Source organism: Croceitalea marina (assembly GCF_042684265.1).
In the GTDB taxonomy this organism is placed as follows: Bacteria; Bacteroidota; Bacteroidia; order Flavobacteriales; family Flavobacteriaceae; genus Croceitalea; species Croceitalea marina.
On record NZ_JBHULB010000007.1, the window covers coordinates 461,374 to 517,688 of the forward strand.

At 37.0% G+C, this 56,315-nt stretch carries 61 protein-coding genes (1 of these 61 running past the window's edge); 29 read left to right on the top strand and 32 right to left on the bottom strand.

From position 1 onward, the window contains the following. On the bottom strand, nt 1-1,212 hold the 5' portion of the coding sequence (locus ACFSQJ_RS06080; protein ID WP_377766063.1) for a leucine--tRNA ligase. 1,869 nt of this gene lie to the left of the window's left edge; 1,212 of the gene's 3,081 nt are visible here — the first part of the coding sequence; the start codon lies at nt 1,210-1,212; its stop codon lies beyond the left edge, outside the window. Between the two features lie 88 nt (nt 1,213-1,300). Between ACFSQJ_RS06080 and ACFSQJ_RS06085 the strand changes: the two genes are divergently transcribed. From ACFSQJ_RS06085 to ACFSQJ_RS06105, 5 genes are all read left to right on the top strand, one after another. Then, on the top strand, nt 1,301-2,179 hold the full coding sequence (locus tag ACFSQJ_RS06085) for a cell division protein FtsX (RefSeq protein ID WP_377766064.1): 879 nt from the start codon (nt 1,301-1,303) through the stop codon (nt 2,177-2,179). A gap of 111 nt (nt 2,180-2,290) precedes the next feature. After that, a complete protein-coding gene (locus ACFSQJ_RS06090; protein ID WP_377766065.1) occupies nt 2,291-2,554 on the top strand; it encodes a DUF3098 domain-containing protein in 264 nt (87 codons plus the stop codon). A 1-nt stretch (nt 2,555) separates the two neighbouring features. Further along, a complete protein-coding gene (locus tag ACFSQJ_RS06095) occupies nt 2,556-3,356 on the top strand; it encodes an undecaprenyl-diphosphate phosphatase (RefSeq protein ID WP_377766066.1) in 801 nt (266 codons plus the stop codon). 33 nt (nt 3,357-3,389) lie between these two features. Continuing rightward, nucleotides 3,390-4,085 (top strand): tRNA pseudouridine(55) synthase TruB, encoded by a 696-nt coding sequence (gene truB / locus ACFSQJ_RS06100; RefSeq protein WP_377766067.1) that lies wholly within the window; start codon nt 3,390-3,392, stop codon nt 4,083-4,085. Between the two features lie 76 nt (nt 4,086-4,161). After that, nucleotides 4,162-4,884, top strand: coding sequence for a hypothetical protein (locus tag ACFSQJ_RS06105; protein ID WP_377766068.1), 723 nt, complete (start codon nt 4,162-4,164; stop codon nt 4,882-4,884). Here the strand turns inward: ACFSQJ_RS06105 and ACFSQJ_RS06110 are convergent. The 7 genes from ACFSQJ_RS06110 to ACFSQJ_RS06140 are packed head-to-tail and all read right to left on the bottom strand — an operon-like array spanning nt 4,867 to nt 12,716. Beyond that, nucleotides 4,867-5,490 (bottom strand): thioredoxin family protein, encoded by a 624-nt coding sequence (locus tag ACFSQJ_RS06110; RefSeq protein ID WP_377766069.1) that lies wholly within the window; start codon nt 5,488-5,490, stop codon nt 4,867-4,869. The genes ACFSQJ_RS06105 and ACFSQJ_RS06110 overlap by 18 nt on opposite strands. 57 nt (nt 5,491-5,547) lie before the next feature. Then, nucleotides 5,548-6,708, bottom strand: a complete 1,161-nt coding sequence (locus tag ACFSQJ_RS06115) for an esterase-like activity of phytase family protein (RefSeq protein WP_377766070.1) — start codon at nt 6,706-6,708, stop codon at nt 5,548-5,550. A gap of 14 nt (nt 6,709-6,722) precedes the next feature. Then, complete coding sequence (locus tag ACFSQJ_RS06120; RefSeq protein ID WP_377766071.1) at nt 6,723-7,592, bottom strand: YitT family protein; 870 nt, start codon at nt 7,590-7,592, stop codon at nt 6,723-6,725. A 23-nt stretch (nt 7,593-7,615) separates the two neighbouring features. Further along, nucleotides 7,616-9,013: a TolC family protein gene (locus ACFSQJ_RS06125; RefSeq protein ID WP_377766072.1), complete on the bottom strand. Its 1,398-nt coding sequence runs from the start codon at nt 9,011-9,013 to the stop codon at nt 7,616-7,618. Continuing rightward, nucleotides 9,010-10,362: an HlyD family secretion protein gene (locus tag ACFSQJ_RS06130; RefSeq protein ID WP_377766073.1), complete on the bottom strand. Its 1,353-nt coding sequence runs from the start codon at nt 10,360-10,362 to the stop codon at nt 9,010-9,012. The genes ACFSQJ_RS06125 and ACFSQJ_RS06130 overlap by 4 nt, the downstream gene beginning before the upstream one ends. Next, nucleotides 10,355-12,037 carry a peptidase domain-containing ABC transporter gene (locus ACFSQJ_RS06135; RefSeq protein WP_377766074.1) on the bottom strand — a complete coding sequence of 561 codons (1,683 nt, stop codon included), beginning with the start codon at nt 12,035-12,037 and terminating at the stop codon, nt 10,355-10,357. Before ACFSQJ_RS06135 ends, ACFSQJ_RS06130 begins: the two co-directional genes overlap by 8 nt. Then, entirely contained in the window at nt 12,030-12,716 is a 687-nt protein-coding gene (locus ACFSQJ_RS06140; protein WP_377766075.1) for a TetR/AcrR family transcriptional regulator, read from the bottom strand. Before ACFSQJ_RS06140 ends, ACFSQJ_RS06135 begins: the two co-directional genes overlap by 8 nt. A 133-nt stretch (nt 12,717-12,849) precedes the next feature. Between ACFSQJ_RS06140 and ACFSQJ_RS06145 the strand changes: the two genes are divergently transcribed. After that, nucleotides 12,850-13,209, top strand: a complete 360-nt coding sequence (locus ACFSQJ_RS06145; RefSeq protein WP_377766076.1) for a hypothetical protein — start codon at nt 12,850-12,852, stop codon at nt 13,207-13,209. Between the two features lie 408 nt (nt 13,210-13,617). On the opposite strand, the gene ACFSQJ_RS06150 is transcribed toward ACFSQJ_RS06145, so the two are convergent. Continuing rightward, complete coding sequence (locus ACFSQJ_RS06150; protein WP_377766077.1) at nt 13,618-14,556, bottom strand: LysR family transcriptional regulator; 939 nt, start codon at nt 14,554-14,556, stop codon at nt 13,618-13,620. An 82-nt stretch (nt 14,557-14,638) separates the two neighbouring features. Here ACFSQJ_RS06150 and ACFSQJ_RS06155 point away from each other — a divergent pair, with 82 nt between their 5' ends. The 6 genes from ACFSQJ_RS06155 to ACFSQJ_RS06180 are packed head-to-tail and all read left to right on the top strand — an operon-like array spanning nt 14,639 to nt 17,972. Further along, a complete protein-coding gene (locus ACFSQJ_RS06155; RefSeq protein WP_377766078.1) occupies nt 14,639-14,881 on the top strand; it encodes a hypothetical protein in 243 nt (80 codons plus the stop codon). Nucleotides 14,882-14,893: 12 nt separating this feature from the next. Next, nucleotides 14,894-15,187, top strand: coding sequence for a hypothetical protein (locus tag ACFSQJ_RS06160; RefSeq protein WP_377766079.1), 294 nt, complete (start codon nt 14,894-14,896; stop codon nt 15,185-15,187). Nucleotides 15,188-15,195: 8 nt separating this feature from the next. Beyond that, entirely contained in the window at nt 15,196-16,158 is a 963-nt protein-coding gene (locus tag ACFSQJ_RS06165; protein ID WP_377766080.1) for a sodium-dependent bicarbonate transport family permease, read from the top strand. A 6-nt stretch (nt 16,159-16,164) separates the two neighbouring features. Next, nucleotides 16,165-16,728 (top strand): DNA-3-methyladenine glycosylase I, encoded by a 564-nt coding sequence (locus tag ACFSQJ_RS06170; RefSeq protein WP_377766081.1) that lies wholly within the window; start codon nt 16,165-16,167, stop codon nt 16,726-16,728. Then, on the top strand, nt 16,718-17,299 hold the full coding sequence (locus ACFSQJ_RS06175; RefSeq protein ID WP_377766082.1) for a hypothetical protein: 582 nt from the start codon (nt 16,718-16,720) through the stop codon (nt 17,297-17,299). Before ACFSQJ_RS06170 ends, ACFSQJ_RS06175 begins: the two co-directional genes overlap by 11 nt. Continuing rightward, nucleotides 17,286-17,972, top strand: a complete 687-nt coding sequence (locus tag ACFSQJ_RS06180) for a DUF2490 domain-containing protein (protein ID WP_377766083.1) — start codon at nt 17,286-17,288, stop codon at nt 17,970-17,972. Before ACFSQJ_RS06175 ends, ACFSQJ_RS06180 begins: the two co-directional genes overlap by 14 nt. Here the strand turns inward: ACFSQJ_RS06180 and aat are convergent. The 3 genes from aat to ACFSQJ_RS06195 are packed head-to-tail and all read right to left on the bottom strand — an operon-like array spanning nt 17,955 to nt 20,416. Next, entirely contained in the window at nt 17,955-18,623 is a 669-nt protein-coding gene (gene aat / locus ACFSQJ_RS06185; protein ID WP_377766084.1) for a leucyl/phenylalanyl-tRNA--protein transferase, read from the bottom strand. The two genes, ACFSQJ_RS06180 and aat, sit on opposite strands and share 18 nt — an antisense overlap. A gap of 35 nt (nt 18,624-18,658) precedes the next feature. After that, nucleotides 18,659-20,035 (bottom strand): short-chain fatty acid transporter, encoded by a 1,377-nt coding sequence (locus ACFSQJ_RS06190; protein ID WP_377766085.1) that lies wholly within the window; start codon nt 20,033-20,035, stop codon nt 18,659-18,661. 3 nt (nt 20,036-20,038) lie between these two features. Next, nucleotides 20,039-20,416: a DUF3127 domain-containing protein gene (locus tag ACFSQJ_RS06195; RefSeq protein WP_377766086.1), complete on the bottom strand. Its 378-nt coding sequence runs from the start codon at nt 20,414-20,416 to the stop codon at nt 20,039-20,041. Nucleotides 20,417-20,542: 126 nt separating this feature from the next. On the opposite strand from ACFSQJ_RS06195, the gene ACFSQJ_RS06200 reads away from it, so the two are divergent. Both ACFSQJ_RS06200 and ACFSQJ_RS06205 read left to right on the top strand, forming a co-directional pair. Further along, nucleotides 20,543-21,691: a sensor histidine kinase gene (locus ACFSQJ_RS06200; protein WP_377766087.1), complete on the top strand. Its 1,149-nt coding sequence runs from the start codon at nt 20,543-20,545 to the stop codon at nt 21,689-21,691. Between the two features lie 2 nt (nt 21,692-21,693). Then, complete coding sequence (locus ACFSQJ_RS06205) at nt 21,694-22,044, top strand: hypothetical protein (RefSeq protein WP_377766088.1); 351 nt, start codon at nt 21,694-21,696, stop codon at nt 22,042-22,044. Here ACFSQJ_RS06205 and ACFSQJ_RS06210 read toward each other — a convergent pair. Next, nucleotides 22,037-22,429: an HIT family protein gene (locus tag ACFSQJ_RS06210; RefSeq protein ID WP_377766089.1), complete on the bottom strand. Its 393-nt coding sequence runs from the start codon at nt 22,427-22,429 to the stop codon at nt 22,037-22,039. The genes ACFSQJ_RS06205 and ACFSQJ_RS06210 overlap by 8 nt on opposite strands. 110 nt (nt 22,430-22,539) lie before the next feature. Further along, nucleotides 22,540-23,016 carry a transcription elongation factor GreA gene (greA, locus tag ACFSQJ_RS06215; RefSeq protein ID WP_377766090.1) on the bottom strand — a complete coding sequence of 159 codons (477 nt, stop codon included), beginning with the start codon at nt 23,014-23,016 and terminating at the stop codon, nt 22,540-22,542. A gap of 177 nt (nt 23,017-23,193) precedes the next feature. On the opposite strand from greA, the gene ACFSQJ_RS06220 reads away from it, so the two are divergent. Further along, nucleotides 23,194-23,631 (top strand): hypothetical protein, encoded by a 438-nt coding sequence (locus ACFSQJ_RS06220; protein WP_377766091.1) that lies wholly within the window; start codon nt 23,194-23,196, stop codon nt 23,629-23,631. Between the two features lie 10 nt (nt 23,632-23,641). Here the strand turns inward: ACFSQJ_RS06220 and ACFSQJ_RS06225 are convergent, their stop codons facing one another. From ACFSQJ_RS06225 to ACFSQJ_RS06240, 4 genes are all read right to left on the bottom strand, one after another. Further along, a complete protein-coding gene (locus ACFSQJ_RS06225) occupies nt 23,642-24,631 on the bottom strand; it encodes a Gfo/Idh/MocA family protein (protein ID WP_377766092.1) in 990 nt (329 codons plus the stop codon). Between the two features lie 40 nt (nt 24,632-24,671). Continuing rightward, a complete protein-coding gene (locus tag ACFSQJ_RS06230; protein ID WP_377766093.1) occupies nt 24,672-26,846 on the bottom strand; it encodes a TonB-dependent receptor in 2,175 nt (724 codons plus the stop codon). 360 nt (nt 26,847-27,206) lie between these two features. Continuing rightward, entirely contained in the window at nt 27,207-27,515 is a 309-nt protein-coding gene (locus ACFSQJ_RS06235; protein ID WP_377766094.1) for a hypothetical protein, read from the bottom strand. 273 nt (nt 27,516-27,788) lie between these two features. After that, nucleotides 27,789-27,992 carry a hypothetical protein gene (locus ACFSQJ_RS06240; protein WP_377766095.1) on the bottom strand — a complete coding sequence of 68 codons (204 nt, stop codon included), beginning with the start codon at nt 27,990-27,992 and terminating at the stop codon, nt 27,789-27,791. 168 nt (nt 27,993-28,160) lie between these two features. Between ACFSQJ_RS06240 and ACFSQJ_RS06245 the strand changes: the two genes are divergently transcribed. Then, complete coding sequence (locus tag ACFSQJ_RS06245; RefSeq protein ID WP_377766096.1) at nt 28,161-30,605, top strand: hybrid sensor histidine kinase/response regulator; 2,445 nt, start codon at nt 28,161-28,163, stop codon at nt 30,603-30,605. Here ACFSQJ_RS06245 and ACFSQJ_RS06250 read toward each other — a convergent pair. From ACFSQJ_RS06250 to ACFSQJ_RS06275, 6 genes are all read right to left on the bottom strand, one after another. Next, nucleotides 30,580-31,935 carry a sigma-54-dependent transcriptional regulator gene (locus tag ACFSQJ_RS06250; RefSeq protein WP_377766097.1) on the bottom strand — a complete coding sequence of 452 codons (1,356 nt, stop codon included), beginning with the start codon at nt 31,933-31,935 and terminating at the stop codon, nt 30,580-30,582. The two genes, ACFSQJ_RS06245 and ACFSQJ_RS06250, sit on opposite strands and share 26 nt — an antisense overlap. A 124-nt stretch (nt 31,936-32,059) precedes the next feature. Next, nucleotides 32,060-32,359, bottom strand: coding sequence for a hypothetical protein (locus ACFSQJ_RS06255; RefSeq protein ID WP_377766098.1), 300 nt, complete (start codon nt 32,357-32,359; stop codon nt 32,060-32,062). Nucleotides 32,360-32,562: 203 nt separating this feature from the next. Further along, nucleotides 32,563-34,662, bottom strand: coding sequence for a DUF4301 family protein (locus ACFSQJ_RS06260; protein WP_377766099.1), 2,100 nt, complete (start codon nt 34,660-34,662; stop codon nt 32,563-32,565). Next, a complete protein-coding gene (gene pnuC, locus ACFSQJ_RS06265; RefSeq protein ID WP_377766100.1) occupies nt 34,617-35,255 on the bottom strand; it encodes a nicotinamide riboside transporter PnuC in 639 nt (212 codons plus the stop codon). Before pnuC ends, ACFSQJ_RS06260 begins: the two co-directional genes overlap by 46 nt. Further along, a complete protein-coding gene (locus tag ACFSQJ_RS06270) occupies nt 35,239-35,499 on the bottom strand; it encodes a thiamine-binding protein (RefSeq protein ID WP_377766101.1) in 261 nt (86 codons plus the stop codon). The genes pnuC and ACFSQJ_RS06270 overlap by 17 nt, the downstream gene beginning before the upstream one ends. A 3-nt stretch (nt 35,500-35,502) precedes the next feature. Next, nucleotides 35,503-36,135 carry a 4'-phosphopantetheinyl transferase family protein gene (locus tag ACFSQJ_RS06275; RefSeq protein WP_377766102.1) on the bottom strand — a complete coding sequence of 211 codons (633 nt, stop codon included), beginning with the start codon at nt 36,133-36,135 and terminating at the stop codon, nt 35,503-35,505. 69 nt (nt 36,136-36,204) lie between these two features. On the opposite strand from ACFSQJ_RS06275, the gene ahcY reads away from it, so the two are divergent. After that, nucleotides 36,205-37,521, top strand: coding sequence for an adenosylhomocysteinase (ahcY, locus tag ACFSQJ_RS06280; protein ID WP_377766103.1), 1,317 nt, complete (start codon nt 36,205-36,207; stop codon nt 37,519-37,521). Nucleotides 37,522-37,601: 80 nt separating this feature from the next. Further along, nucleotides 37,602-38,705, top strand: coding sequence for an SDR family oxidoreductase (locus ACFSQJ_RS06285; RefSeq protein ID WP_377766104.1), 1,104 nt, complete (start codon nt 37,602-37,604; stop codon nt 38,703-38,705). A gap of 67 nt (nt 38,706-38,772) precedes the next feature. On the opposite strand, the gene rpmA is transcribed toward ACFSQJ_RS06285, so the two are convergent. The 3 genes from rpmA to ACFSQJ_RS06300 form a co-directional block, all read right to left on the bottom strand. Further along, entirely contained in the window at nt 38,773-39,033 is a 261-nt protein-coding gene (gene rpmA, locus ACFSQJ_RS06290; RefSeq protein ID WP_377766105.1) for a 50S ribosomal protein L27, read from the bottom strand. A gap of 43 nt (nt 39,034-39,076) precedes the next feature. Further along, a complete protein-coding gene (rplU, locus tag ACFSQJ_RS06295) occupies nt 39,077-39,751 on the bottom strand; it encodes a 50S ribosomal protein L21 (RefSeq protein WP_377766106.1) in 675 nt (224 codons plus the stop codon). 104 nt (nt 39,752-39,855) lie between these two features. Further along, nucleotides 39,856-40,302 (bottom strand): DUF4199 domain-containing protein, encoded by a 447-nt coding sequence (locus ACFSQJ_RS06300; RefSeq protein ID WP_377766107.1) that lies wholly within the window; start codon nt 40,300-40,302, stop codon nt 39,856-39,858. Between the two features lie 166 nt (nt 40,303-40,468). On the opposite strand from ACFSQJ_RS06300, the gene ACFSQJ_RS06305 reads away from it, so the two are divergent. Further along, a complete protein-coding gene (locus tag ACFSQJ_RS06305) occupies nt 40,469-41,791 on the top strand; it encodes a M16 family metallopeptidase (RefSeq protein ID WP_377766108.1) in 1,323 nt (440 codons plus the stop codon). 12 nt (nt 41,792-41,803) lie between these two features. Continuing rightward, nucleotides 41,804-43,876, top strand: a complete 2,073-nt coding sequence (locus tag ACFSQJ_RS06310; protein WP_377766109.1) for a M16 family metallopeptidase — start codon at nt 41,804-41,806, stop codon at nt 43,874-43,876. Nucleotides 43,877-43,901: 25 nt separating this feature from the next. On the opposite strand, the gene ACFSQJ_RS06315 is transcribed toward ACFSQJ_RS06310, so the two are convergent. After that, nucleotides 43,902-44,789, bottom strand: coding sequence for a DMT family transporter (locus ACFSQJ_RS06315; RefSeq protein ID WP_377766110.1), 888 nt, complete (start codon nt 44,787-44,789; stop codon nt 43,902-43,904). 95 nt (nt 44,790-44,884) lie between these two features. Here ACFSQJ_RS06315 and ACFSQJ_RS06320 point away from each other — a divergent pair, with 95 nt between their 5' ends. After that, nucleotides 44,885-45,304: a hypothetical protein gene (locus ACFSQJ_RS06320; protein ID WP_377766111.1), complete on the top strand. Its 420-nt coding sequence runs from the start codon at nt 44,885-44,887 to the stop codon at nt 45,302-45,304. A gap of 1 nt (nt 45,305) precedes the next feature. Here the strand turns inward: ACFSQJ_RS06320 and gldD are convergent, their stop codons facing one another. Genes gldD through ACFSQJ_RS06335 form a run of 3 tightly spaced genes read right to left on the bottom strand, consistent with a single transcriptional unit; the run spans nt 45,306 to nt 47,665 of the window. Next, complete coding sequence (gene gldD / locus ACFSQJ_RS06325; RefSeq protein WP_377766112.1) at nt 45,306-45,863, bottom strand: gliding motility lipoprotein GldD; 558 nt, start codon at nt 45,861-45,863, stop codon at nt 45,306-45,308. Next, nucleotides 45,853-47,181: a gliding motility-associated protein GldE gene (locus ACFSQJ_RS06330; protein WP_377766113.1), complete on the bottom strand. Its 1,329-nt coding sequence runs from the start codon at nt 47,179-47,181 to the stop codon at nt 45,853-45,855. Before ACFSQJ_RS06330 ends, gldD begins: the two co-directional genes overlap by 11 nt. Nucleotides 47,182-47,200: 19 nt before the next feature. Further along, nucleotides 47,201-47,665 (bottom strand): single-stranded DNA-binding protein, encoded by a 465-nt coding sequence (locus tag ACFSQJ_RS06335; RefSeq protein WP_377766114.1) that lies wholly within the window; start codon nt 47,663-47,665, stop codon nt 47,201-47,203. A gap of 225 nt (nt 47,666-47,890) precedes the next feature. On the opposite strand from ACFSQJ_RS06335, the gene ACFSQJ_RS06340 reads away from it, so the two are divergent. The 5 genes from ACFSQJ_RS06340 (at nt 47,891) to ACFSQJ_RS06360 (ending at nt 52,220) form a co-directional block, all read left to right on the top strand. After that, the gene (locus tag ACFSQJ_RS06340) at nt 47,891-49,456 is read left to right on the top strand and encodes a hypothetical protein (protein WP_377766115.1); all 1,566 of its coding nucleotides are present in this window, start codon (nt 47,891-47,893) and stop codon (nt 49,454-49,456) included. Between the two features lie 11 nt (nt 49,457-49,467). Further along, a complete protein-coding gene (locus ACFSQJ_RS06345; RefSeq protein ID WP_377766116.1) occupies nt 49,468-50,088 on the top strand; it encodes a DUF6705 family protein in 621 nt (206 codons plus the stop codon). A gap of 180 nt (nt 50,089-50,268) precedes the next feature. Then, nucleotides 50,269-50,892 carry a DUF6705 family protein gene (locus tag ACFSQJ_RS06350; RefSeq protein WP_377766117.1) on the top strand — a complete coding sequence of 208 codons (624 nt, stop codon included), beginning with the start codon at nt 50,269-50,271 and terminating at the stop codon, nt 50,890-50,892. 179 nt (nt 50,893-51,071) lie between these two features. Then, the gene (locus ACFSQJ_RS06355; protein ID WP_377766118.1) at nt 51,072-51,683 is read left to right on the top strand and encodes a DUF6705 family protein; all 612 of its coding nucleotides are present in this window, start codon (nt 51,072-51,074) and stop codon (nt 51,681-51,683) included. 153 nt (nt 51,684-51,836) lie between these two features. Further along, the gene (locus ACFSQJ_RS06360; RefSeq protein WP_377766119.1) at nt 51,837-52,220 is read left to right on the top strand and encodes a DUF6705 family protein; all 384 of its coding nucleotides are present in this window, start codon (nt 51,837-51,839) and stop codon (nt 52,218-52,220) included. A gap of 279 nt (nt 52,221-52,499) precedes the next feature. Here the strand turns inward: ACFSQJ_RS06360 and mutY are convergent, their stop codons facing one another. Beyond that, the gene (mutY, locus tag ACFSQJ_RS06365; RefSeq protein ID WP_377766120.1) at nt 52,500-53,540 is read right to left on the bottom strand and encodes an A/G-specific adenine glycosylase; all 1,041 of its coding nucleotides are present in this window, start codon (nt 53,538-53,540) and stop codon (nt 52,500-52,502) included. A gap of 111 nt (nt 53,541-53,651) precedes the next feature. On the opposite strand from mutY, the gene ACFSQJ_RS06370 reads away from it, so the two are divergent. The 3 genes from ACFSQJ_RS06370 to ACFSQJ_RS06380 all read left to right on the top strand — a co-directional run bounded on the left by ACFSQJ_RS06370 (nt 53,652) and on the right by ACFSQJ_RS06380 (nt 56,274). Next, entirely contained in the window at nt 53,652-53,942 is a 291-nt protein-coding gene (locus tag ACFSQJ_RS06370) for an HU family DNA-binding protein (protein WP_010516435.1), read from the top strand. A 251-nt stretch (nt 53,943-54,193) separates the two neighbouring features. Continuing rightward, a complete protein-coding gene (locus ACFSQJ_RS06375; RefSeq protein ID WP_377766121.1) occupies nt 54,194-55,741 on the top strand; it encodes an Rne/Rng family ribonuclease in 1,548 nt (515 codons plus the stop codon). A gap of 53 nt (nt 55,742-55,794) precedes the next feature. Further along, on the top strand, nt 55,795-56,274 hold the full coding sequence (locus ACFSQJ_RS06380; protein WP_377766122.1) for a regulatory protein RecX: 480 nt from the start codon (nt 55,795-55,797) through the stop codon (nt 56,272-56,274). Nucleotides 56,275-56,315 lie beyond the last annotated feature (41 nt).

Sequence of the window (56,315 nt, forward strand, 5' to 3'; positions counted from 1 at the left end):
GCCACAAGGCACGGACATCACCGCACCAGTTCCGTAGCCTGCCAATACATAATCACCGATCCAGATTTGTACAGGCTCTTTGGTAAACGGATGTTCTGCATAAGCACCAGTAAAAGCTCCGGAAATAGTTTTAACATCAGCCATGCGATCACGCTCAGAGCGTTTTGCCGTAGCTTCAATATAGGCATCCACCTCGGCCTTTTGTTCTGCCGTAGTGATTTTGGCAACCAATTCATGCTCCGGTGCCAAGGTCATAAAAGAAACACCAAAAATGGTATCGGGGCGTGTAGTAAAAACTTCAATTGGATACGACTTCTCGACTCCGCTCGAAGTGACCGTGTAAAAAGTAACCGAAGCACCTTGAGAACGACCGATCCAATTGGTTTGCGAATCCTTAAGTGGTTGCGGCCAATCAATCGTGTCCAGACCATCTAATAATCGCTGGGCATAGGCAGTGATGCGCATCATCCACTGTGTCATCTTTTTACGGATTACTGGGTGCCCCCCGCGTTCTGAAACACCGTTTACAATTTCGTCATTTGCCAAAACCGTACCCAATGCCGGACACCAGTTTACCTCGGCATCGGCCAAATATGTTAATCTATATTTAAGTAAAATCTCTTGCTTTTCTTTATTTGAAAAAGCATTCCAGTCTTTTGCAGAAAAATCTTCAATATCATCATCGCAAGCGGCATTTACTTTTGAGTTTCCTTCTTTTTCAAAAATTGAAATCAAAGAAGAAATATCCTCGGCTTTGTCCGCCTCCTTATTGTACCATGAATTGAATAATTGGATGAAAATCCACTGCGTCCATTTGTAGTATGATGGATTTGAAGTACGCACTTCACGACTCCAGTCAAAAGAAAAACCAAGCCTATCCAGCTGCTCGCGATACCTATTAATATTGGTTTCGGTAGTTACGGCAGGGTGCTGCCCCGTCTGTATCGCATACTGTTCTGCCGGTAGACCAAAAGAGTCGTAGCCCATTGGATGCAATACATTAAAGCCTTTGTGTTTTTTATATCTAGCATAAATGTCGCCAGCAATATAACCTAATGGATGCCCAACATGCAAGCCAGCCCCCGATGGGTAAGGAAACATAGAAAGCGTATAAAATTTAGGCTTATCAGAATTGTTCTTGGCCTTAAAAGTTTCGTTTTTAGCCCAATAGTCTTGCCATTTCTTCTCGATTTGCTGAAAATCGTAATCCATTTCTCTTCTTCTTTTGTAAAGCGCAAAAATAGGGGTAATCCCTTTAAAACCGATTTACTTTTCTATTTTTACACATCGATTTTCCAATATGGCACAATATATTGAACAGTATCAGAGACGACGATTGATTTCATCTTACTTCTCGGTGGTTTTGAGCATCGCGTTAGTACTTTTTCTTTTAGGTGTTTTAGGAATGTTGGTATTAAATACCAAGAAACTCGGTGACCACTTTAAAGAACAGATTACCATTTCGGTCTTTTTAAAAGATAATGCCAAACCCGTAGAGGTTGACCAGTTGCAGAAAAGTCTCGCCATGGCAGATTATACCAAGTCAGCAGTTTACGTATCAAAAGAAGATGCCGCAGAACAATACAGTGAAGATATTGGTGAAAACTTTCAAGAATTTTTGGGTTATAACCCTTTAAAAAATTCCGTTGATGTTAATCTAAAAGCCGACTTTGTCTCTCCTGAGCAGGTCACAGAAATCGCCGAAACGCTTTCAGCCAAAACTTATGTTGATGAAGTTAGTTATGACAAGCCCCTAATTTCATTGTTGAACGATAATGTTAAAAAAATTAGCCTTTGGATATTAATTGCCTGTGCTGTTTTTACCGTAATTGCCGTGCTTTTGATCAATAGTTCTATTCGTTTATCTATTTATTCAAAACGATTTATTATAAAGACCATGCAAATGGTCGGGGCTACCAAGAAATTTATTCGCAAACCCTTTATAGCTACCAACATCAAATTGGGCCTTTTTGGTGCGCTAATCGCTTTAATCGCTTTAGCGGTAGTTTTGTATTATGTAAACAATAACTTTCCAGAGCTAAATCTATTTCAAGACATCAAAGTTTTGTTGCTATTATTCTTAAGTATTTTAGGTTTGGGCATCTTAATATCTTACCTCAGCACCTATTTTGCTACCCAACGTTTTTTGAATTTGCGAACAGACGACCTGTACTATTAGTAATTAGAACACTTTGCTTTTAGATATGAGATTTTAGAAAATTGTTTGCTGAAATTTGATAAACTTATCAGAACTAAGTTTGAAATGGTCTAAACTTTTTAAATTTGCGGTATGAGTAAAAAGAACAAAGAAGTTCAAAAACCGAAATCAGAATTCATTTTTCAAAGAAAGAATTACATTTTTCTTTTTATTGGATTGGGGCTTATTGCCTTGGGTTTTATACTGATGGCTGGTGGTGGAAGTGACGACCCCAATGTATTTAATCCTGAAATCTACAATTTTAGAAGAATTCGTCTGGCACCAACCCTAATTCTTATCGGATTGGGCATACAGATATACGCTATCTTGTTGAACCCTCACAAAAAGAAAGAATAGTTTGGAAATTATTGATGCTATTATTCTCGGAATCATACAAGGTTTAACCGAGTTTTTACCCGTATCCTCAAGTGGACATTTAGAATTGGGAAAAGCCATTTTAGGGGATGATTCCATTCCTGAAGAAAGTCTATTATTTACCGTTGTACTTCACTTTGCCACAGCACTTAGTACTATTGTTGTGTTTCGAAAAGATGTTCTTGATATTTTTAAGGGCTTGTTTCAGTTTAAGTGGAACGAAGAGGCAAAATTTGCTTTGAAAATCATTATTTCAATGATACCTGCCGCAATAGTAGGCTTCTTTTTAGAAGATTTTATGGAGGTCTTTTTTGATGGGGCCATCATCATAGTTGGTATTATGCTAATCGTTACGGCGGTGTTATTATATCTGGCCGATATGGCAAAAACCACCGAAAAAGATGTTTCTTTTCGGAGTGCTTTTGTTATTGGTTTAGCCCAAGCGGTAGCTATGTTACCAGGCATTTCTAGAAGTGGTGCTACTATTTCGACTTCCGTTCTTCTCGGTATAGATAAAACCAAATCTGCACGGTTTTCTTTCTTGATGGTAGTTCCTTTGATTTTTGGAAAAGTTGCCAAGGATATTTTAGGTGGAGAGCTCAATTTTGAAAGTACGCAAATGGCTGCTATGGGAGCAGGTTTTGGAGCCGCATTTATTGCAGGACTTTTTGCCTGCACTTGGATGATTCAATTGGTGAAAAAAAGTAAGTTAAGCTACTTTGCCATTTATTGTTTAGTGGTAGGTCTAATCGCTATCGCTTGGAGTATTTGGGGAGCCCCCTAACCCCCAAAGGGGACTAAATTGTTCTTCAAAAAAATGGATAAAAAAACCAAAGAAGAATTTTTAACCGGTCAAATTCTACTAATTGACAAACCCTTGAACTGGACCTCTTTTCAAGCGGTAAATTCTTTAAAATGGGGGATTCGAAAAAAATTTGACCTTAAAAAAATCAAAATTGGCCATGCCGGAACACTTGATCCTTTAGCAACAGGACTGTTGATCATCTGTACCGGAAAATTTACCAAACGTATTCCTGAACTTCAGGGACAAACTAAAGAGTATACCGGCACTATAACTTTGGGCGCAACAACACCGTCATATGATTTGGAGACGGAAATAGATAAAACATATCCGACAGAGCACTTAACCAAAGAACTTATAAAAAATACCACATCTAAATTTTTAGGGAAAATAGAACAAATACCGCCTATTTTTTCTGCACTAAAAAAAGATGGTAAACGCTTGTATGAATTTGCAAGGGAAGGAAAAACCGTGGAAATAAAATCACGCCAGATCGAAATATTCGAATTCGAAATTACCAAAATTCAACTCCCAGATGTCCATTTTAGGGTAAGCTGCAGTAAGGGCACCTATATACGCTCACTAGCCCATGATTTTGGTAAAGCATTAAATTCTGGCGGGCATCTTTCTTCCCTTAGAAGAACCAAAATAGGCGATTATAACGTAGATAATGCTGTGAGTCCTGATGATTTTAAACAAACTATGCTTTAGAATAGTAGCATTACCACTAGTTTGCTTTAACCGTCAAGATGAAATATTTTTATAAAAAATCGGTTATAGTAAGACCATGAACCTGAATAGAAAGCAGTTATCGTTAATAATTACCATTTTTTCAATGGCTATTGTGCTATTGCTTTTGTATAGTATTCGTTTAGGCGCCAAACAAGAAGATGAATATGTAATCGAGATGGCCTTAGCTGACGAAGATCTTGAAGAATTATTGCAAGAAGAGGAAAAACGTTTGGAAGAAATGGCCTCAAATGCCGATCCTATAAAAAGCCATATGGCTTTTAATCAAACTGCAAAGCCAAGTGTTGGAAGTCCCGAGCCTTTGAAAACACTTCAAGAAATCATGGAAGAACGGGCCATGAATGAAGCTCCAAATGACTTATTGACTTCAGATGGCGGCTATGCAGCAAATCTGAAAGAACTCGCCAAACAGCGCGAAGAAAAAAAGAAACAGTTGGGGGAGAAAGAAGCCCAGAAAAAGGAGTTCACCAACAACCTTGCTGAAAAAAGAACTTCTATATCTTATTCTTTGGTAGATAGAAATGCTTATGACCTGCCACCACCAATCTATACTTGTATTGAAGCCGGCAAAGTAGTTATCAATATTCAAGTAGATTCTAACGGTTATGTAACCGAAACCAGTTTTAACGAAAAAAGCTCCACTACCACCAATGGTTGTTTGGTAGATAACGCCATGGGGTACGCCGAAAAAGCCTATTTCAATTCTTCTAATAAAGCATCACAAAAAGGAACTATCACCTATTTATTTCAGGGGAAGTAAACCAACAATATCGGATAAGGTATTCTGACCTTTATCTTTATTATACCAAACCTGTAAGTCTTGTTTAAATTCTGGAGTGAGCATACCATGCAAGGTCTTATAGTCTTCTACCAATTTAGTTGCCATACTTGGTCTTGGGCCCCAGTCTGCAATAACTTCTTCGGTATCATGGTCTACAATAATCAGTTTTGGAATAGACCTGGCGTTATTGGTTAGAAAACGATTCATTAAATCTAAATTCTCATCTCTAAGCACAATTCTTAACTCAATATTTGGGTTGAGCTGCGCTATTTTATTTATAACAGGCAAACTAGGGGAAGCATCTCCACACCAACTTTCCGTAATCACTAAAAAAAGAAGGTTTTTATTTAGCTGCCCAATACTTTCTTGAATAGCTGCGGGAATCTTTAAAGTTTTATCCCAACGGTTCATGCGCCTATCATTCAGCTGGGTATAATTTATTAAAGCTTCCGATTGAACCTCACCTGTTGTCTTACCGTTCATTGCGAGTTCATGAACCTTCTCTCTATAAATTTCGTAAGACCAAGACCTTGATAAGCTCTCGTTTATAATATCTATGGTATTTGTATCTTGTGTTGTTTGCATTTTTTTCCTTCTAACAGGGTATTTGTAGTAGTTCATTAGAAAAACTTACAACGAAGCTTAGTCTATCCACTCTAAAAGTATACATTGATTTAATTGGGGTACAATTGCATTAAAATTATTGTCCGCAATAATGAGCAATGATCTGTTTCCATTTTCAAAATTGGGGCCAAAAGTCATTCCTTCTAAATTATAGAGCAATCCATTGGTTAATTCAGGCCTTATATCCTCAAAATCAAAAAGCAGCGTTTTGGTAGCCGATATAAAATCCGCGCCATCTAAAGCTTCAATTGAACTTATATCCGTAGCATTGGATGTATCAACTTCATAAATTTTAATATTATACCCTCCATCGGCATAGCCTGTGGCAAAAGAACGTTCTAAAAAAAGAAACTTGGTACTACTTACAGCAAGTATTTCTACAACACCATTTAGCTCAAAAGAAGTCCCTAATGTTGCTGCTCTTGCGACTGGATCCAATTTATACGCAAATTCCTCTCCCATTACCCCTGTAGTTTTATCTATAAAGGCCACTCTAACATGTGAATTGGTGCTAGCAGGTGTAGGTGCTGGGCCATCTTGCTGTAGCGGCAATTCCATACTGACCCAATACCCTTGATTGTCTGCACTTAAAGAAAGTCCTTCAAAAGCCCCATTTTGCAGTGGCCCGTTATTTTCGGAAAAATCATTGTAACGCGATGCCAGTGTTGCAGTATTGATTAAATCGCCTTCGCCGTTAGAAAAATTAACCGATGGAGGCTGATTGTTATTAATATTGCCTTCTGAGGTCCAAACAATCGTTTCTCCATCTATTCTAATCGCTTCGGGATCATTAAAACCATCATTAAAAATCACCCCTGAAGTATCTTTAAAAATTACTACCGAACTGAATTGAAAATCAGTAAATCCCGAGCTATTGTAGACGATATCAGCGGTATAAAATCTAGACGTATTGGGGTCGTCACTTATGAGATACCATTGCCCATTTGCATAATCGATACCTGATAAACCGCCAACACGAGTCTCCTCGAAACTTAAATCGGCAGGAATACTATATTCATCCACAAAAACCAATCCTTTTGCTTCGTTTTCATTAGCATCATTTTCCTCTTGCTGAGTTTGTTCTTCGCTATTGGTATCTGTGATTTTCGAATCAGAATTACCACATGAAATCAGCTCAAAACATAAAAAAATGACTAATAAGAACTTACTTATTTTCATAGCTAAATTATTTATTATAGAGAGCGTTTCTTGATCATCCCCCCTCGAGTGTCGTTAATTCGGTGCATTACCACAAAAGCTTTGGGGTCTATTTTTGAGATTTCTATATTAAGTTTGCGTATCTCTAATCGCGTGATTACGGTAAAAATCACATCATGATCTTTTTGGGTACCATGGGTGCCATACCCGCCTTTGCCTTTGTAAATTGTTATTCCACGGCCCATTTTCTCGGTAATCATCTGGCGTATTTCTTCATTTGATTGTGAGATAATGGTAACGCCCGTATACTCTTCTATACCGTCTATGACAAAGTCTAAAGTCTTTGAAGCGGACAAATAGGTTAGCATAGAATACAACGCAGTCTCAATGGATAATAAGTAAGCGGCAGCCAGAAATACAAGAATATTAATAAGCACAATAATATCACCAATGGTGGTGCCCAACTTTCGGCTTAAATAAATTGCCAGTACCTCAGTACCATCCAAAACGCTACCTCCCCTTACTGAAAGTCCAATTCCGGCACCAAGAAAAAATCCCCCAAAAACTGCAACAAGCAATTTGTCTTCTGTTATTTCAGGGAAATGGACAAAGGCCAGTACCAAGGAAAGCCCTAAAATGGCAATGGTAGTTTTTATAGCGAACATTTTGCCGATCACTTTATAGGCAAGAACCATAAAAGGGATATTCACCAAAATAATCAGCACGTATAAGGGCAAAGAAGAAATTGTAGTAAGCAAAAGTGAAATACCGGTTGCCCCGCCATCTATAAAACTGTTGGGAAGCAAGAAGCTCTCTAACCCAAAAGCAGCGGTAATAATACCTAAGACAATAAAAAAAGTATCCTTTAAAAGGGTTTTGTTGGTAATACTTGCTGTAGTATTCAAATTAGTTGGTTTTAAACCTTAAGTTACAAATTCTGAGGGTTGACCGCTAAACTTTTAAAGAGATTGGCCTTCGTTTTAAAGAATTTGTTCTGAACCTCGTTTTGCTTTAATTCGGCGTCTATAAGTTTACTTTCTCGAGAATTGATGAGGAATAAAGAACTTTCTCCAAAGCTAAACTTTCTTTCTTCTGCTGCAAGTAAGGTATTGTAATCGGTTACAATATTATCAATTAATTCGTTTTGAACCACGTAAGAATCCAGTTCTTGATAAATGGCGAGTACTTTATTCTGAATTTGAACCTCGGCATTGTCTCGCTCAAACTGTGCATCTTGTAGCTTGAACTTAGCAAGTTTTAAATCACCGCGTTCCTTTCTCAAAAAAAGTGGGAACCTAAAACTGAGTCCGCCTTTATACTGCTGTGTTTCAAAAGACCTTATCTGATCTGGAGTTTCGGTTAGAAAATTATACTCTACATCGATTTTAGGAAGCAGTTTATTTGCTTTTAGCCTTTTATCCACAGTAAGACCGTCAATCTTAAAATTAAGAGATTTTAGTTTAGGATGATTTTCTAAAGTAAAACTATCCAAAGGTTTACCCATTATCTCCAAGGTGAGATCAATCTCATCTGCAACTTCGGTATCGGGAATAACGTTAGGTTGCAGCTCTACCGGCACATCATTGATCCAGAGAAAATTCGACAACTCCAATGACTTTTTCATGAGCTTAACCTTTGCCTGCTCTAAATTCAGCGCCCTGTTCTGCATTGCTATTTTAGCCTCAACAGTATCTATAGCAGCTACCTGCCCTGATAAGGCACTTGTTTTCACCCCTTGAAATCTTACTTTGGCGTTTTGTAGAAAATCTCTGAAGATTTCAGCATCGTTATAGGCCTGCAACCAATCGAAATATGCCAATGAGGCCTCATACAATACCTCGTTTACCAATAAATCTTGATCGGCCTTGGCCTGCTCTCTAAAAAACTTGGCCTTCCTTAAAGTCGCCATGCGCTCATTGATCCAAAAACCTTGGCCCAAAGACATGGATACCCCTGCACTATACAGCCCGTCTTCCGGTAAAAACTCAGCAGGATTAATAAATTGTCCTTCATTCTGCTCAAAATTTCCTTTCAACTCAATTCCGAAATAGGTCGGAATTTTAAAGGTCGCATTCAAGCGGTCCCAATATTCGGTCTCTTTAAACTCTTTTCTATCATAATCGACTTCAATTTTGGGGTCAAAACCACCTCTGGCCTTCATCAAATTGGCCTGGCCAATTGAAATTGTTAGCTGAGCTTGTTTGGCAATGGGGTGGTATTTTTTTACATAGCCCAAATACTCATTGAACTGCAGTCTTAGGGTATCTTGCTGGGCATCCATAGGTAGTGCTAAGCAAAAACATAATATGAAAAAGAGTATTCTCATTTTTTTGCTGCTTTTGCCATATCGTTTTCTGGCTGATAATAATTTGGTGGGAATCCGTTAAGTTGCCTCCATAATTCGAACCAGATAGGAACATCTTCTAAAAGTGCGATGGTATTTGCTCCAGAACCGACTCTTAAATCTTTGGGCCATGGATGGTCTTCTTTATCTGGTGCCAATAAAATACGGTATCTGCCATTATCACTAATAAATGTTTCAATGGCTATTACGGTTCCACCATAGGTACCGTATGATGCATTGGGCCAACCGCTAAATACGATTGCGGGCCAACCATCAAACTGAATTCGTACTTTTTCACCTAGATGTACCAAAGGCAAATCGATAGGTTCTACATAAGTTTCAACAGCCATATCATAATTAGCGGGCATAATACCAACGAGTTTGTCTCCCTCTTTAAAAGTTTCCCCTAATCCACCTTGTATGGCCCTGTTAATGTAGCCCGTTTGAGGTGCCTTTATATAATACATATCATTTCGCATGGAGTAGTTGGTAAATTCATTCTCCAACTTGGTGACCTGTGCTTCAGAATCAAATTGATTGGATTGGGCCGTATACATATCACTCTGGGCTTTAGAAATCTTATCCGTATAAGAGGCCTGTACCCTATTTATTTCGACCTCGGCATTAATAACTTCATTCTTGCTAGCCAAAAGCTTGTTTTGCTGAGAAATCAGTTTTGCTTGTGTTTCCTGTAGTTTTAGGCGTTTTTCTTCAACATCCGTTACCGCTTTTAAGCCTTCAGATTGTAGCTGTACGGTACGATCATATTGTCTCTCGGCAATAGCAATATTGGTCTTTGCAGCTTCTAAGTCTATACTATCGCTTTGAACCTTGTATTTAGACTGAAGTAACTTGTTCTTTGCCTGCTGTAACTTTAAAGAACGTTCATTTGCCAAAGCTCCAATCTGGTTGTTCAAAGCTTTTACCTTACCTTGATATGAGGTGACCGACATTTCTTTTGCTTTTATCTGCTGTCCTGTTCTTTCAACTAGGTTTGGATCAAAATACTCGTTCTTAATCTCTGAAAAGAATAAGATGGTATCCCCTTTTTGAACAAAGTCTCCCTCTCTTACATACCACTTTTCAATTCGCCCAGGAATGGGAGATTGTATGGTCTGCGGTCTTTGATCTGGGGTCAGCGTGGTCAAATAGCCTTTACCTGTAATATTTTGTGTCCAAGGGAGAAAAAGTACAATAATCCCCAGTAGCGAAAAGGCCAATAAAAATCGATTAAACTGCTTATAGTGGCGCTTATGAAATACCTTTTGCGCAGCTTTAAACCTAAGCAAGTCTACCTTTTCATTTAACTTATTAGGTGAAATGTTAAGCATTTTTATTCGTTTTTTCGTTCAACAATCGTCCATTTTCCATCGTTATTATCCTACTGCAATGCTTGGCCCACTTAGCGTTTTCACTAACAATAACCAAGGCCCAACCATTGGCCTTATCGCTTAAGAAATCTATAATTTGTTCCGCTTCGGCTTCATTAAATTGATCAAGAGGGTCTTTAAGAATCAATAGTTTTGGTCTGCGGATAATACTACGGGCCAAGACTATCTTCTTTGCTATCGAATTTGGTATTTGTTTTCCTTCCGGATATAAAATAGTATTCAAACCGTCTGGTTGTTCCTTCACGAATGATGTTAAGTTGGTTTTTTCCAAAGCCCAATAAATATCATCTTGAGGAATGGTTGTATCACCAAATGTGATGTTATTAAGAATGCTTCCCTCAAAAGGAGATTCTTCCGTTAGAGATTGTCCTAGATGTGATCTATAATAACTAAGATTGATCCCTTTTAAAGAAACGTCGTTAATAAAAATCTTGCCTTCATCGGGCTCGAGTATACCGGCTATAAGCCTTAGCAGTGTCGACTTGCCAGAGCCACTTGAACCTCTCAACAGAATACTACAAGTGGGAGTGATGGTCAATGAAACATCATCTATAATTTTTTTCTCTCTATCAGGTACTTGATAGGTGACATTTTGCAATTCTACTGTAAACCCATCATTCTCTTTAAATGGTTTTTCGCCTTCTTGAAGCTCTAGATCTTTATCAACAACTTGGCCTAACTTTTCAAGTGAAGTCAACAAATCGTAAAAGGTTTCTAGCCCAAGTATTAACTTTTCGACGGAGCTAATAACCAATAGAATAATGATTTCTGCCGCTACAAACTGACCAATATTCATCTCTTGGTTCAATACCAAAAGCCCACCTATTAGCAGTAAGCCTGCAGTAACCAAAACCTTAAACCCGATCATTTGAATAAATTGAATGACCAGTATTCTAAAGTGACCTTCTCTAGCTTCTAGATAATCTGTTACAAGCGCATCGTTCTTATTTATGGCATGTGAGGTTTTACCTGAGAGTTTAAAACTTATGATAGAACGGGCCACTTCTTGAATCCAATGTGCAACCTTATACTTGTTCTTTGATTCATCTAAGCTGGTTTCCAATCCTTTTTGGGCGGTGAATTTAAATACCACATAAATTAAAAGCAGTAGTAAGATTCCATATATAATGAAGAACGGATGGTAAAAAGAAAGCAATAACAATCCGAAAATAATCTGTAGTAGTGCCGCTGGAAAATCTATTAAAATTTTAGAAAGTCCTTTTTGAATAGTAAGCGTATCAAAAAAACGATTGGCCAACTCTGGTGGATAATAGTTTCTTAACTCGCTCATCTTAATTTTTGGAAAACGATACGCAAATTCAAAAGAAGCCCTAGTGAAAATTTTCTGCTGAACATTCTCAATAATTCTTATCTGCATAAGTTGGAGCGCACCAACAAAGGCTACGCCAAGTGTTACCAATACCACAAGAACTATCCATGAAGTACTTACCTGCGCCCCTTGTATCAAGTTAATGATTGCTTGTATCCCTAACGGTAATGAAAGGTTTACAAGACCTGCAAAGATTGCATAGTAGAATACCTGGAAAACATCTTTTTTATCCAGTGAGAGAAGACCTATTAGACGTTGCCAAGAGGTCAATATTGTTTTAGCCATGATTGGATTGGTTAAGTGTTTTAAAAACGAGGTCGGAAATAAAATCTCCTGGGGTTTTTGAAGTATTGCAATTTGTTAGGGTCGGAAAATGTTCCTTTAAAAAATGCTGATGTAGGGTACTCTCTAAAACCGTACTTGCCAGACTTGAAGGATATTCGTATTTCGGAGAGACAGTCTTTATCATTTCTTCTAACCTGTTTACCATTCTTTTATAAATTGTGAAGTAGCCTTCTTTATTCTCTTCGTCTACTTCTTTGGTCAAAAAGGATTTAGAAGATTCGTTTACTACAATCTTGTTGAGCAACACCTCGTTGACATGTGAAAAAGAATTATCTTGTACTACCGTTTTACTAACGATATTAATTGCTTTAGTCAACTTTTCTGTAGGGTCTGAAATACTGTTGGTAGCAAAAACCAATTGATATTCTAACCAGCCCCAGTACCATGAAGTCAAGTATACTAATAACTTGTGTTTGTTTTCGAAATAACGATAGATGGAGCTCTCATTAGAATCTATTTTTCTACCCAATTTCTTAAAAGTAAAGCTTTCAAAACCTATTTCGTCTATCATCAAGATACTATGTTCGACAATTCTTTTACCCAAATCAGAAGACTCAGGATCTTTCACATATATCTTATCGTTTATGGCAATTTTAACTGTTTGTAATAACCTTTCCATGTTAGTTTACTAATTGTTAGCACAAATATAATAGTAATACTATCATTATGTGATAGTTTAACTTTCTTTTAACTATGCATTACTTTCTTTTATTGATATCAATACTATCTTTATTTAATTAAAATGAGGTAATATGAAATATCTTATTATTTTTCTACTTGCAAGTGTATCAATCTTTGCTCAAGAAAGAGAATATTTAAAGCGTTTTGAGCATTTTTCAGAGAGTAGAGGAGATTCTGAAAACGGACGAATATTAACGCTTCCGTACCAAAAGATTATACGATTGCATGACAACCTCAACTCCAATTCTGGCTTAGGGCCAACATTCAATTATTATGGAACCACAGTGGTAGTAGACCAAATGCAAACTTTACCCAATGGAGATATGCAATTGGTTCTTAGAAGAGAGGACGGTAAAGAATTCTATGGTATTAAGCAAACCATAAAGGCGGTTTTATCAAATAAGAATTCGCAACAAGAAGCATTACGCTAAGCCTTTACAAAAATTGACAATACGCTAAATCTTGCATCAATTGTTATATACTTGAACCATGAGCAATCAAAAGGATTTTAAGTTTAAACTAAAAAAGTACAACCTATTTTCTTCTGGTTCAAAAACAAACCCTGATGAGACCATAAACTAGTCGAAGGACTATTTTCGCCGCACGATGCCGCCGAAGTTTTACGCTCTTTAATTAACTACAAGATCAAGTTTCATTCATTACAGCTGCTAAACTTACAGAACGGATGTGACACTACTATCGAAAGTTCTGAAGAGCCCATAGAAGAATTAAAAAAGCCAAAGTAAAGCTGACCAATTTGGTTTTAGGTGCGCGTAAGAATAATCAAGAAAGATAATTCATAGTGATTTAAATATTACCCTACAATCAAGGCGAAACAACTAGTCAATGGAATTTGGGTATTCTTCAAACCACTTGAAGCGAGTTTGAATGATGTTCTGCTTTTCTGCAATGATATATTCCGAAAAAGCTTGAGCCACCGGTGAAAATCTTTTGGAAGCCATCCAAGTTAAGTTCCAATTAGTTTTAATAGGCAAGCCTTTCATAGGATGAACTTGTAAATCCCCGGTTTTTATCACATTCTTAATCCCAATCAAAGGCATTATAGAATAGCCCAACCCTGCTAAAACCGCTTGCTTGACCGCCTCATTTGAAGTTAATTCTATTTTTTTTGATACCTCTATCTGCCTCTTTTTAAGAAAATTCTCCATTGCCATTCTTGTTGCCGAACCATTTTCCCTAAAAATCAGTGGAGCCTTGTCCAAATTTTTTAATGTGGGCTTCTTTGGCGAACCTACCACATGTGGGCTCCCTACCAAGTAAAGGTGATTTTCCATCAGTTTAATGGTATCGACCTTCAAATGATTGGGCAATACTGAAACCAAAGCAAAATCTACGGCATTGTTTTCTAAATGTTCTACTACCGAAGATTTATTGGTTACATCCATCACCAACTCAACTCCAGGATGCAACTCCATAAAACCCGATAAAAAATAGGGCATTACGTATTTTCCGGTAGAAACCACAGAAATTTTTAAACGCCCCGCTAGTTTTCCACCGTACTCCAAAGTCTTATAGTTCATGGCGTAAACCTCGTTTAAAATACGTTCTACCGCCACAGCTATCTCTTTACCGAATTGGGTGAGGTAAAGTTTTCTACCTACCACCTCGGTCAATGGAATTGGGAATTGATCTTGAAAATTTTTCAGTTGAATGGACACTGCCGGTTGGGTTAAATGCAGCTCCTCCGATGCCTTTGTAATGCTTTGGTTTTGAGATACTTTCTGGAAAATTCGCAACTGGTTTAAAGTATAATTCATAAATAATATTTATATATATCATTATAAATATAAATAATTATTAATGATTTATTTGCTTCAACTTTGTCAAAAATTTTAAAACATGTTATTTAAACTTCCGATTACACAGAAACTTACGCAGACAAAAGAAGCATCAAAATCGCATGACATTCTTTATCCTATTTATTACACACTTATGGGGCTCATCTTTGGTGGTGTTCTACTTTTATCTGCAATTAACAATTTCTTGTTTTTTGGCTGGCTGGCCATTTCAATGGCAATCATTTTTGGCCTAATGACAATTCATTTAATAGGAGAACAACAAACAAAAAAATTCAAATCTTAAAATTCAAAAATTATGGAAACGATGATAAAAACAAAACAGAAGATTCAATTGGTCGATGGAACTTTTACACCTTCAGAAGCGGGAGATGTAATCTTAGCCTTAATCGATGAAAAAATAAACTTTCACAAATTGCAACGTATTTCTTGGTGCGAAGGTAGTTCAGATGCGAACACCAACTATCCTGATGGAAGAATTCAAGAACTTCAAGAAGAGAAACGCATCGCGAAAGAATTCATCGCATCGGTCCGTAACGAAGGTAAAAAACTTCGTATCGATGGTGTTCTAAACATCACTTTAGAAGAATAAGAAATTGCATGGACTTACACTTATTAATAGATAACCTGACCAACCCTGCACTGTTATTTTTCTTTTTAGGAATTATAGCAGTGCAATTAAAAAGTGATCTTGAGATTCCTCAAAACTCATCAAAATTTATTTCACTTTACCTTCTTTTTGCCATTGGTTTCAAAGGAGGGCAAGAACTCTCTCACAGTGACCTTAATATGGAAATCATTTGGTCGCTCCTGTTTGGAATATTATTGGCTGTGGCCGTACCCATTTACGCTTATTTCATTCTTAGGCGCAAATTTTCAGTAGAAAACTCGGGGGCTATTGCTGCCGCTTATGGTTCTGTAAGTGCCGTTACTTTTGTAACCGCAATCTCATTCTTAGAGATGGAGCAAGTAGAATTTGGCGGGCATATGGTGGCTGTGATGGCCTTAATGGAGGCACCATCTATTATCGTAGGTGTTCTTTTGATGGCGCTCTTTAGAAAAGATAAGCCAAAGAATGGCGAAGTAAAAAAAGTATTTCACCATGCTTTAACCAATGGTAGCGTGCTGCTCATATTGGGTAGTCTTGTTATTGGCTTTTTGGCCAACGACCATCAAGCTCAGGGCATTAAACCTTTTACTACGGACATCTTTAAAGGTTTCTTGGCGGTGTTTCTTCTAGACATGGGCATAACGAGCGGCAAAAAACTTAAAGACTTTATTAAAAAGGGGGGGGTTGCTTTAATCTTCGCAATTGTAGTTCCAATCATTAACGGAGTCTTTGTAGCCTGGTTTAGTCAATTCATTACCGGGGCCGAAGGCAATCGTTTTCTATTTGCGATACTTGCAGGAAGTGCCTCGTACATTGCCGTACCCGCAGCTATGCGCTTAGCGGCACCAAAGGCGAATCCGAGTTTGTATCTACCTATGGCGCTAGCGATTACCTTTCCGTTCAACATAACCCTTGGCATGCCACTTTATATGTATATTGTACAAAACTTTTAGTACAAAATGCAAAAACACAGATGTGGTTGGTGCGAAGGAGACACCCTTTATGAAGCCTACCATGACCATGAATGGGGCGTGCCTGTAAAAGATGATCAATCTTTGTTCGAATTTCTTATTCTAGAAACTTTTCAAGCAGGTTTAAGTTGGATTACTGTTCTTCGAAAGCGCGAAAATTTCCGGAAAGCGTTCGACAACTTCGATTATAAAAAAATAGCGAACTACAAACAGTCTAAAATTGAAGAGTTATTACAAGATGCCGGAATTATTCGGAATAAACTAAAAATAAATGCAACAGTATCCAATGCTGTGGCATTCATGAATGTTCAAAAGGAATTTGGAAGCTTTAGCAAATACATATGGGGATTTGTAGACGGAAAACCCATTAAAAACAAGCTTAAAAACTACAAGGATGCTCCAGCCAACACCGCACTTTCAGATACCATTAGTAAAGACTTGAAAAAAAGAGGCTTTAAATTTGTTGGCAGTACTGTGGTCTATGCACATATGCAAGCAACGGGAATGGTAAATGATCATGAAATAAACTGTTTTAGGTACAATGAAGTTTAAAGTATTACTTATTGGTCTTTTTATTTTTATGGGAATGGCTTTGAAGGCCCAAACTAAAAAAGAACAAGAATTTAGAATTGACGAAGAACTATTCCCAACAAATGCTGCCGAAGTATTACGACCCTTTTTAACGGGCACTAAGCGTATAAGATATTACAAAGAATTCGATGGAGAAAAAGTTTCTTATGAAGCCAAATTCAAAAAAGACCGTCTTCGCTATAGCATCGAATTTGATCAAAACGGAAACTTGGAAGATGCAGAGTTTATAATTAAATCAGCCGACATCCCCGATAGTACTTTTGAGACGATTAAAAACCATCTTGAATCGAATCATCAAAAATATCGCATTAAGAAAATACAGCAGCAGTACCCTTGTAAAACTGGCAATGCTTCTGAAGTCTTGAAAACTGCTTTTCAGAATCTTATTTTGCCAGAAATCAACTATGAAATAATCATCGCATCAAAAGATGATAGTGGCTATGTTGAACATGAAGTCACTTTTAATGCCGATGGAGAATACATACTCTCAAGAAGACTAGTTAAACAAGGCTATGATCATGTCTTGTACTAAACTGTCAAAATCGCTTCTCTTTGGTATGCTTGGTGCGATGACTGCAATCAGTTTTGGCCAAGAAAATTTTACCGCCTACTGGCAACCTGCTATTGGTCTAAATTATGATGTTTCCGCAACGTATTCCCATAATTTATCCGTTCAAAATAGAAACTATATTTATAATGATGAAAGGGCTGTTTTAGAGGTTAGACAAATTGATATTGCCCACTTTTCTAATTTTCAGATTCAAGACAATCAAAGCTTGGCTTTTGGGATTCTATACCGCTTTCGTGAAAATTTTGATGGTGGTAACAACGAACTGCGTTTGACCCAACAATACAATATCAAACTAAAACCAAACATTGTAAGGTATGGTCATCGATTGCGAAGTGAGCAGCGTATTACCCGCACCAAGACCATTCATCGATTTCGATATCGATTTTCTTTAGATCGCCCTCTAAAAGGTGAAAAATTAGATTTAGGTGAACCGTACTTTGTAGCTAATGTCGAAAAGCTCTTAAGTGTTTCAAGATCAAAACCCCAATACGATACTCGTTTTACATTAAATTTTGGATGGAAACTTAGCGAAAAAACTAAATTTCAAATAGGCTCGGAATATCGTTTAGAAGACTATAGCCAAGACCTAGAACAGGTACTGTTTTTTTTAACAGGTCTAAACATTTCCCTCTAATACTTTTTCAAAAGCTTTTCTGCCCATTTCTTGGGCCCCTAAACTTTCTAAATGCTCCGTGTAAACCTGACAATCAATTAGTTTTCCTCCCTGATCCTTAAATTCCTCCACCAAATTTACAAAGGCAACTTTAGATGCATTAGACACTAAACTGAACATACTTTCACCGCAAAAAACATGACCTAAATCAATACCGTACAGCCCCCCAACAAGTTTATCTTTTTGCCACACCTCATAAGATTTTGCGAAGCCTTTTTCATGAAGGGTACAATAGGCATCAATCATGTTTGGGGTAATCCAAGTACCTTCCTGTCCTTTACGAACTAGTTGGGCGCATTGCTCTATTACCACACGGAAACAAGTATTTTGTGTGACCTTAAATTGATTGCTTTTAAGTACTTTTCGCATACTTTTAGAAACCTTAAGTTTCTCAGGATATAAGACCATTCGCGGATCTGGGCTCCACCATAGAATTAAAGCGTCTTCGTTAAACCACGGAAAAATACCTTTTTTGTACGCTAACAGTAAGCGTTCGGGCGATAAATCGCCACCAACGGCCAGAAGACCATCTTCATTTGCAGTCTCCAAGGGTGGAAACTCCAAACGGTCATTTAAAAAAAATAAAGGGCGATTTTTGCCATTATTATCCAAAGGTGCAATTTTTTAATAAAGTTATGGAATAGCCACTAGAAAATAAGCAACCCTGCAATGTAAATAATACTACCAACAAGCATAAATAGAAGTGTATAGGGCAGAATTTCTTTGGCTTTTAGTTTTGTAATACCCAATAACGGCAGCGCCCAAAAAGGTTGAAGCATATTTGTGATTTGATCACCGTATGCAAGTGCCATAATTGCCTTAGGTAATGGTACATTCAGTGCCAATGCCGATTGCAATACCAACGGCCCTTGAACTGCCCATTGTCCGCCGCCACTGGGCACAAAAATGTTAACAAGGCCAGCACTGAAAAAAGTAAAAATTGGTAAGGTGGTAGTCGTACTTACGGATACAAAAAAATCAGAGATTTGATTGATCATACCGCTGCTTCCCATAATGCCCATAATTCCAAAATACAATGGAAACTGAATAAGGATACCCGAAACATCACCAATGGCTTCTTCAACACCAAGTAAAAAGCTCTTAAAATTTCCGTGGAGTATGATTGCCAGACCGAACATAAAAAAGTTGAGCATATTCGGGGTGATATTTAGAGTGCGTATTGCAGGTAAATATTGAATTAAAAAAACACTTAATATCAAAATGCCAAATAGCATTGAAAAGCTCTTTGAATGGTCTAATTTTTCGGCTCCTATATGATTTTCCTTATCTGAAGACTTAAATTGATATTTATTAAGTGCTATTGTACTTGGGGCAACTCTTTTCCCTAAAAAATACACCAAAAATGAAATTGCAACCAAAACCGTGAAAAATATACTGAGGTTCGAATAGCTAAAGACCGTAAGTGCAGTAGAAACGGACTCTGGAAAATGGTCCACAATATCCGTATTTGTGATATTTTCTAGTAACTCTTTAAGGTGACCGGCTTCAGAAACTTTGATGGGAGCCGATCCGCTAATGCCCCCGTGCCATACCATTAACCCTACATAACCGCATGCACCTATTAGAGGGTAGTTGATCGGTATATTATTTTCTTGGGCATATTCGCCAACCTTTCTCGCGAGGATTGCGCCAAAAATAAGTCCTAGCCCCCAATTGAAAAAAGATACCAGCATTGTTGATAACGCAACCAAAACTGCGGCATTGGAAGTATTCTTAACATATTTAGTGATGTTAAGAACCAAGCGCTCCATGGGCTTGCTCAAAACCAATACATGCCCCAGCACCAGAATCAACATCATTTGATAAGCAAATACCAAAAGACCGTTATTCCAGATTCCATTCTCCCAGTACGAAAAAATAGCAACTATGTGACTATCTCCTGTAGTATTTTCAGTAAAAACAATGGCAAGAATTATTGTAAGTAATGTCAATAACACCGCAATTGTAAAGGGTGAAGGCAAATACCTTCTAAACAGATGTGTTATAAGCTTGGTGATGGCCATTCCTTAGAACGGAAGGTCGTCGTGGTCTTCTTCATTAATATTGTCAGCTGGCTCAAAGGCTTCCATTGGTGGAACGGGAGGCATGTTTTCAGTTGTATTTTCTTGTTGAAGATTTTCTATGCGCCATCCTTGAACAGAGTTGAAATATTTGGTTTCACCCTGAGGATTTACCCATTCTCTGCCTCTTAGATTGATACTAACTTTAACCATTTGTCCATCAGCATAGTTGTTCAGCAGGTCGCATTTGTCTTGAACAAATTCAACCAAAATATGTTGCGGGTATTGCTCTTCGGTTGTAACTACCAACTCTCTTTTTCTAAAACCATTATTACCAAAAGTTTTAGTTTCCCCAATCATTTTTATTCTTCCCTGAACTTCCATGTGTGTCGCTTTATTATAAGATTCAAAAATACATGAAAAGCATCACTTTTAGAAAAGAGTTTATGAACTCCTTTTCAACAATTCCAGTCTTTTTGCGTTATCTTTAAATACAATATTGACCTTTTAATGGAATTCAATCCAAAACGCAGGACTTCGAATATCATTTTACTGATTTCAGCATTCGTTATTGTAAGCCTCATTCTGTGGAACACTAACATTTTCTTTGAAAAATTTAAGCAAGAAGAACGCTTGAAAATAGAAAATTGGGCGGCGGCCCAAGCTGAAATTGATAACTCTCCCGTTGATCAAGAATTAGGGAACCTGCCCGTACAAATTTTACAGAACAACTCATCTACTCCCATGATTTTAGTCAATAAAGATGGTACTGTAAAAACACACAACATGCCAAAGGAGCTAGAAGAAGACTCTATAAAGCTTCAAAAGAAAATAAAAAAATTCAGCAAAGAGAATGAACCTATTGCCATGTCTTATAAAGGCGAAGAGCTAGCTATGTTATATTATGGCAATTCTGATGTTTTAAATAAACTCAAGTATTACCCAATAGCTTTACTGCTCATCATCTTTCTGTTCGCAGCGGTTATATTTTTCTTTTTCAAGACCAACAAAGCTTCAGAACAAAACAAGGTCTGGGCAGGTATGGCCAAAGAAACCGCGCACCAAATTGGCACGCCCCTCACCTCACTTTTAGGTTGGAACGAACTATTAAAATCTGAAAATATAAATCCTGATATTACAAAAGAAATTGAAAAGGATATTTCGAGGTTACAGACTATTACAGAACGTTTTTCCAAAGTAGGTTCTATACCAACTTTAGAGGTACACGATATCGTTGAAGAAACTAAAAAAGCTTACCAATATTTAAAGCGTAGAAGCTCTAAACTCATCCACTTTTCTTTTAGTTCTGAAATTGAAGAACTTCCTGTGCTATTAAATCCGCCGCTATACAATTGGAGTATTGAAAACTTGGTCAAAAACGGTATTGACGCCATGCGAGGCAAAGGCAATATTGCCATACAGATAGAACGGCAAGGCAATTTTGTTCACATTATGATATCTGATACAGGCCATGGCATTGTAAAAAGTGAGTTTCAGAATATCTTCAATCCGGGGGTAACATCTAAAAAAAGAGGCTGGGGACTTGGTCTTTCTTTAGTTAAAAGAATAATCGAAGAGTACCATAAAGGAAAAATTAAAGTATTTTCGTCAAGTAAAGAAGGAACAATCATGCAAATTTCCCTTAAAGCAAATGTATAATCATGGCAAAGGAAAAACAGCTAGCGATAAAGGATGCGGAGATTACCAACAACTGCCCTGAATGTTTTAACCAAGAGCTAAAGCTTACTTTTTACCAAAAGCACACCTACAACGCTTTCTACCATAAAACTACTGGTGAGGTAACCCACGAAATCAAGTGCAGAAAATGCTACTCCATTATTTATCCCGTTAATTGGACACCTGATATAGAACGTGTTTTTGAGTATTATAATAAACTGGTCGAACCCGCTAAAAAATCGACCCGGTTTACAACTTTATTCTATGTAATTCTACTCTTAATACTTGCCCTTATCGGAACAGGTGTATATCTACACCTAGAGGGTATTATTTAAGTGCCGCTCTAATTTTACTCGCAATTTCTTCAAATTCTTTTGGTTCTAATTTTTCCTTATGTTGGAACGTAGCATTTTTCATGCTGTGTAGGGGAATTAGATGTACATGTACATGTGGAACTTCTAATCCAATAACCGTCATTCCCACTCGTTCACATGGAATTGTAGCCTCAATAGCCTTACCAACTTTTCTACTAAAAGCCATTAAACCCATATAAGAAGCTTCATCTAAATCTAATATTTTATTTACTTCTTTTTTGGGCACGCATAGTGTATGCCCAGCAGCATTAGGGTTAATATCTAAAAAAGCAAAGAATTCGTCATCTTCAGCTACCTTGTAGCAAGGTATTTCCCCATTTATGATTTTTGTAAAAATACTTGGCATTGGTTTTGGCTTAAATAAAAAATCCTATCGGTCCGATAGGATTAAATATAACTAAATATAGTGAGTTTCGACCAAGAACTATCCATCAACAGCTAGTTAAAGCCTGATAATTACGAACGTGTGATTTCTAAAATATCAAACTTTAAAGTTCCGTTCGGCACGGTTATTTCCGCTACCTCACCCACTGTTTTACCTAATAAGCCTTTACCTATTGGAGAGTTTACCGATATTTTTCCCGCTTTTAAATCAGCTTCACTTTCGGCTACCAGGGTATACTTCATTTCCATACCATTGGTCTGGTTTTTTAACTTCACCGTTGAAAGAACCAAAACTTTTGAAGTATCCAATTGCGATTCATCAATAAGCCTGGCATTGGCCAAAGTTTCTTCCATTTTAGAAATCTTCATTTCTAACAAACCCTGAGCCTCTTTTGCAGCATCATATTCTGCATTTTCAGATAAATCACCTTTATCGCGAGCTTCACCAATAGCCTGTGAAGCCTTAGGTCGCTCTATATCACGTAAATAATCTAATTCTTCGCGCAATTTCTTTAACCCTTCCGGTGTGTAGTAAGATACTTTGCTCATGTCGTTTATTTTTATGCAAAAGAACATTGAAGAAAACAGCAATTGTTTTCCCAATGTCTTATGTTATGTTTTAATCGAAAAATCCTCTGCTACACCTATATTTCTATAGTTTTTTTAGCGAGGATTTAACGCAAATATACATAATTTTTAGCCATTTTTGCTTCTAAAGTACTATTGATGAAACCCTTTTTTGGACTAGTATTACTCTTATTGTTTATTTCTTGTGAAAAGAATACTTCAAACAGAAATCCGTTTTTACAGGAAGTATCATTTCGTTTTGATTTAAACCTGAATCTACCGCTATACAATGGCTTGAACAATATCGGAAATCCTGTTTACGTAGGTAATAATGGCGTTGGTACCAGGGGAGCTTTTGTTATGCGCACAGGCATTGATACGTTTCTAGCTTTTGAAGCCAGTTGTCCGAACCACACTCCCAACAACTGCTCTACAATGACTATTCAAGGGCAAAATGTGATTTGTTCTTGTGAAGATTTTGAGTATAGCCTTTTTACCGGTGGGCAGTTAAATAGGCCTGACGACGGCAATAGATACTACGACTTATTATTCTATAGAACCATCCAGAGTGGCAACACCGTTACTGTCTCTAATTAATACGGTAATATCAATTTTGACCAATAATCTTGCTCATCACCCAACTTGTATGTAACCCTGATTCTCCAGTTGAAGGGTGGATTTCTTTACCTAATAAATGCCGTTTCATATTTAAAACATGAAATTCGTGTAAATGCTTCGGATGTGGTATAACTAAAGACTCTTTTTTCTCAGGTGTAATTAGTTCAATAGGCTCTTCGTCCAAAACTGAAAATCGTATTTCTCCATTACTGCCAAAGATTTCAACCTTATCTCTTGCCTCATTTGCCCCAAAATTCCAGCTGCCCGAACCCATAGCTCCATTTTTATGCATCCAACTACCTGATACGGAATCATATGCCGAATATAAGCTTTGTTGATTTGTAGCAAAGCCATTTGCTTTTACGATATCCCCTAGCAAAAAGATAAAAAGATCTAGGCCATGGCTTGCCAAATCATCAAAATAACCGGCTGGAGCTATCTTGGCATCGGTACGCCAATTATATTCCCCACTTCTATCCAATGGACTTGCTGTTCTGCTTTTATACCAATTGATATGCCGAACCTCTCCTATCAAATCATCCGATAACCACTCTTTGATTTTTAAGAATCGTGGCAACGATCGCCGATAGTATGCAAGAAATAAGGGAATATTTTTTCCTTTAAAAGTGTTATAAATCGCCAAGCTCTCTGCATAGGTTGGTGCCATGGGTTTTTCTATACAGCAGGGTTTGCCAGCCGCCGCAACCTGTAAACCATATAATTTATGCGTATCTGGTGGCGTTGCAATATAAATAGCATCTATCTCAGGATGATGTATAAGGGCTTTTGCATCATCTGTATACAAAGGAACCTTGTGTCGTTTGGCATAATCTTCAGCCTTATCCAGATTACGTCTCATCACACCAAAAAGCTCAAAACCTTCTGTAATTTGGTAAGCGGGACCACTTTTAACTTCGGTGACATTACCACAACCGATAATGCCCCACTTAATAGGCGTTTGCGCAAAAAAGGGATTCAATAATAACAGCTTTAGAATTCCTTAAAGTTACATAATCACACTAAAAGTTAACCGTTGCCCCTAATAGAAAATTAATTCCTGCCTGAGGATAAAATCCTGCTCCTTCAATTGTTGTGATAGTACCAGGGTTTGAAAAATCATCATCAAAAGTGAAAAAATAACCATTAGATTCAAACTCCGCGTTAAAAAGATTATTCACCAAGCCAGAGAACACGATGCTTTTTAAAAATCCATTGCATTCCAGTTCATACTGTAGATTTAGGTCAGTTTGCGAATAAGCTCCTAACACCGAAGCTTCCGCATCAATATTACCCATATACTGTTTTCCTACATATTTTGACAATAAGCTTAACTGCATTTGGGCAATTGGGCTATAAACAAACATATTACCCACAATGATATTCGGTGAAAAAGCAATATTCGTATTTCCTAAATTTTGAACCACCCCATCACGTTGAAACAAAAAGTCTTGATTTTTGTTTGTGCTTAAGGCGATATTCGGACGCAAACTAAATTGATTATTAAATCGAATATTGGCATCTATCTCTAGCCCCAGACGATAGCTGTCGCCAACATTTGCTCTTAAAGGAGCGCCAACATCATTTAATTCACCCGTTAAAACCAATTGGTCTTTATAGTTCATGTAATAGATATTGGTATTTACCTGAACTTCAGAAGAAACATAGCGCCAACCCAATTCAAGATCATTTAATCGCTCTGGTCTTGGGTTTCCGTTTTCATAATCGTTACGGTTCGGTTCTCTATTCGCAACCGCGTAAGACAAATAGAAGTTGTTGTTTGTATTCAAATCAAAGGTTAAGCCCGCTTTAGGGTTGAAAAAATTGAAGGTATCGTCTACCAAGCCCGTATCTTCTCCATTAGCCTCGTACCCAACAGTTCGATATTGAAGGTCTCCATACAAAGACCATTTGTTCGTTAATCTATAGTTGGCCTTGGTATAAATGTTGAAATCTATTTTTGTGGAATTATCGTCGTAATAACGCTCATTATATTGGCTATCACTGGCAAAACGCGCCCAAATGACCTCACCAAAATGGTCTCCTTTATACGTATTCCAGCCACCACCAATAATTAAATCTAGTTTATCCTTAGAATAATTAGCAGAAAAAACAGTGCCATAAAAATCGTTATCGAGCCATCTTCTTCTAATCAAATCTGTGGTGTTAACTTCTTCGCCTTCCACCGTAATCGGTTCAAAACCATACGTGCCAAAATCGTCATCTTCGCGAAATTGCTCAAAATAACCCCTTCCACGAGTGTAGTGCAATGCTATGTTCGTACTCCAAAAATCTGAAAGCTTTTCATTCCAAAGCAACTGAAAGTGGTCTTGTTTGTAATTATCAACTTCGTTCTCATAAAAACGGGTATTGCCATCCTCATCGGTATATATACCCGCTGGATTAAATGTTCTGTCTGTCGCCAAGGTTTCAGGATCCAAACCAAACCATGATTGGTAGGTAATTTCATGGCCGCCAAAAAGCAATACTTTTATCAAGGTATTGTCATCTTTATACGCCCCTTGTAAAAAATAAGAATCGAGTTCAGATGATGCTCTATCTACATAGCCATCAGAGGTTATTCTAGACAATCTACCTGAAATTTCTATATGGTCATTAAGTAATCCTGTACTGAACTTGATATTGTTTCTGAGGGTATTAAAACTTCCAAAAGATGATGAAATTTGTCCGTAGGCGTCTTCAGAAAAAGCATCTGTCAACAAATTCAAACTTGCGCCAAAAGCGCTAGCCCCATTAGTTGAAGTACCTACGCCTCTTTGGAGTTGCAAACTTTCAACAGATGAAGCAAAATCGGGCATGTTTACCCAAAAAGTGCCCTGTGATTCGGCATCGTTATATGGTATACCATTTATGGTTACGTTCACCCTCGTAGCATCACTACCTCTAACACGAATACCTGTATAACCCACACCAGCCCCAGCGTCTGAAGTTGTAACCACAGAAGGGAGAAAGTTCATAAGAATAGGAATATCTTGCCCCAAATTTCTTGACTTGATATCTTCTTTTGTAAGATTCGAAAAAGTTACCGGTGATTCTTTAGTTACACGCACTGCCGAAACAAAAACCTCATCGAGCACTACTTTTTTACCTACTAAAGAATCTGTTGGGTTTTGTTGAGCAAAAACACTCGTGGCCAATACAAAAAAAGCCGACATAGTTAAAATAGTGTGTTTCATCCGTAAAAATTATTACGAATAAAAGGGGCTATTATTCTAAGTTAAAATTTGATTTTCAGTAATTTATATACCTTACTTTGAAAAATGACGAAGCTTTAAACTCTTTGCAGCCGCACCATCTCACTACTTATAAAAAGGTCCGCTAGACCTTTTTATTTGTTTGTCCCTTGGCAGCATTACCTGCCCAGGTTCATTGGGTATAATCTCAGCCTTTTAAAGTTATTGGTTGAAAGCTAAAAGTTTTAAGAGATGTCTTTCTTTAAACTTTAAACTCAAAACCTGGAACTTGTATAGCACCCCTTTGAGATGGGGCAAATGTAATGCGCAATTCTATAGAAAACAAGAAGCGTGTAAAAGTAGTTAATGCTTCTTCTTCTTTTGGATCCATCTTCCATAAGCATCGATATAAACTGTTCTAGCGGTACCGCTGCTTAAAACCATTACCAATTTGTACGTATTTCTATTGTCTTTATATGCCTGGCGCAACTTTGAGGTCGGGTACTGTTTCAATATTTCTTCGACCACGGCTGGGGGCAATTCAGAAGACTTTATTTTCTTAAACTCATCAGCAATACCGATTGTCTCAATATGCAAATGGCCCATGGAGCTACTCGCGTTGACATTATTGAACGTTATAATCGCTATGATAAATAAAAGAACGCTTTTCATTTTTAAAACAATTTTAAATTTTAAGGACGAAATATGTACGAAGTAAAACGCCTGATGGATTTTTAAAGTACGTTATTGCCCTATTCCAAAGTAAAAAAGGCTACCGAAGCAGCCTTTAACAACCTATCAAATAATTGATGGTCTAGGAATACGCATGGTTAGTGTAACATAGCTAGCATCCTTTCTAAAATTTCTTTTTTGTTAAAAAAAGGGCCGCATAATCAGTGCGGCCCTACAACCAATCAACCAACCAAAATCCGCGAGCCAGAACGGCTACAGCGGAATGTGAAAATCTTTTTTGTTTTTTATCTTAGCTTCTTCAGTAACTGTTTCTTCTACCGCCATCGTTACTTCTTCTGTTTTACTTTCTGTGTAATCGTTATTTGAGTTTTCAGATTCGCTCGAATTGGCCGAAGCAAGTGCCAATGCTCCTATTAATGCTAGTCCTAACAACCCTGATTTAAAAATATCTTCCATTCTTCTGTTTGTTCATTATATAAGACACAAGTGTTTTTAAAAAGTCACATTTTCTAAAAAATCGAAGAAACAAACCCTAAAAATGGTGTCGACAGTATTAACATACCATTGGTATCTAACAGCAGCTTTAAAACGTAGGTATTATATCAAAAAGAGAACTTAGGGCTTATGAAAGATAGATCCCGCAGAAGTTTTACGGCAAAAATAATTGTTAGCTATGCATTGCTGGTGCTTTTGGGGCTTATTGCAAGTATATTTATTTACTCAGAAATTAAAACATATACTTCTTCTGATCTTTTAGAAAGAAATGATGAAAAACTATTGAAAACCAGTTCACTACTAACAGGAATATATATCTCAGAGAACCTTTCTACCCTAGCGCAACAAAGAAATACCAATATAAGCCTTAAGAAATATAAGCAAAAGGTAGACTCGCTTTTTTCAGAAATAGATACCTTAAAAGTAAATTCAAAAAGCGACACGCAAAAGCAGTTGCTGGATAGTATTCAACTTTTATTGCAACAAAAAGTCTTTAATGTAAGTGAACTAAGAAAGTTGCGCAGAAAAAACAACACGAGCAATTCAATAGACTCCCTTTTAAAAGAATTTGGTAAGATTGAAGTTTCAATTGGTCATATTACTCCTGAATCTTTTGTTTCCAACTTTAATGAGTTGCCCGATAAAAGCCGGGAGGTTATAAAAAATTATGTTTCTTTTCTAAACAAGAATATCCCAGATGACGAAAAATCTAAAAAATTAGATTCCGTTTTGGCTGCTTCAAAGCTTATATTATCCGAAGCCAAACTTCAAAGTGAGAAAACAAACTATGAGCTGAGTAAAAAAGAAAGAGAGCTTTCAAATGCAAACCTTACCCTATCACTTAAACTGCAGCGTATAATTTCAGTAATTAGTGAAGAGATTACATCAAATACCATTAAGAACGAAAAAATAAAGAACAATGCCTTGGCAAAAAGTATTCGCCTTGCTGGATTAGCTGCAATAATAGGACTTTTAGTGGTTACCCTGTTCACATTTTTAATCAATAAAGATTTTTGGAGAATTCAGACATATCGACGCAAACTTGAATCTGAAAAAGCTTTTTCTGAATCGGTTTTAAAGAGTAGAGAACAATTAATCGCCACTGTTGGCCATGATCTTAAAACCCCTTTAAATACTATACTGGGTTATTCAGATTTACTGCACATGACTCCTTTAAATGATACTCAGCTATATTATGTAGAAAGCGTAGTATCAGCGTCTAAGTATGTTGATGGTTTGGTAAACGACCTCTTGGATTTTTCGAAAATTGAGGCGGGAAAAATAAAGTTAGAACATATTCCTTTTCGAATTGATCAATTAATAACTCAACTCACCGAAGACCTAAAGGAATTTCATGATAAAAAAAGGGTAGTATTAATCTTAGATATTTCTCACAAACTTAAAAATGAAATTATTGGTGATGCCCTTCGCGTAAAGCAGATTTTGGCCAATCTAATAGGAAATGCAATAAAGTTTACCCACAAAGGTTCAGTTACCATTAAAGCAAATATTGAAAAAGAAAATACGCTTCGTATAGACGTAGCGGATACCGGAATCGGTATTAAAAAGGAACTACAGAAAGCCATTTTTCAAGAATTTTCACAGGGAGAAGATACTATTGGAAAAAAGTATGGGGGTTACGGACTAGGGCTGACCATTTCAAAAAAACTCATTGAGCTACTTGGCGGTACCATACAATTGAAAAGTAAAGAAGGTAAAGGCAGTACCTTCACTTTCACCATTCCCTTTGTTTTTGCTAAAAAAAGCCCTACCAAAATTGAACGTGCTAAATTGAATAGCATCACCTTACTTATTATTGATAACGATTTGGCCCTGTTAGATTTGCTAAAAGAAATGTGCAACACCGTAGGAATTGGCGCCCATACCTTTTCGAATTTCAATAGTGTTCAAAAAAATGATGCTATCCATTACGATGCAGTGCTTACCGATATTCAAATGCCCGTCGTAGATGGTTTTAAAGTGGCTAAAAAATTACGGTCAGGCGATTATCAGCACTACAGACAACAACCCATTTTGGCCATGACAGGGCAAACACATATTGATGAACAATTCTATATTTCTAAGGGATTCACTAAAGTTGTACAAAAGCCATTTACAAAAGAGGTTTTTCTAGAGAAACTAGTTGAGAGCTTACCAAAAGTAAAAAACAACTACACGTGTGATAAAAAAACAGCGAAAACTACTTTAAATAAAGAGGCCGGTTTATACGACCTAACCGATATTAAAGCTTTTTTAGGGGATGACACCCTTATTGTAAAAGATGTGCTAACGACCTTCTTACAAACAAGCCAGGAAAACATTAGAAGACTTAAGGAATTTATTACACTTAGAAAGGTTAAAAAGGTAAATGAACTAGCCCATCAAATGTTACCGATGTTTCGGCAGCTCAAAGCATATAAAATCGTTCCCTACTTAGAACAACTTGAAGTAATGGCACAACAAAGCGATTCAGAAAAAATGACAGCTATATTTAATCTTTTAAATAAACATGTAAATAACCTCGTGGGAACAATACAAAATGATTTCATTATACGTCAAGATTGTAATGACTGATTTTATTGTAAAGTGTTTTTCTTGTAATTTGAAGTAGTTCCGCAGCTTTTGATTTGTTAAAATTAGTTTTTTTTAAGGCCCTAACTATTTGCTCTTTTTCATAATTTGATTTAGAAAAGGAAGCTGCAGACCCATCATTGAAATCACCGACATTTATTACCTCTTTTGGTAAAGCATCAATATCAATGTATGTCTCTGTGGATAGTAGAACAGCCCTTTTAATTACGTTTTTAAGTTCTCTTAAATTTCCGGGCCAACTGTATTTTTGAAAAAACGCAATCGCTTCTTTAGAAAAACCTTTAATGTCCTTATTCAATTCATCGTTGGCCTTCTTTAAAAAATGTTCGGCAAATACTAACAAATCTTCAAGGCGTTCCCTTAAAGCCGGAACCTCAACGGAAAATTCATTCAACCGATGGTATAAATCTTCTCTAAACGCATTCTCTTTAACGGCATTTTGCAGGTTCTCATTAGTAGCACTTATAATTCTGACATCTATTAAAATCTCATCAGTGCTGCCTACTCGCTTAATTTTTCGTTCTTGAATTGCCCTGAGTAACTGAACTTGATTTTCATAGCTCAGATTACCAATTTCATCTAAAAACAAGGTGCCCCCATTGGCTGCTTCAAAATGACCTATTTTATCATTTACTGCTCCCGTAAAACTCCCTTTTAAATGACCAAAAAATTCACTTGTTGCCAATTCTTTGGGTATAGCCCCACAATCGACAGCTATAAAATTATTATGTTTTCGGTTGCTATTTTCATGTATGGCCTTGGCAGCTACTTCTTTTCCCGTGCCGCTTTCACCAGTAATGAGTACGGACATATCGGTTGGAGCGACCAATTGAATGTGTTCTTGGAGTTTTTTAGATTTTTCATCAACCCCCTCCAGAATATTCTCTTGAGTTTCACTTTTCACTTTAGAAACTAAACTATCAGCTGATTTCTGAATCGTTGTAGCTCTTGATAATTGCATGGCATGATTGATAACCATCAAAATCTCATCAGGTGTAAATGGTTTGGATATATAATCATCTGCGCCTTTTTTCATAGCGGCAACCGCGGTACCTACCTCGGCATAACCCGTCATCAAAACAACCGGTGTATTAGGATGTATCTCTTTAATTTCGCACAACAAATCAATACCATTACTGTCCGGAAGTCTAAGGTCAGAAAGAATAATATCATAAGTACTAGAGTCAATGTTTGCTCGAGCATCTTTTGCCGTTGAACAAACCTCGCTTTGCCAGGCATTCTTTAAAAAGAAATTCTTCAACATTTGGCCAAACGCAATGTCGTCTTCAATAATCAAGATTTTTTGGGGCATGGGGCATTCTTATTATTGTAAAGATACAATGCCCTATGTATGTGTTTATTGTAAAATTATCATAAAAAAAGGGGTGCAAATGCACCCCTTAAATCTAGTTACGAAAAACTCAAACCAAAATCGACTACATTTCTAACCAATTACCTTCTGCATCTGCATACAAAGTTCCATCAGTTCCGTCTTGAGCGGTCACCTCTAGCTTGTACTGATTTTCTTCGTTTACATATGCCTTATTGATAGTTGCACCAGCAAAATCAGTTTCTAAAGCTTTAACAACAGCAGCAGGCAAGTCAGAAGCTGAAATCTCTTTAAACTCACTAACTTTTACCTCGATACCCTTATCATCTTCGATAACTGTTGTTGAAGCGCTGATTGCCGTTAAACTTCCTAAAACTAATGCCGTAGCAAAAAATAACTTTTTCATTCTCTTTATATTTAGATTAAACTTTAATTGCTTAGTCTAAAGGAAAAACAATGCCATCTAAGTTATTTTGCAAATAATTTTTTAAGTTATTGATTTTTAGTGTATTGCAATTTATTTGAGAAAGTAGAAACTGTGTAAACATGTATACTAGTTTAAAAAAACGTATACTTTTTACACACTATTACCAAGCGCAAAATCAAAAATTATACCTGATGTGTCGGTTTCAATAAATCGTTTACCGTTTTTACGGGATTAAACGTCACCAAAGGTACCTCAACAAAAATAGTATTCCAGTAGGCCATTGCGCCGTTCCATAGCCCTGGAAGCTCTAAAGCCTTTAATTCTTTTCCTTCTTTGGTTTTTCCGGTAATAAAACCTTGTTTAGTATCTATAAAATCCAATAAATTATATTTCTCTCCCTTATAATTGCGAATACCGCATACCAAGTCTACGGGATTAAAATGGGTAGCATTTTTCAAAATAGAAACTTGGGTCGTATCGTTCATATCAATTTGAGCAGATTCAATAATTTGAAGAGAAATCGTACCATCTGCGCCTTTCACCCAAAAAGGACCACCACCCGGTTCACCCTCATTTTTGACCATTCCACAGATTCGTATTGGCCTGTCTATCTTATCCTTTAATATTTTGATTATTTCTGCATTGCTCTTGCCATTAATGTCTTCTGCAATCTTTACGTTCAACTCTCTCTCTAAAAAACTGGAAATCTTGGCAACTTGTCCTAAAGTAATCTTTTCTGTATCTAAAAGTCTGGCATACTCGAAAGCCTTTGCTTGTTGTTTGATTAATAACCCAGCCAAAACCTTCTTGCTATCGGACACGGCGCTTAAATTTTCTTCAATAACAACATTGTCAATATTTTTGATAAAGATAATGTCGGCATCTTGGTCATTAAGATTTTCAATCAATGCCCCATGGCCTCCTGGTCTGAACAAAATAGACCCATCAGAATTCCGAAAAGGTTCGTTGTTCATGGTCACCGCCAAGGTATCGGTCGATGGTTTTTGATTAGAGTAGGTAATATCAAAAGTAGTATTGCTATTTTTTGAAACCTTTGGGCCACTATTTTTCTCTTCAGCTTTGAACATGGTTTCGTGCTGCTCAGAAATGGTAAAGTGCAAATTGGCCTTACCTTCCGTTTTCGCATATAAAGCTGCTTCCTTTAAATGCTCCTCAAAAGGAGTAGCCGAACCTGAATCGTACTTATGAAAAGGAAGCAAGCCCTTTGGATAAAAGCCATAGTTAAGACCATCTTCTTCTAACATTTCCTTTACGAAGTGGTACGCTATTTCGCCCTCTGAATCGGCCTTTTCTACAATTTTATCAAATATTAAGTCGTAAAAGGGCAGATTTTTCATACCATCTGTGGACTGTTTTACATCTTTATCACCAGTTCGCTCAAGGTATGCACCCAGACTTTCTTTTGAAGGATTATAAGAGTCTATAAAATTGAACATTGCTTTGAACATTCTTGAGGCTGCACCTGAAGCAGGAACAAATTTTAAAAGCGACAATCTTTTTCTTGAGTCTTCGAAATTGGCAATCAGGTCCTTTTGCTCGCTTTCAGAAAATTTAGAAATACCGTCATCAACGATTGCGGCTTTCTCGAGATTCACAAAAGGTATCCCTTCCTTAAAAGTCTCTATTTGAGCTAATACTTTTTCTTTTGAAATGCCTTTATCCTTCAACTGTTCAATATCCTTTTTACTAAACTCAATCATTGACTTTATTAATTTATCTATATTTTCGATTGCTATTTTTAAACGCTCTTCCTTCCCTCCGCTTAAAATAATAAAATTTCGATGGTAATTCTTTAAGGTGTCATGAAAATATCGAAACATTTGCTCGCGCTCATCCGGCTTGTCTCTTAGGTCATCTGCTTCCCAAGGTATATCAATATTGGTCAGTAGATATAAATTATAAGAATTTTTAAGAGCATATTTTTCCAAAAGCGGGTTACACTCCCCAATATAATAAGCTTCAGAATATACTTTGGTTTCCAATAAATCTGTATCACAAAAAAGGACCGTATCGACCTCTTTGGTCAACTGATTCTCTAATTCAATCTGGCCTATTGCTATGGGCAACAAATCTTTTGGTTCACAAGTTTTTTGCTCTTTGTTCCATTTATCTTGCAGATATTCCCTGGCATATTCTGGCACCCAAGCGGTTTTGTAATGAGCGGCCAATTGTTTTGCCAATGTAGTCTTTCCCGTAGATTCCGGACCAAAAAGAACTACTTTAATAATATCTGAGGGCTCTTGTTTAAGTTTTTCTTCCATGCTTTATAGCCATAAATGGCAATAACCGTTAAAACTGCAAAAAGGATTGAACTAAAAATAAGACCCTTATACCAATATAAGGGCACTGTTATAATATCACCAATAATCCAATACAACCAATTTTCTATTTTCTTTTTTGCCATTAGCCACATACCCACAAAGAAAATTGCTGTGGTAAAAGTATCTACATAAGCCGTCCACGTGTTATATCTATCGGTGAGGTAGTAAATCAGAAAGACAAAGAGCAATGCTCCTAGAAATAGAAGAACCGACCATTTCTTTTCTTTAACCGTAGTTTTTGTTATTGGTATAAAGTGTGTATCGTCAACCTTTCGCGTCCAAAAATACCACCCTAGAATACTCATGGTAAAATAGTAAGCATTAATAAGCATATCCCCCAGCAGGCCATAGTAAATAAGTATATAAACGTACAACCCTGTAGCCATTAAGCCTGTGGGATATACCAATATGTTTTCTCGTTTGGAATAGTATACACTTAGAATTGTAAAGACAACCCCTATCATTTCCAAGACAATTAAATGTGTAGGCGTGCTTTGGTATTGCGCAAATAACCAATCAAAAATGTGGCTCATATCCGCTACGATCAGATTTGACGATTTTCATGTACAAGAGCCCTTTATCCATTAATTCAAAGGCCTTCTCTATTTCTTTATTGAGCACTTTCATGACCTGCGAAAACTCACCAAATACCTGAGTGCTTAAAGGGTTCTCAAGAATGGTAAGCCCAGAAGCTCTAAGACTTTTGATAAAATCAATGATATGGCTTTCAAAATCATCCTGTAACGGTGAAAATGTTAATTCGACTGATATATTCATGTTTTATTTTTTTAAAGCGTAAACACAAGTAAAACTTTCCAATTCAAAAAAGAACACCTCAAAATCCGATTTTTTACCATCGTATAAAATTTCTGCTGTAGTTCTTTCATCATCAAGTGAAAAATCTTTTACATCAATGTGATTTAAAAAACTAAGCCCAGGTTGGGCGTAAATCTTGTATAGTGATTCTTTGGCTCCCCAAACAGTAGTAAGTTTTCTAACAATTGCTTCCGAATTGGCCAGTGTACTATATTCTTGAATAGGGGTGAATTTGTGGGCTATCCGAAGTATTTTATCCCGTTGTTTTTCAATATCGATACCTACCTCTTTATCTGAACTAACTATTATTGCGGTAAAATTATGTGAATGCGTAATAGAAATATGCTTTCCATCAACTAGATGAGGCTTTCCAAACTCATTGTAAAATAAGTCTTTATCCTCATAATTTGCCAGTTTGAGCAAGTGCCTAATACTTAAGAATGCCCTTCGGTGCATTTTAGATTTCATGCCCAGCATTCTTTCTTGACAGTGCTTCGTAAGCACTACGTCTTTAAAAAGTTCGGCCTCCGATTCAATGACCTTCCAAATATAAACTTGAGTAGCTTGTGAAACTGTTATGGTTTTGTAAATGGGCACAACTAAAGTTAAGTGATTTCGTATCTTTGCACACTAAATATAAGCTACGAAAGTAAATAGAAAATAATTATGAGCACAAAAACAATTCCGTTTGTACCATTCAAAGTAAAGGATGTTTCTCTTGCCGACTGGGGAAGAAAAGAAATTGAACTTGCCGAAGCAGAAATGCCAGGCTTAATGGCCTTACGTGAAGAATATAAAAATGAGCAACCCCTAAAAGGTGCCAGAATTGCCGGATGTTTACATATGACCATACAGACCGCAGTACTTATAGAGACCTTGGTTGCTTTAGGAGCGGATGTAACTTGGAGTTCTTGTAATATATTCTCTACCCAAGATCAAGCTGCCGCAGCGATAGCTGCTGCTGGCATACCCGTGTATGCTTGGAAAGGTATGAATGAAGAAGAGTTTGATTGGTGTATTGAACAAACCCTGTTTTTTGGGGAAGACAGACAGCCATTGAACATGATTTTAGATGATGGTGGCGATTTGACCAATATGGTTCTAGACAAGTATCCTGAGCTTGCGGCAGGAATCAAAGGCCTTTCTGAAGAGACCACAACTGGTGTTCATAGGCTTTATGAAAGAGTGAAAAAAGGGACATTGCCTATGCCAGCGATTAACGTAAACGACTCAGTTACCAAATCAAAATTTGACAATAAATATGGTTGTAAAGAAAGTGCGGTGGATGCTATACGTCGTGCGACCGATACCATGCTTGCTGGCAAAAAAGTTGTCGTAGCCGGTTATGGCGATGTTGGTAAAGGAACCGCTGCTTCTTTCAAAGGAGCTGGGGCAATAGTTACCGTAACAGAAATTGACCCAATTTGTGCTTTACAAGCGTGTATGGACGGTTTTGAGGTTAAGAAGTTGGAGACCGTTATCAGCAAAGCTGATATCGTAATTACGACCACCGGCAATAAAGACATCATACGTGAGGAACATTTTAGAGCTCTTAAAGACAAAGCCATTGTTTGTAATATCGGTCATTTTGATAACGAAATCGATATGGCTTGGCTTAACGGGGCATATGGAAATACAAAGGATGAAATTAAGCCTCAAGTAGACAAATACACCATTGATGGTAAAGATCTTATTGTTTTAGCAGAAGGGCGTTTGGTAAACTTAGGTTGCGCTACGGGGCACCCAAGTTTTGTAATGAGCAATTCTTTTACGAACCAAACTCTGGCACAAATAGAACTTTGGAAAAACAGTGCAAATTACGAGAACGATGTTTATATGCTACCTAAGCATTTAGATGAAAAAGTTGCAAAATTACACTTGGCTCGTTTAGGAGCAGAATTGACCGAATTAAAACAAGAACAGGCCGAATATATTGGGGTAACCGTCGAGGGGCCTTACAAACCAGAATATTACAGATACTAAATCAGCATAAATTTTAAGATAAGCCCTTACTTAGTGTAAGGGTTTATTTTTTGAAAACACTTTACAAACCAATCATAAGAATGCACATTATTTTAACCGGAGCTACAGGAACCTTAGGGTCGCAGATATTCTTTTCAATACTTGAAAGTAGATTTGATACTCTGGAAAAAATTTACCTGATTGTCCGAAAGAAAAATTCAAGCTCCCCTCAAACTCGTATTAATAATATATTGGAGAGTCCTGTTGTTTCAGATTTTATCCGAGAACATAGAATAGCAATATCTAAAAAGGTTGAAGTTGTTGATGCGGAGAAGTTTTTAGAACCGCAGACTTTTATTGATGAAACTAAGAAGTATCATTTTATTCATTCTGCAGGTTTCGTAAACCTTTCTGTGGACCCAAATAGCAAAGAAGAAATTTTTAAGGAAAATCTTACGCTCACCAAACACATTTTCTTGGCCTACAAGAGCTACCTTTCTAAATTTATTTACATAAGTACCGCGTTTTCTATAGGTAAATTAGAAGGCTTTTTAAGCAACAATTACGTTGATACCGAACAAAACGAGTATCGCAATTTTTACGAAGCTTCAAAACACGCAGCAGAAAAGTATTTGGTAAAAGCTGGTGAAGAAGCAGAAATACCTATTCAAATATTAAGACCAAGTGTTCTTGGTGGCAATATTATGGGCAATCCGAATTTCTTTATCTCGAAGTATATGGTTTTCTATCTGTTCGCAAAGTTTTTTCATAGAAATACCTCATCGGATTTTATTCGGATTCAAGCCAATAAGGATAGTCTGTTGAACATTATTCCAACTGATTACGCCGCCAAAGTAATTGCCAAGGTTTTTGATACTACAGTACAACAATTAAATATTGTAAACTCAGCCGGCACAAACATTTTTAATGGTATTACCAAGATTTTAGAAACAGTTGACTTTAGAAATTTTAAGCTAACCCAAGAGCTTGTAACTACTGCTTCTGAATTTGAAAACACTTTAGAAAAGTTCTATTATAAAACCATTGGAGTGCATTTAACCCCATATTTAACTTCATTGCCTCAAGAATGGGATACCACTTTATTAGAAAGTATTTTACCTATTCCAAAATATAACTTAGAAGATTATCTGGTGTCTACTGTCGAGTTTGCAAAAACCAATGGGTTTCGTAACCAGCGGTGGTAAATAATTCTTAAAAAAATAAAACCCCCACTTAAAAGTGAGGGTTTAATAATTTTATAGAACGTAAAATCTAAGCCTCAAAAGGCTCTATGGAGACGAAAGACTTTCCGCCAGCTTTTTTCTCAAACTTTACCAAGCCATCAACTCTGGCATGTAATGTGTGGTCTTTCCCAGCGTAAACGTTCTCACCTGGGTTATGTTTTGTTCCGCGTTGTCTAACAATAATGTTACCAGCGATGGCAGCTTGACCACCAAAAATCTTAACACCTAATCGTTTCGATTCTGATTCTCTACCGTTTTTAGAACTACCTACACCTTTTTTATGTGCCATAATTATAAGGTTTTAATTTTTTATATAATTAATGGTAATGCAATTATGCCTTACCACCGTCTAATTCGTCTTGCCATTTCTTTAACTCGTCCCACTTACCATCAGCAGCTAATTTTGCTTGTGCTGGCCAAGTATCGGTTACGTGATTTCCACGAACTTCGGCGATGATTTCAGAAATTTTTGCCGGTTTAGCTTTTGCCAAGTCAGCGAAAGTGGCGATACCCGCTTCAATTAAAGTTGAAGCAATCTTCGGGCCTATACCTTCAATTTTCTTTAAATCATCAGCTTTAGCTTTTGCAGGTGCCTTTTTAGCAGGAGCTGCTTTTGGTGCTGCTTCCTTTTTAGGGGCCGCTGCTTTCTTTGGCGCCTCAGCCTTAGCTTTTGCCGGAGCTGCTTTTTTAGCTCCTTTAGCGACAATACTCTCAACAATAATTTCTGTTAAAGACTGTCTGTGACCATTCTTTACTCTGTAACCTTTACGTCTTTTCTTTTTAAAGACGATTACTTTATCACCTCTAAGGTGCTTTACGACTTTGGCTTCTACAGCCGCACCGTCTATGACTGGGGCGCCAACAGTTACGTTACCGTTATCATCTAAAAGAAGGACTTTGTCAAAAGTAACTTTCTTACCTTCTTCTGTTTGTATGCGGTGAACGTACACTTTCTGGTCTTTTGCAACCTTAAATTGCTGCCCTGCCATCTCTACAATTGCGTACATAATGCGTTGAATTAAATTATTTTAACCACTACTTTCACAAATAGCGGGTGCAAATATACTGCTAATTCATTAATCTACAAGGTTTTTTTAAGCAATTGCGGCAATTATTTTTTTAAATTATTCGATGTTTTAAAAAGTTGCATAAAAGTGAGGGTAAGCACAATAGAAGTAGCCACTCCCATTATTGCAACGGTAAAGAATACTATTCCTTTAAAATTACCATAATCCTTGTTCCAAACTTGAGATAATTCCTCTAAAAAAGAACTATTCAATTCCGTTGAATAGAATGCGAAGAAAATAGTGAAAAGAGCAGTCGCCACAGCCCCGGTAGTAACTCCGGCCTTAAAACCACTACCGTAATTAAAACCATTACCCTCTCGTAGCTTCACAATCTTAAGGGTCTCATAAATACCAAATCCAGTAATTACCCCATTAAATAGGCTAAAAAAAACGTTAGTATGCTTTCCTAATAAAGAGAGTATCAAAAAGTAAGCGATTAGAACGGCGCTGGTGACTATACCAAAACGGATGGGTAATGTTAAATTTTTCATTTCTCAAATTTTTTGGATGGAGTAATAAGTTACGGAATTATTACAAAAATTCTTGTTAAAACGATTGTCCTTTTCGATCCTAACTTTTAAAAAATTTATATTCGTGTAACACTTTTGAATATCAATAGACTAATTCACGGTAACATTAAATTCTAAACACTAGAAAATGAAGAAATTATCCTTTTTATCCTTTTTTATGCTTGCTTCGATAGGGCTACTTTCTGCTCAGGAAGTTGCCTATGAAGAGTATGATCTAGACAATGGTTTGCATGTAATATTGCATCAAGACAACGGAGCCCCGGTTGTAACTACCTCGGTAATGTACCACGTTGGTGGTAAAGACAGAACCGAAGGTAGAACGGGTTTTGCCCACTTCTTTGAACACTTACTTTTTGAGGGTACTAAAAATATTGAACGAGGCAAGTGGTTTGAAATAGTTTCTTCGAATGGAGGAACAAATAATGCGAACACTTCGCAAGACAGAACCTATTATTATGAAGTTTTTCCTTCTAACAACTTAAAGTTAGGTTTATGGCTAGAGTCTGAACGTATGCTTCACCCAGTAATAGACCAAAAAGGTGTAGATACACAGCAGGAAGTTGTGAAAGAAGAAAAAAGACTGCGATATGATAATTCACCTTATGGCCAATTATTACCTGTTTTGGGTAAAAATTTGTTCGAAGTACATCCATACAAAGACCCTAACATTGGGTACATGAAGGACTTAGATGCTGCTACTCTTGAAGATGTAAAAGCGTACAATAAGAAGTATTATGTACCAAACAACGCAGTTTTAGTAGTTGCGGGTGATATTGATATTGCTGAAACAAAAAAATTGGTTTCAGATTATTTCGGAGATATCCCAAGAGGCGAAGATGTTGTTCGTAATTATCCTAAAGAACAACCGATTACAGAACAAAAGATAACTACTGCCTATGATGCCAACATTCAAATACCGGCAATTGGCATGGCTTACAGAACACCCGGTTTCGCTGAGCGTGATGCTTATGTATTAGAGATGATATCGACCTATCTCAGTGATGGTAAGAGTTCTAAATTATACAAAAAGATTGTAGACGATCAAAAACAAGCCTTGCAGGTAGGGGCATTTAATATAGCCCAACAAGATTATGGCATGTACCTTGTTTTTGCCTTACCTGTTGGTGAAACAAGCTTAGAAGTTCTTCAAGAAGAAATGGAAGAAGAGGTCGCACTGGTTAGAGATAATCTAATTTCTGAAAAAGACTACCAAAAACTGCAAAACAAGTTTGAAAATAACTTTGTAAACTCAAACTCAAGCGTAGAAGGTATTGCTGGTTCTTTGGCAACCTATCATATGCTTTATGGCGACACAAGTCTTATCAATAAAGAGATAGAAATTTATCGTTCGATTACACGAGAAGAGATAAAAGAGGTAGCAACTAAGTATTTGAAACCAAATCAGAGTGTTATTATTAACTATCTGCCAGGAGAAAAAACAGAATTTTAAGAAAAAATCGCAATGAAAAAACTATTCATAACATTGGTAATGGCAGTTATTGCCTTTAACGTTACCGCACAAATAGACAGAACTAAGCAGCCAGAACCTGGTCCTGCCCCAAAAATAAATTTGGATGAACCTAACTCTTTTCAGCTTAAAAATGGGCTAAAGGTAATGGTAGTCGAAAATCATAAACTACCTAGAGTCTCCATTCAATTGACCATTGACAACCCTCCAGTTTTAGAGGGTGACAAAGCGGGGGTTTCTGACCTTACCGCTAGTCTTTTGGGTAATGGTTCTACTTCAATTCCGAAAGATGAATTCAACGAAGAAGTTGATTTTTTAGGTGCTAGAATCAATTTTGGTTCGCAAAGTGCTTTTGCAAGCTCACTTTCGAAATACTTCCCAAGAATATTGGAGTTAATGGCAGATGCAGCTATTAATCCGAATTTTACCCAAGAAGAGTTTGAAAAGGAAAAAGCAAAACTTATAACGGGTATAAAATCACAAGAGAACGATGTTTCGTCAATCGCATCGCAGGTACAACGCGCATTGGCCTATGGTAAAAATCACCCATATGGTGAAATAACCTCAGAAGAAACGGTCAATAACGTTACTCTACTAGATGTCGAAGGATTTTACAGAGATTACTTTGTGCCAGAAAATGCTTATTTGGTGGTTATTGGTGATGTAGATTTTGAAAGCTCAAAAAAGTTGATTACCGAAGCTTTTACACCGTGGACAAAGGCTACTCCCCCATCATTAAGTTATACTAAGCCTAAAGATGCCCAGTATACACAAATCAACTTTGTTGATATGCCCAACGCGGTTCAATCGGAAGTTGCGGTTCAAAATATAGTTGAACTAAAAATGAAGGACGAGGATTATCTTCCAGCCCTTGTTGCCAACCAGATTTTAGGTGGTGGTGGTGAAGGCCGTTTATTTTTAAATCTTCGTGAAGATAAAGGCTATACTTATGGTTCTTATTCTTCGATTGGAAATGACAAATATCAGCCCGTTCGTTTCAACGCGTATGCACAGGTGAGAAATCAGGTGACAGATAGTTCAGTCGTACAAATTCTGAGTGAAATAGATAGAATCATCAAAGAACCCGTTAGTGCAGAAGAGCTTAAAAATACGAAAGCCAAGTATTCCGGTAGGTTTGTAAGAGCATTGGAAAGACCACAGACCATCGCAAACTATGCCCTTAATATTGAAAAAGAAGGTTTGTCAAAAGATTTTTACAAAACCTATTTAGAGCGCATAAATGCTATTACTGTTGAAGAAGTTAAGGCTGCTGCTGAAAAATATTTTTCAATTGACAATGCCCGTATCGTAGTTACCGGTAAGGGAAGTGATGTTGCTGAAAATCTTGAAAAAATCGAATTCAACGGAAAAAAAGTTCCAGTACTTTTCTACGATAAAAAAGCGGAAAAAACCGAAAAGCCTGATTACAACGCGGCAATTCCAGAGGGGGTTACTGCAGCTAGTGTACTTGAAAAGTACATTGATGCTATAGGCGGAAAAGCTAAATTAGATGGTGTTGAGTCTTATGCGATGCTCGCCGAAGCAGAAATGCAAGGCATGAAATTAGAGCTTGAAATGAAAAAGACTTCTAAAGACCAATTTTTACAAGATGTAAGAGTTATGGGCAATTCTATGCAGAAGCAAGTTATCGACGGTGACAAAGGTTATATGATGGCTCAGGGTCAACGCAAGGACTTGTCTGATGAGGAGTTGAAGAAGTTAAAAGAGGAGTCAGCTGCTTTTCCAGAATTAAACTATCTTCTTGCAGGCGGCATCACCATTGATGGTATTGAAGCAGTTGGTGATAAAAAAGCTTACAAGCTTAAAGTAACCGATGAAAAAACTGTTTTCTATGATCTTGAAACCGGATTGAAGTTACAAGAGGTAAACAATATAGAAGCTGGCGGACAACAAATGCAACAAACACTTACTTATGGAGATTACAAAGAAGTGTCAGGAATTATGTTCCCTTTCACGTTAACCCAAACGATGGGACCACAAAAATTTGATTTTATCGTAAAGGAAATCAAAGTTAACGATGGCGTAGATGCTGCCGATTTCGAGTAAGCTTTTATACCCATACTTTATAAAATTAAGACGCCTTTTTAGGCGTCTTTTTTTTGTTTACGAGGTATACCCCCAATAAAATCAAGAGTGTAGCAAAAAATTGCTTCAAACTAAAATTCTCTCCATCCAACAACCCCCAAAAAATACCTACAATAGGTATCAAATAGGTCACAGAAACCGAGAATACCGCCGAAGATAGTTGTATCAATTTATTGAACATAATCTTAGCCGCGCATGTGCCTATAGCACAAAGAACGATTACATAGCCCAAAGAACTCCAAAAGAACTTACCAGAAGTGACCTCATTACTAAAGAATCCTGACAGCGGAAGTATTACAAGTGCAGGTACAATGATCGTTGCAAAATTACCAACTGCAATGGCCATCGGGGAAACGTTCTGCAGTTTGCTTTTAATAATATTGGCGTTACCCGCATACCCTATCGCAGCTATAATCACAAAGCCTGCATACCAATAGTTTTGATTTGGATTAACGTTTTGACCGAAGAGTATTAAAAATCCTGCCCCAATAAGCCCGACCAAAACCCCTAAAAACTGATTTTTAGTAAAGGAAACACCGAAAACAAGCAATCCTAAAAACAAGGTGAACAAAGGCACTAAAGAATTTAAAACCGATGCAATACTACTATCGATTTCCGTTTCTGCAAAAGCAAATAAAAACATCGGAAAAAAGCTTCCAATAAATCCGGAAACGGCAACCCATTTCCATTCTTCTTTAGAAATAGTTTTTAAGGATTTAAAACCTATTAAAAAAAGGAACAAACCGGCAATTACAATACGTACCGCACCAAGCTGAATCGCTGTGAACCCATCTAATCCCTTCTTGATCAAAATATAGGAAGTACCCCATATCACCGATAAAACTATAAGATAGAACCATTTATTGCTCCGCACTTTTTATCCTTTTTTAAGTAAGCCACAAAAGTCCGCTTTTATTCGAGAGTGTTCGCACTATGTTCATTAATTTTGTTAGTATAAAATTATTATACATGAAAATCAAAATAGTTGTATTACTTCTCTTGTTAATAACCGCATCTTGCAAGCAAGAAAAAAAAGTAGAAAAAGAAACTACCCAGATACAAGAGGTAATGATGATTCATGACGAAGTCATGCCAAAAATGGGAACATTGGCAAAACTAGTTGCAGAGCTAAAGGCCAAAGTTGATACTACAGCCACTGGAAAACAATATGAAGTCGCCATGAAAGATCTACAGGAAGCCAACAAATCAATGATGGATTGGATGATGGGCTTTGGCAACCGTTTTGATTCTGATGAAATTTTAGAGGGCAAAGCGCTTTCACCAGAAAAACAAGAATGGCTTAATGAAGAAGAAGAGAAAGTTAAAGCCCTTAAAGAACAGATAAATTCTAGTATTGAAAGGGCAGAAGTCTTACTAAATAAAGATTGATTTAGTCTTTCCACTCCATACTTTCCATAATTCTTCGGATATCTTTTTGCAAGTAATCGGCCGCCGGATAAATAGAATCGTAATTCGGCTTGGCATAAAAATAGAGTGACCCTGTCACAAAATGATTAATACTATCGGTTACATAAAACTGTGCCTGAGAAGCAGCATTACCCGTAACTTCATAGAACATGCCGTATACCTTTTTTTCAGGGTTTACAAAAGGTTGTTCAACTATGTTGTCGGCCTTGACCGCATGCTCGTAAGATAGTTTTTGAGTGTCTCTTAGAAGGGTATTCAAATTATCGCCGACTTCTTTATAGGTAATATAAACCGAGCCTTTTATATTCGGGTAATCAATTATCATTGAACAGTCTGATTTCTGTTTTACATTGGTTATCGCATTTAGCTCTAATTTATAATTACAATCGCTGATAAAATCTATATACTCCGCCTTAGGAAAATCCAATCGGAGCATAGCCTTGGGTTTGGGTAACACCTCATCTTTACAGCTCCCAAATAAAATAACCACTATTAAAAAGGCAAATATTCTATTTTTCATGAGGTAAGGTTATTTTAATTTGCTTCAATCTTTTTTTGTCCATACTTTCTACCACGAACTGATAATTATTAAAGAGGACTTTCTCCCCTCTTTTCGGGAAACTCCCAGAAATTTCGAGTACAAAACCTGCAATAGTCTCCGATTCTCCCTTCTTGAGTTCAAATTCTTCTTCATTTTCAATCTTAACAACGCGATAAAAATCTTTCAAGGTAGTTTTTCCTTCAAAAACATAGGTATGGTCATCTAATTTTGAAAATACCAAATCTTCGTCGTCGAACTCATCACTAATATCACCAACTATTTCTTCAATAATGTCCTCTAAGGTAACAATGCCAGAGGTTCCTCCATATTCGTCTACTACAACTGCCAAATGCTTTTTCTGTTCTTGAAATTCAAGTAAAAGATCGTCCAATTTTTTATTCTCGGGCACAAAATAGGATTCTCGAATCAATGACATCCAATTAAAAGTCTTTCTATCAATATAGGGGAGTAGATCCTTCACATATAATACGCCCAGAACATTATCCATATTTTCAGAAAATACCGGTATTCTTGAATATCCATTTTTCTTTATTTCCTGTATAACCTCAGGAAATTTCATCTCTTCATTTAGGGCAAAAATATCTATGCGTGGTCGCATTACTTGTTTGGTATCTGTATTGCCAAAAGAAACAATGCCCTCCAATATTTTTTGCTCTTCTTTTGTAGTATCCCCCTCAGAAGTAAGTTCTAAAGCTTGAGAAAGATGGTCTACGCTAAGATTAGATTTTTGTTTCCCTAATTTTTCTTGAAGGAATAAAGTAGCGGAACGCATAGGCATACTCAAGGGTGTGAGTACAAAGTCAAAAACCTTAAGTGGTATGGCCATAAAACTAGAAAACTGAATTCTGTTTCTATTGGCGTAAATCTTTGGCAGAATCTCCCCGAACATTAAAATCAAAAATGTCGCTACTATTACTTCTAGAATAAAACGCACCGAAATTACATCGAACAAGGTTTGATCTATTTCTGAAAATAGCGTATTGCCAATAGAACTGAACAACAACACAATACCAATGTTAATGGCATTGTTCGCTATTAAAATGGTAGCCAATAACTTTTTAGGTCGGTCTAAGAGCTTAATAATCAATTTTCCTCTAGAAGTGCTTTCTACCTCAATCGCATTTAAATCTGTTTGCGATAGCCCGAACAAAGCAACCTCTGCCCCAGAAATTAAGGCGGAACAGATTAAAAGTAGCGCCAGTACAACTACTTTGGCTGTAAAAACTCCATTAAAAGAAAGAAATAGTACTAGTAAACAATAGGGCTCTGGGTCCAAATGGTTACAATTTAATTAACTAGAATGGCAAATCATCGTCTTCTTCAACATTCTGAACCGGCGCTGCAGGGCTTGCAGGGGTATTAGAAGTTGAAGGTTGAACATTAGCATTCGGTGATGGTTGTTGCGCGCTAGCTCCGCCTTCATTTTTCGTAGTCAAAAATGTAAAATCTTGAACATGCACTTCAGTGGTATATCGGGTATTGCCATCTTCACCTTGCCACTGCCTGTTTTTTAAACGGCCTTCTACATATACTTTATCACCTTTGCTCAAGTATTTCTCACATATTTCAGCTGCCTTATTCCGCACGACAACATTATGCCAGTCTGTATTGGTTACTTTTTCACCAGTTTGCTTATTGGTATAAGTTTCATTGGTAGCAATAGGAAAACGCCCAATACAGCCACCACCTTCAAAATAATGCATTTTTACTTCGTCACCAAGATGCCCGATCAGCATTACTTTATTTAATGTTCCGCTCATAACTTTATATTATTTCAAAAGTACTAAATTTTACACTCTACAGATTTTAAAAAACACTTTATAGATGACTAAAAATTCTTACTTTGTAAAGAATATTCTTATTTTAAAATTGTTAACTTTTGTTAAAAATTCTTAAATCTCCATAATTTCTATGGTTTTCACACAGATGCTTTGGCGTTTTTTTTTTTGAAGTTTACATCAAGAAACTTTAACCCATTCGAATATATGAACCATAAAAGAAAGTACTTATACAAAGTATTGTTCTGTTGTCTTTTAATTCTATTCCTTACCAATTGTGAAAAAGATATAAACTTTACAGAAGATGCCACTACAATCCTAAAAGAATATCCCAATGTTTCTTACTTCTCCAATATTGCAGATGTTCCTCAAGTCGCTAGTGCCCTAAATAACACACTAAATAAATATGTTAGCATAGATAGTAAAAAAGATGAAAGTACATACAGCTATGAAACTTCTTTTGGCACTATCCATAACGATAGAATTATGCAAAGCATAAGTGACGAGGGTGTTGTAAACTATACCTTTAGGGTAACAATAAAAGATGACGACCCCACCACCTTTTACAACCTTATTTTACGTAAAGAAACGGATGGTAGCTTTGCCCCGCCCTACTTAAAAAAAATTACTATGAGCCCTGGTTTTTACGAAGCGTACTCAAAGGGTACAAAAAACTTAAACGAGTTTGAAGGCAGCTATAATAATTATGAAATAAACGAAAATTTAGACATTACCGTATTACTTGGAACGGACACTACTGAAAAAGGTGGTTTAAGCGGTCCTTGCCCTGTACCTGTAGAGAGTAATGGTGATGGTAATACACCCAACCCAAATGATGGCAATAACTCAAATGGGGGAACCAGTTCTGGTGGTGGGGGTACCAGTGGCACTGGAACAGGAACTGGCAGCAATGGATCATCCAACTCTAGCCAAGGTGTTCCTGTAAGCTGTACCTCTCGCATAGTAGCGAATGAATGCAACGGCGGTGGTGGCCATCTGGGCGAAGAACCTAGTTGCACAGGCTCCTTTAAAGGCTCTTTGCAGCTTGTTACCACTTGTACCAATGGCGATGTAGATGTAGAGGAGCTCAAAAGAAACGTGACCGTTGGGGCAAAAGGTAGCGACTGCCCACAAGATAGTGGCGATGTGGGGATGTTAGATGAAAGCACGCCCCTTAAAGAGCTCAGAAAATTGTTGACCGATACAAAATTTAAGATTGCTTTAAATAATATTAAGAGTCATCTAAATAGTAATATAGAACATGGTTATGAGGTATCCAAAGCACCTGATGCCCTGCAGGTATCAACAAATTTTAAAACCGGAACAGAGAACAATGTTAAATTAGCTACGGGCGGTAACATTATAGGAGGTATCCATCATCACACCCAATCTAAAGGGCACCCTATGTTTTCAGCCCACGATATTCGCATGCTATTACTTTACTATTCTAGAAATATTAATAGAAGAAGAACTGTAGGGAAAAACCATGTTTTTACTGTTATGTTAAGCCAACACGGTATTTTTGCATTAAAGATTAACGACCTTATTGCTTTAAGTAAGCTTGTAGATGAAAAAGGATTTAATGCATTGAATAAAAGTCTTGAAGATAAATACGACAATACTACTATTCCAGAAACAAAAAGCAAATATACCGATGCCCTGTTAAATGCTTTAAAAGATGTACAAGAGGACAAAAATATTACAGTGGATGCAATACAGCTCTATGAACTCAACCAAGACGAAACGGATTGGAACCTTATAACCTTAGATTAAAAAACAAGACCATGAAAAATAATTGGATACCAATATTAGTTTTAACAATACTGCTCCCCATAAGTTGCAAAGCACAGAATATTGTCCCTATATATAACAGCCCTATTCAGGCCCCTCCCTCTCCACGCTATTATAAGGATGTGGATAATGACTTTGACCGTATTGTTGGGACCTGGAAATGGCAGGAAGGGAACAGTTCCCTTACCGTGGAGTTTAAAAAAGTGGTACGTGCGCCCTTTGCGGGTAATAGCGTTACAGATATTTTAATAGGGGGGTATACCTATGTTAAAAATGGGGTAGTTTGCACCAACTCCCTACCAATGCCCAACCTGCCTATGGATAGACTCACGAACCACCCCATTTGGGGGGGGGGGATTGGTACACCCATTAAAGGGGCACCGCCCTGCCCGGAATGTGGTACTAATCCTAGATATATTAGAGTGCAAGTAACAGAAGCTGAAAACCCGCAATTGTCAGGCAAGTTTATTATAGGGCACTTTACACAAAATGGGGTGGAAAAAATTAGACTATATTTTGCCAATACAGGTATTTATGATTACACCATAGATTACACAGGCCCAGAAGATATGTGCATTCCAGAAGGCGTTATACTTACCCTAACAAAACAATAAAAAGACAGTACTTGTTATTTATTGAGCCTTACTGTTCCAAGCATAGAACAGTAAGGCTTTTTTAATTTTTTGTAACTTTTATGATTGGGCGGTTTGTTTTCCTTAGTGCCATACAGCGCTACGAACTCAACCAAGACGAAACGGATTGGAACCTTATAACCTTAGATTAAAAAAAAGACCATGAAAAATAATTGGATACCAATAACATTAATTATCACAATGTGTTTCACCATAAGTTGCAAAGCACAGAATATTGTGCCAATATATAACGGACCTGAACAGGAACCCCCTCTACCACATTACTATAAAGATGTGGACAACAATCTTGACCCTCTTGTTGGGACTTGGAAATGGCAAGAAGGAAACAATTCCCTTACCGTGGAGTTTAAAAAAGTGGAACGTGCCCCCTTTGGAGGAGAAAGTGTAAAAGATATTCTCATAGGCGGTTATACCTATATAAAAAATGGAGTGGAATGTACCAACTCCCTGCCAATGCCCAACCTGCCCATGGATAAACTCACGAACTATCCCATTTGGGGAGGGGTGATTGGCACACCCATTAAAGGGTCGCCACCATGCCCGGAATGTGGTACTAATCCCAGATATGTAAAAGTACAGGTAAGGGAACCTGAAAACCCCTTGTTGGAAGGAAAATTTATTATGGGGCATTTTATACAGAACGGCGTAGAAAAAATGGGCCTACTCTTCCTTAATACTGCCATAAGTATGCCTACGGCTGATTATACTGGACCAGAAGAGATGTGCATTCCAGAATTCAGCACCCTTACCCTGGTAAAGCAATAAAAGACAGTACTTTTTATTTATTGGGCCTTACTGTTCCAAGCATAGAACAGTAAGGCTTTTTTAATTTTTTGTAACTTTTATGATTGGGTGATTTGTTTTCCTTAGTGCCATACAGCGCTACGAACTCAACCAAGACGAGACGGACTGGAACCTTATAACCTTAGATTAAAAAAAAGACCATGAAAAATAGATTTCTAATAGTAATATGCCTAATAACAATAAGTTGTAAAGCACAGAATATTGTCCCAATATATAATGGTCCAGAAAATGAACCTCCTTTGCCTCATTATTATAAAGATGTGGATAACGACTTTGACCGTATTGTTGGGACCTGGAAATGGCAAGAAGGCAATAGTTCCTTGACTATAGAATTAAAAAAAATATTAAGTGCACCTGACATTGGAAGTAATGTAAGTGATATTCTTATAGGTGGGTATACCTATATAAAAAATGGAGTGGAATGTACCAACTCCCTGCCAATGCCCAACCTGCCCATGGATAAACTCACCAACCATTCCATATGGGGGGGCGTGATTGGCACACCCATTAAAGGGGCGCCACCATGCCCGGAATGTGGTACTAATCCCAGGTATGTAAAAGTACAGGTAAGGGAACCTGAAAACCCCTTGTTGGAAGGAAAATTTATTATGGGACATTTTATACAGAACGGCGTAGAAAAAATACGCCTACTCTTCCTTAATACCGCCATAAGTATCCCTACGGCCGATTATACCGGACCAGAAGAGATGTGTATTCCAGAGTTTAGTACCCTTACCCTAACAAAGCAATAATCAAAAGTTAGTTTTAATTCTAGTTCTGCTTTTCTCTCATTAGAAAAGCAGTACTTTTTGGTTTTAAGCTCTAATTTATATCTAAATCTTATAAGAGCTCAACCATGACCAAACCGACTGGAACCTTATAACCTTAGATTAAAAAACAAGACCATGAAAAATAATTGGATACCAATAACATTAATGATTACAATATGTCTCACCATAAGTTGCAAAGCACAGAATATTGTCCCTATATATAACAGCCCTATTCAGGGTCCTCCGCTACCACATTATTTGAAAGATGTGGATAATGACTTTGACCGTATCGTTGGGACCTGGAAATGGCAGGAGGGGAACAGTTCCTTGACCATAGAATTAAAAAAAGTGGAACGAGCTCCTGATGCGGGCAACAGCGTTATGGATGTATTAATAGGGGGGTATACCTATGTTAAAAATGGGGTGGTTTGCACCAAATCCCTACCAATGCCCAACCTACCCATGGACAAATTGACCAACCACCCCATTTGGGGGGGGAGGGATTGGCACACCCATTAAAGGTGCACCGCCCTGCCCAGAATGTGGTACTAATCCTAGATATATTAGAGTACAAGTAACAGAACCTGAAAATCCGCAATTGTCAGGTAAGTTTATTATAGGGCACTTTACACAAAATGGAGTGGAAAAAATTAGACTATACTTTGCCAATACAGGTATTTATGATTACACCATAGATTACAAAGGCCCAGAAGATATGTGCATACCGGACGATACTACGTATACCTTGGTAAAACAGTAAGAATACATTATTCAAAAGGAATAAAATTAATCAGGATTTTAATCCTTTTTAAAGGTTTTGATAAAGTCGGCAATCAAAACCGGAACGGGGAAATTGATGACTTCTTTCCAAGGTAAACCATCCTTTATTTCATCGTCGACCTGTACAATCCAAAAATTAGTGTATAAATGTTGGTGCGATAGTTTGTGCACAATTGGCTTGTCATTGTAAAGATAGATATCAGATATGTTTTCTAGAGTTAATTGTTCTAATGAGAGTTCCTTTAATTTCTTTTTAGCCAAAATCGCTTCACTTTCAACTAACGGAAACTGATATAAGTTTTGCCATATTCCCTTACCTTTTCTTTGCTCTAAAAAAGTGTTATTATTGCTATCGAGAACCACTAAATAATTAAAATATCGGTTCTTGATCTTTGTTTTCTTCAATTTAACGGGCAATTCGTGTACTCGGTTTGCTTTTAAGGCAATGCAACTATCGTTTAGCGGACAATGTAAACAATATGGTTTTTTAGGAGCGCATTGAATTGCCCCGAATTCCATAATACCTTGGTTATAGTCCCGTACTTCATCGACATTCATTACTTCCCTGGCTAAATCTTTAAAGTGTTTTATCCCCTCAGAAGAATTAATAGCTAGGTCAATACCGAAATACCTGGCCAATACACGATAAACATTACCATCTACTACAGGTTCTGGTTCATTATAACTTATTGAAGCAATAGCACTTGCCGTATAGTCCCCTACCCCTTTTAATTTGATTAATCCCTTATAGGTCTTGGGAAAATTTCCATTATAATCCTTCACTATTGTTCTAGCAGTACTATGCATATTTCTAGCTCTAGAATAGTAGCCAAGTCCTTGCCACAACTTTAGTACTTTTTCTTCACTGGCTTGAGCCAAATCATAAACGCTGGGGAACTCTGAGACGAACTTGTTGTAGTAGGGCAAACCCTGCGCAACACGTGTTTGTTGTAGCATTATCTCAGAAAGCCATATTTTATAGGGGTCTTGTGTATTACGCCAAGGTAATTCGCGCTTGTTTTCGGCGTACCACGCCAGTATTTTTTCAGAAAAATCCATAGCTTAAAATACTATCCGCGCAAAGTAACAGTTTATATACTTAAAATTTAGGGCTTTATATAAAACATTTATATATTTGCAAGCCTAAAAAAACGAAAATATAAATACGAAATGACGAAAGCGGATATTGTATCTAAAATCTCAGAGAAACTGGGTATTGAAAAAGGAGATGTACAAGCGACTGTTGAATCTTTTATGGAAGAAGTGAAGACATCTTTGGAGAATGGTGATAATGTGTACTTAAGAGGTTTTGGCAGCTTCATCATTAAAACAAGAGCTGAAAAAACAGGAAGAAATATTTCGAAGAATACTACGATTAAAATTCCTGCGCACAATATTCCTGCATTTAAACCTGCGAAGGTTTTTGTAGAAGGAGTAAAAAGTAACGTACAAGTTAAATAAAATACTAACGTCTAAAGCAACACTATATGCCGAGTGGAAAAAAGAGAAAAAGACATAAGGTAGCTACCCACAAGCGCAAGAAGCGCCGGAGAGCAAACCGACACAAGAAAAAGTAGTCTGTTAGACTACTTTTTCATTTTTAATCATACGTTCATTGACATCACGGTTCACAAATTAGCATAAAATTACGGCTACAAAAGCCGTTATAAATATTTTTTAATCATTCGCCGTAGGCGGATAAAAATCGATACATGAATAGAGAATTAATCGTAAGATCTAGTTCTGACGCAGTCGATTTTGCCTTATTAAAAGATGGAAAACTAGTTGAACTTCATAAAGAAGAAGATAATAATAGCTTTTCGGTGGGCGATGTATTTCTCGCCAAAATAAGAAAACCGGTTACTGGCCTAAACGCAGCCTTCGTAAATGTGGGTTATGAAAAAGATGCTTTTCTGCATTATCATGACCTTGGCCCGCAGTTATCTTCTATGTTAAAGTTCATAAAACAAGCAAGAACAGGAAAACTAAGAGATTTTTCCTTGAAAGACTTTCCATTTGAAAAAGATATAGACAAGAATGGCAGTATTAACGAAGTTATAAAAGCCAATCAGTCATTATTAGTACAGATCGTAAAAGAACCCATATCAACCAAGGGGCCAAGAATTAGTTCAGAATTATCAATTGCTGGACGTTATTTGGTCATGGTTCCTTTTTCGGACAGGGTTTCAGTTTCTCAGAAAATTGAAAGCAACGAAGAAAAAAGTAGGTTAAAAAGACTTGTTACAAGTATTAAACCTAAAGGATTTGGTGTAATCATCCGTACTGTTGCAGAAGGCAAAAAAGTCGCAGAACTTGACAAAGATCTCCAAAACTTGCTGGATAAATGGACAGCAATGTGCAAAACCTTGCATAGAGCAGAGCATCCATCTAAAGTATTGGTAGAACTCAATAGAGCCTCTTCAATACTTAGAGATGTATTCAACGATTCCTTTACCGGAATACATGTTGATGATGAAGCGCTTTATGAAAACATAAAGGATTATGTGCACGAAATCGCTCCTCAGAAGGAGTCCATTGTTAAACATTATAATGCTCCAGCCCCAATATTTGAAAAATATGGGATTGAGCGCCAAATAAAAACATCATTTGGGCGTACCGCCACAATGAGCAAGGGTGCTTACTTGGTCATAGAACATACCGAAGCTTTACATGTGATAGATGTAAACAGTGGTAACCGTTCTAACAAAGCCAAAAATCAAGAAGACACCGCTTTAGAAGTAAACATGCTTGCAGCCTCAGAAATTGCAAGACAATTAAGGCTTCGTGATATGGGCGGAATTATCGTTGTTGATTTTATTGATATGGTAAGAGGCGACCATCGTAAAAAACTCTTTGACCACTTAAGGGACGAGATGAAAGATGATCGCGCAAAACATAAGATTTTGCCTCCTAGTAAATTTGGCCTTGTTCAAATAACAAGACAACGTGTACGACCAGAAATGAATATCAAAACCAGTGAAGAAAACCCCAATGGCAGTGGCCAAGAGGTCGAAGCACCTATAGTTTTGATAGATAAAATCAATTTCGATTTAGAACGAATTCTAAAAGGCCCGAATAAGAAGAAAAGTATTGTATTGAACATACATCCTTTTATTGCAGCTTATTTGACCAAGGGGACTCCTTCTATTCGTCAAAAATGGTTTTTAGAGCACAAAAAATGGGTTAAAGTACAGCCCAGAGATGCCTATACCTATCTTGAATATCGTTTTAAAGATAAAGATGGTAAGACGCTGAAATAAACAAAAGCGACCTCAATAACGGGGTCGCTTTTTTGTTTTAAATATCTTTGATCATGCACTCATCAAAAGCCTATTCCATAACCGAAGCTACTAGAAAACTTGAAAGCTATTGTGCCTACCAAGAACGTTGCCATAAAGAAGTAGTTCAAAAGCTTAAAGATATGCGTATGATTCCTGATGCGATCGATCAGATAGTTACTCATCTTATAGCACATAATTTTTTGAATGAAGAGCGCTTTGCACAAAGTTTTGCAAGAGGTAAATTCAATATTAAAAAATGGGGTAAAAACCGCATTGTAAATGAGCTAAAACAACGCGATATCTCTAGATTCAATATTAAAACCGCCCTCAAGGAAATTGATGAGGATGCTTATCTTGAAACTTTAGATGCGCTTTCAAAAAAAAGACTTTCTCAAATTAGCGAAACCAACCTGCAAAAAAGAAGAAAAAAATTAGCTGATTATCTTTTATATAGAGGTTGGGAAAGTCATTTGGTGTATGAAAAACTTAAAGAGTTGATTCCAAATACTTAACCCAAAACATACTTCGATTAAGCTTAGTGCGATATCTAATT

Coding starts and splice junctions, on each gene's coding strand:
- ACFSQJ_RS06320 (WP_377766111.1), top strand. CDS start 44,885: ATGAAAATCAAAATAGTTGTATTACTTCTCTTGTTAATAACCGCATCT.
- ACFSQJ_RS06190 (WP_377766085.1), bottom strand. CDS start 20,035: ATGGCCATCACCAAGCTTATAACACATCTGTTTAGAAGGTATTTGCCT.
- pnuC (WP_377766100.1), bottom strand. CDS start 35,255: ATGAGCCACATTTTTGATTGGTTATTTGCGCAATACCAAAGCACGCCT.
- ACFSQJ_RS06285 (WP_377766104.1), top strand. CDS start 37,602: ATGCACATTATTTTAACCGGAGCTACAGGAACCTTAGGGTCGCAGATA.
- ACFSQJ_RS06350 (WP_377766117.1), top strand. CDS start 50,269: ATGAAAAATAATTGGATACCAATAACATTAATTATCACAATGTGTTTC.
- ACFSQJ_RS06105 (WP_377766068.1), top strand. CDS start 4,162: ATGAACCTGAATAGAAAGCAGTTATCGTTAATAATTACCATTTTTTCA.
- ACFSQJ_RS06180 (WP_377766083.1), top strand. CDS start 17,286: ATGTCTTGTACTAAACTGTCAAAATCGCTTCTCTTTGGTATGCTTGGT.
- ACFSQJ_RS06165 (WP_377766080.1), top strand. CDS start 15,196: ATGGACTTACACTTATTAATAGATAACCTGACCAACCCTGCACTGTTA.
- ACFSQJ_RS06145 (WP_377766076.1), top strand. CDS start 12,850: ATGAAATATCTTATTATTTTTCTACTTGCAAGTGTATCAATCTTTGCT.
- ACFSQJ_RS06195 (WP_377766086.1), bottom strand. CDS start 20,416: ATGGAAGTTCAGGGAAGAATAAAAATGATTGGGGAAACTAAAACTTTT.
- ACFSQJ_RS06240 (WP_377766095.1), bottom strand. CDS start 27,992: ATGGAAGATATTTTTAAATCAGGGTTGTTAGGACTAGCATTAATAGGA.
- ACFSQJ_RS06370 (WP_010516435.1), top strand. CDS start 53,652: ATGACGAAAGCGGATATTGTATCTAAAATCTCAGAGAAACTGGGTATT.
- ACFSQJ_RS06125 (WP_377766072.1), bottom strand. CDS start 9,013: ATGAGAATACTCTTTTTCATATTATGTTTTTGCTTAGCACTACCTATG.
- ACFSQJ_RS06335 (WP_377766114.1), bottom strand. CDS start 47,665: ATGAGCGGAACATTAAATAAAGTAATGCTGATCGGGCATCTTGGTGAC.
- ACFSQJ_RS06260 (WP_377766099.1), bottom strand. CDS start 34,662: ATGGAAGAAAAACTTAAACAAGAGCCCTCAGATATTATTAAAGTAGTT.
- ACFSQJ_RS06255 (WP_377766098.1), bottom strand. CDS start 32,359: ATGAAAAAGTTATTTTTTGCTACGGCATTAGTTTTAGGAAGTTTAACG.
- ACFSQJ_RS06245 (WP_377766096.1), top strand. CDS start 28,161: ATGAAAGATAGATCCCGCAGAAGTTTTACGGCAAAAATAATTGTTAGC.
- ACFSQJ_RS06270 (WP_377766101.1), bottom strand. CDS start 35,499: ATGAATATATCAGTCGAATTAACATTTTCACCGTTACAGGATGATTTT.
- truB (WP_377766067.1), top strand. CDS start 3,390: ATGGATAAAAAAACCAAAGAAGAATTTTTAACCGGTCAAATTCTACTA.
- ACFSQJ_RS06115 (WP_377766070.1), bottom strand. CDS start 6,708: ATGAAAATAAGTAAGTTCTTATTAGTCATTTTTTTATGTTTTGAGCTG.
- rpmA (WP_377766105.1), bottom strand. CDS start 39,033: ATGGCACATAAAAAAGGTGTAGGTAGTTCTAAAAACGGTAGAGAATCA.
- ACFSQJ_RS06250 (WP_377766097.1), bottom strand. CDS start 31,935: ATGCCCCAAAAAATCTTGATTATTGAAGACGACATTGCGTTTGGCCAA.
- ACFSQJ_RS06205 (WP_377766088.1), top strand. CDS start 21,694: ATGGCAAAGGAAAAACAGCTAGCGATAAAGGATGCGGAGATTACCAAC.
- ACFSQJ_RS06200 (WP_377766087.1), top strand. CDS start 20,543: ATGGAATTCAATCCAAAACGCAGGACTTCGAATATCATTTTACTGATT.
- ACFSQJ_RS06130 (WP_377766073.1), bottom strand. CDS start 10,362: ATGCTTAACATTTCACCTAATAAGTTAAATGAAAAGGTAGACTTGCTT.
- ACFSQJ_RS06085 (WP_377766064.1), top strand. CDS start 1,301: ATGGCACAATATATTGAACAGTATCAGAGACGACGATTGATTTCATCT.
- ACFSQJ_RS06360 (WP_377766119.1), top strand. CDS start 51,837: ATGAAAAATAATTGGATACCAATAACATTAATGATTACAATATGTCTC.
- mutY (WP_377766120.1), bottom strand. CDS start 53,540: ATGGATTTTTCTGAAAAAATACTGGCGTGGTACGCCGAAAACAAGCGC.
- ACFSQJ_RS06235 (WP_377766094.1), bottom strand. CDS start 27,515: ATGAAAAGCGTTCTTTTATTTATCATAGCGATTATAACGTTCAATAAT.
- ACFSQJ_RS06110 (WP_377766069.1), bottom strand. CDS start 5,490: ATGCAAACAACACAAGATACAAATACCATAGATATTATAAACGAGAGC.
- ACFSQJ_RS06345 (WP_377766116.1), top strand. CDS start 49,468: ATGAAAAATAATTGGATACCAATATTAGTTTTAACAATACTGCTCCCC.
- rplU (WP_377766106.1), bottom strand. CDS start 39,751: ATGTACGCAATTGTAGAGATGGCAGGGCAGCAATTTAAGGTTGCAAAA.
- ACFSQJ_RS06310 (WP_377766109.1), top strand. CDS start 41,804: ATGAAAAAACTATTCATAACATTGGTAATGGCAGTTATTGCCTTTAAC.
- ACFSQJ_RS06375 (WP_377766121.1), top strand. CDS start 54,194: ATGAATAGAGAATTAATCGTAAGATCTAGTTCTGACGCAGTCGATTTT.
- ACFSQJ_RS06340 (WP_377766115.1), top strand. CDS start 47,891: ATGAACCATAAAAGAAAGTACTTATACAAAGTATTGTTCTGTTGTCTT.
- ACFSQJ_RS06230 (WP_377766093.1), bottom strand. CDS start 26,846: ATGAAACACACTATTTTAACTATGTCGGCTTTTTTTGTATTGGCCACG.
- ACFSQJ_RS06300 (WP_377766107.1), bottom strand. CDS start 40,302: ATGAAAAATTTAACATTACCCATCCGTTTTGGTATAGTCACCAGCGCC.
- gldD (WP_377766112.1), bottom strand. CDS start 45,863: ATGAAAAATAGAATATTTGCCTTTTTAATAGTGGTTATTTTATTTGGG.
- ACFSQJ_RS06160 (WP_377766079.1), top strand. CDS start 14,894: ATGGAAACGATGATAAAAACAAAACAGAAGATTCAATTGGTCGATGGA.
- ACFSQJ_RS06140 (WP_377766075.1), bottom strand. CDS start 12,716: ATGGAAAGGTTATTACAAACAGTTAAAATTGCCATAAACGATAAGATA.
- ACFSQJ_RS06155 (WP_377766078.1), top strand. CDS start 14,639: ATGTTATTTAAACTTCCGATTACACAGAAACTTACGCAGACAAAAGAA.
- ACFSQJ_RS06380 (WP_377766122.1), top strand. CDS start 55,795: ATGCACTCATCAAAAGCCTATTCCATAACCGAAGCTACTAGAAAACTT.
- ACFSQJ_RS06305 (WP_377766108.1), top strand. CDS start 40,469: ATGAAGAAATTATCCTTTTTATCCTTTTTTATGCTTGCTTCGATAGGG.
- ACFSQJ_RS06210 (WP_377766089.1), bottom strand. CDS start 22,429: ATGCCAAGTATTTTTACAAAAATCATAAATGGGGAAATACCTTGCTAC.
- ACFSQJ_RS06355 (WP_377766118.1), top strand. CDS start 51,072: ATGAAAAATAGATTTCTAATAGTAATATGCCTAATAACAATAAGTTGT.
- ACFSQJ_RS06175 (WP_377766082.1), top strand. CDS start 16,718: ATGAAGTTTAAAGTATTACTTATTGGTCTTTTTATTTTTATGGGAATG.
- ACFSQJ_RS06170 (WP_377766081.1), top strand. CDS start 16,165: ATGCAAAAACACAGATGTGGTTGGTGCGAAGGAGACACCCTTTATGAA.
- ACFSQJ_RS06220 (WP_377766091.1), top strand. CDS start 23,194: ATGAAACCCTTTTTTGGACTAGTATTACTCTTATTGTTTATTTCTTGT.
- ACFSQJ_RS06090 (WP_377766065.1), top strand. CDS start 2,291: ATGAGTAAAAAGAACAAAGAAGTTCAAAAACCGAAATCAGAATTCATT.
- ACFSQJ_RS06150 (WP_377766077.1), bottom strand. CDS start 14,556: ATGAATTATACTTTAAACCAGTTGCGAATTTTCCAGAAAGTATCTCAA.
- ACFSQJ_RS06135 (WP_377766074.1), bottom strand. CDS start 12,037: ATGGCTAAAACAATATTGACCTCTTGGCAACGTCTAATAGGTCTTCTC.
- ahcY (WP_377766103.1), top strand. CDS start 36,205: ATGAGCACAAAAACAATTCCGTTTGTACCATTCAAAGTAAAGGATGTT.
- greA (WP_377766090.1), bottom strand. CDS start 23,016: ATGAGCAAAGTATCTTACTACACACCGGAAGGGTTAAAGAAATTGCGC.